The 48,309-nt window shown below is 64.8% G+C and carries 40 protein-coding genes and 2 pseudogenes; 1 reads left to right on the top strand and 41 read right to left on the bottom strand.

Annotated elements, in window-relative coordinates; translation table 11 throughout:
- Positions 1-284: 284 nt before the first annotated feature.
- The 13 genes and pseudogenes from IAE24_RS25625 to IAE24_RS25570 all read right to left on the bottom strand — a co-directional run bounded on the left by IAE24_RS25625 (position 285) and on the right by IAE24_RS25570 (position 14,232).
- On the bottom strand, positions 285-812 hold the full coding sequence (locus IAE24_RS25625; RefSeq protein ID WP_199960683.1) for a hypothetical protein: 528 nt from the start codon (positions 810-812) through the stop codon (positions 285-287).
- Positions 813-1,224: 412 nt separating this feature from the next.
- Positions 1,225-2,146: pseudogene (locus IAE24_RS30400) on the bottom strand (RHS repeat-associated core domain-containing protein); the annotation flags it as partial.
- A gap of 53 nt (positions 2,147-2,199) precedes the next feature.
- The gene (locus IAE24_RS25615; protein WP_199960682.1) at positions 2,200-2,598 is read right to left on the bottom strand and encodes a hypothetical protein; all 399 of its coding nucleotides are present in this window, start codon (positions 2,596-2,598) and stop codon (positions 2,200-2,202) included.
- 50 nt (positions 2,599-2,648) lie between these two features.
- Positions 2,649-2,916: pseudogene (locus tag IAE24_RS30755) on the bottom strand (RHS domain-containing protein); the annotation flags it as partial.
- Between the two features lie 215 nt (positions 2,917-3,131).
- Positions 3,132-3,554 carry a DUF4259 domain-containing protein gene (locus IAE24_RS30750; protein WP_199960681.1) on the bottom strand — a complete coding sequence of 141 codons (423 nt, stop codon included), beginning with the start codon at positions 3,552-3,554 and terminating at the stop codon, positions 3,132-3,134.
- Positions 3,535-3,780: a hypothetical protein gene (locus tag IAE24_RS30390; RefSeq protein WP_233626202.1), complete on the bottom strand. Its 246-nt coding sequence runs from the start codon at positions 3,778-3,780 to the stop codon at positions 3,535-3,537. Before IAE24_RS30390 ends, IAE24_RS30750 begins: the two co-directional genes overlap by 20 nt.
- Positions 3,781-4,142: 362 nt before the next feature.
- A complete protein-coding gene (locus IAE24_RS25600) occupies positions 4,143-4,340 on the bottom strand; it encodes a hypothetical protein (protein ID WP_199960680.1) in 198 nt (65 codons plus the stop codon).
- Positions 4,341-4,597: 257 nt separating this feature from the next.
- Entirely contained in the window at positions 4,598-5,947 is a 1,350-nt protein-coding gene (locus IAE24_RS25595; protein WP_325100567.1) for an RHS repeat-associated core domain-containing protein, read from the bottom strand.
- The gene (locus IAE24_RS30745; protein WP_442778736.1) at positions 5,944-6,108 is read right to left on the bottom strand and encodes an RHS domain-containing protein; all 165 of its coding nucleotides are present in this window, start codon (positions 6,106-6,108) and stop codon (positions 5,944-5,946) included. The genes IAE24_RS25595 and IAE24_RS30745 overlap by 4 nt, the downstream gene beginning before the upstream one ends.
- Before the next feature lie 378 nt (positions 6,109-6,486).
- Positions 6,487-7,026, bottom strand: a complete 540-nt coding sequence (locus IAE24_RS25585) for a hypothetical protein (RefSeq protein WP_199960679.1) — start codon at positions 7,024-7,026, stop codon at positions 6,487-6,489.
- Entirely contained in the window at positions 7,026-11,816 is a 4,791-nt protein-coding gene (locus tag IAE24_RS25580; RefSeq protein WP_199960678.1) for an RHS repeat-associated core domain-containing protein, read from the bottom strand. Before IAE24_RS25580 ends, IAE24_RS25585 begins: the two co-directional genes overlap by 1 nt.
- An 8-nt stretch (positions 11,817-11,824) precedes the next feature.
- Positions 11,825-12,952, bottom strand: a complete 1,128-nt coding sequence (locus IAE24_RS25575) for a 3-oxoacyl-ACP synthase (RefSeq protein WP_199960677.1) — start codon at positions 12,950-12,952, stop codon at positions 11,825-11,827.
- The gene (locus tag IAE24_RS25570) at positions 12,949-14,232 is read right to left on the bottom strand and encodes a hypothetical protein (protein WP_199960676.1); all 1,284 of its coding nucleotides are present in this window, start codon (positions 14,230-14,232) and stop codon (positions 12,949-12,951) included. The genes IAE24_RS25575 and IAE24_RS25570 overlap by 4 nt, the downstream gene beginning before the upstream one ends.
- A 74-nt stretch (positions 14,233-14,306) precedes the next feature.
- Between IAE24_RS25570 and IAE24_RS25565 the strand changes: the two genes are divergently transcribed.
- A complete protein-coding gene (locus tag IAE24_RS25565; RefSeq protein ID WP_199960675.1) occupies positions 14,307-15,293 on the top strand; it encodes a DUF2169 family type VI secretion system accessory protein in 987 nt (328 codons plus the stop codon).
- A gap of 8 nt (positions 15,294-15,301) precedes the next feature.
- On the opposite strand, the gene IAE24_RS25560 is transcribed toward IAE24_RS25565, so the two are convergent.
- The 28 genes from IAE24_RS25560 to tagH all read right to left on the bottom strand — a co-directional run.
- Positions 15,302-15,751: a hypothetical protein gene (locus IAE24_RS25560; RefSeq protein ID WP_034393912.1), complete on the bottom strand. Its 450-nt coding sequence runs from the start codon at positions 15,749-15,751 to the stop codon at positions 15,302-15,304.
- A gap of 10 nt (positions 15,752-15,761) precedes the next feature.
- Positions 15,762-18,056, bottom strand: a complete 2,295-nt coding sequence (locus tag IAE24_RS25555; RefSeq protein ID WP_199960674.1) for a type VI secretion system Vgr family protein — start codon at positions 18,054-18,056, stop codon at positions 15,762-15,764.
- Between the two features lie 111 nt (positions 18,057-18,167).
- On the bottom strand, positions 18,168-19,325 hold the full coding sequence (locus IAE24_RS25550; protein ID WP_071955988.1) for a hypothetical protein: 1,158 nt from the start codon (positions 19,323-19,325) through the stop codon (positions 18,168-18,170).
- A gap of 2 nt (positions 19,326-19,327) precedes the next feature.
- Entirely contained in the window at positions 19,328-20,224 is an 897-nt protein-coding gene (locus tag IAE24_RS25545) for a hypothetical protein (RefSeq protein WP_232240363.1), read from the bottom strand.
- Positions 20,225-20,323: 99 nt separating this feature from the next.
- Positions 20,324-22,594, bottom strand: coding sequence for a S41 family peptidase (locus IAE24_RS25540; protein ID WP_199960673.1), 2,271 nt, complete (start codon positions 22,592-22,594; stop codon positions 20,324-20,326).
- Positions 22,591-25,332, bottom strand: coding sequence for a type VI secretion system ATPase TssH (gene tssH, locus IAE24_RS25535; protein WP_199960672.1), 2,742 nt, complete (start codon positions 25,330-25,332; stop codon positions 22,591-22,593). The genes IAE24_RS25540 and tssH overlap by 4 nt, the downstream gene beginning before the upstream one ends.
- Before the next feature lie 49 nt (positions 25,333-25,381).
- On the bottom strand, positions 25,382-25,945 hold the full coding sequence (locus tag IAE24_RS25530; protein ID WP_199960671.1) for a hypothetical protein: 564 nt from the start codon (positions 25,943-25,945) through the stop codon (positions 25,382-25,384).
- A gap of 4 nt (positions 25,946-25,949) precedes the next feature.
- Positions 25,950-26,330, bottom strand: a complete 381-nt coding sequence (locus tag IAE24_RS30385) for a hypothetical protein (protein ID WP_233626201.1) — start codon at positions 26,328-26,330, stop codon at positions 25,950-25,952.
- Positions 26,331-26,574: 244 nt separating this feature from the next.
- The gene (locus IAE24_RS25520) at positions 26,575-27,414 is read right to left on the bottom strand and encodes a hypothetical protein (protein WP_199960669.1); all 840 of its coding nucleotides are present in this window, start codon (positions 27,412-27,414) and stop codon (positions 26,575-26,577) included.
- A 24-nt stretch (positions 27,415-27,438) separates the two neighbouring features.
- Positions 27,439-28,629 (bottom strand): type VI secretion system baseplate subunit TssG, encoded by a 1,191-nt coding sequence (gene tssG, locus IAE24_RS25515; RefSeq protein WP_199960668.1) that lies wholly within the window; start codon positions 28,627-28,629, stop codon positions 27,439-27,441.
- Positions 28,626-30,500 carry a type VI secretion system baseplate subunit TssF gene (gene tssF / locus IAE24_RS25510; protein ID WP_012205684.1) on the bottom strand — a complete coding sequence of 625 codons (1,875 nt, stop codon included), beginning with the start codon at positions 30,498-30,500 and terminating at the stop codon, positions 28,626-28,628. Before tssF ends, tssG begins: the two co-directional genes overlap by 4 nt.
- Positions 30,501-30,523: 23 nt before the next feature.
- Positions 30,524-31,078, bottom strand: a complete 555-nt coding sequence (tssE, locus tag IAE24_RS25505) for a type VI secretion system baseplate subunit TssE (RefSeq protein WP_199960667.1) — start codon at positions 31,076-31,078, stop codon at positions 30,524-30,526.
- 9 nt (positions 31,079-31,087) lie between these two features.
- The gene (locus IAE24_RS25500; protein ID WP_233630792.1) at positions 31,088-31,561 is read right to left on the bottom strand and encodes a hypothetical protein; all 474 of its coding nucleotides are present in this window, start codon (positions 31,559-31,561) and stop codon (positions 31,088-31,090) included.
- A 74-nt stretch (positions 31,562-31,635) separates the two neighbouring features.
- Positions 31,636-32,568, bottom strand: coding sequence for a hypothetical protein (locus tag IAE24_RS25495; protein ID WP_199960665.1), 933 nt, complete (start codon positions 32,566-32,568; stop codon positions 31,636-31,638).
- Between the two features lie 47 nt (positions 32,569-32,615).
- Positions 32,616-33,422, bottom strand: a complete 807-nt coding sequence (locus tag IAE24_RS25490; RefSeq protein WP_043823011.1) for a type VI secretion system accessory protein TagJ — start codon at positions 33,420-33,422, stop codon at positions 32,616-32,618.
- A gap of 48 nt (positions 33,423-33,470) precedes the next feature.
- The gene (locus tag IAE24_RS25485) at positions 33,471-34,010 is read right to left on the bottom strand and encodes a hypothetical protein (protein WP_224986303.1); all 540 of its coding nucleotides are present in this window, start codon (positions 34,008-34,010) and stop codon (positions 33,471-33,473) included.
- Positions 34,011-34,030: 20 nt separating this feature from the next.
- Positions 34,031-34,402 (bottom strand): hypothetical protein, encoded by a 372-nt coding sequence (locus IAE24_RS25480; protein ID WP_013802359.1) that lies wholly within the window; start codon positions 34,400-34,402, stop codon positions 34,031-34,033.
- Between the two features lie 117 nt (positions 34,403-34,519).
- Positions 34,520-36,013 carry a type VI secretion system contractile sheath large subunit gene (gene tssC, locus IAE24_RS25475; protein WP_012205676.1) on the bottom strand — a complete coding sequence of 498 codons (1,494 nt, stop codon included), beginning with the start codon at positions 36,011-36,013 and terminating at the stop codon, positions 34,520-34,522.
- Between the two features lie 28 nt (positions 36,014-36,041).
- The gene (gene tssB / locus IAE24_RS25470) at positions 36,042-36,584 is read right to left on the bottom strand and encodes a type VI secretion system contractile sheath small subunit (protein WP_012205675.1); all 543 of its coding nucleotides are present in this window, start codon (positions 36,582-36,584) and stop codon (positions 36,042-36,044) included.
- A 123-nt stretch (positions 36,585-36,707) separates the two neighbouring features.
- Positions 36,708-37,130, bottom strand: a complete 423-nt coding sequence (locus tag IAE24_RS25465; protein WP_199960664.1) for a hypothetical protein — start codon at positions 37,128-37,130, stop codon at positions 36,708-36,710.
- On the bottom strand, positions 37,127-38,152 hold the full coding sequence (gene tssA / locus IAE24_RS25460) for a type VI secretion system protein TssA (RefSeq protein ID WP_199960663.1): 1,026 nt from the start codon (positions 38,150-38,152) through the stop codon (positions 37,127-37,129). Before tssA ends, IAE24_RS25465 begins: the two co-directional genes overlap by 4 nt.
- Before the next feature lie 57 nt (positions 38,153-38,209).
- Positions 38,210-38,914: a type VI secretion system-associated protein TagF gene (gene tagF, locus IAE24_RS25455; protein WP_013802362.1), complete on the bottom strand. Its 705-nt coding sequence runs from the start codon at positions 38,912-38,914 to the stop codon at positions 38,210-38,212.
- Complete coding sequence (tssM, locus tag IAE24_RS25450; protein WP_043823006.1) at positions 38,896-42,552, bottom strand: type VI secretion system membrane subunit TssM; 3,657 nt, start codon at positions 42,550-42,552, stop codon at positions 38,896-38,898. Before tssM ends, tagF begins: the two co-directional genes overlap by 19 nt.
- 4 nt (positions 42,553-42,556) lie before the next feature.
- Positions 42,557-43,888, bottom strand: coding sequence for a DotU family type VI secretion system protein (locus IAE24_RS25445; protein WP_012205670.1), 1,332 nt, complete (start codon positions 43,886-43,888; stop codon positions 42,557-42,559).
- Positions 43,889-43,909: 21 nt separating this feature from the next.
- Complete coding sequence (gene tssK / locus IAE24_RS25440) at positions 43,910-45,244, bottom strand: type VI secretion system baseplate subunit TssK (protein ID WP_012205669.1); 1,335 nt, start codon at positions 45,242-45,244, stop codon at positions 43,910-43,912.
- Between the two features lie 17 nt (positions 45,245-45,261).
- Positions 45,262-45,852 (bottom strand): type VI secretion system lipoprotein TssJ, encoded by a 591-nt coding sequence (gene tssJ, locus IAE24_RS25435; protein ID WP_065346972.1) that lies wholly within the window; start codon positions 45,850-45,852, stop codon positions 45,262-45,264.
- A gap of 19 nt (positions 45,853-45,871) precedes the next feature.
- Complete coding sequence (locus IAE24_RS25430) at positions 45,872-46,660, bottom strand: PP2C family protein-serine/threonine phosphatase (protein ID WP_013802366.1); 789 nt, start codon at positions 46,658-46,660, stop codon at positions 45,872-45,874.
- On the bottom strand, positions 46,657-48,309 hold a 1,653-nt coding region (gene tagH / locus IAE24_RS25425; protein ID WP_200016399.1), incomplete at its 5' end, for a type VI secretion system-associated FHA domain protein TagH. The genes IAE24_RS25430 and tagH, both read right to left, overlap by 4 nt.

Below are 48,309 nucleotides of genomic sequence, written 5' to 3'. Positions count from 1 at the left end.
AGCTGTCGGGCTCGTAGAGGTATTCGCTCAGGCGTGAGCCACGGATTTCCCCGGCGAGCAGGTCGCCGTCGTAGAGGAAGGTGGTGCGCCCGAAGGCATCGTGCTTGTCGATTTGCAGGCCCAGTGCGTCGTGGCTGTCGGTAGCCTATGTACGCACAGGCTTCTTGAGAGGAGTTTTGCAAAATCTAGTTTTCCGCTATTTCAACTCAATGAAATTAAATTTCATGGGTGATGATCGTCTGGAAACATTTTTTTTGCGAATCAATTTTCAATTGGCCAAGAGTCTAATTCTTGGAATAAACCACAAAACTACCTTTGTTCGGATTGCTACTGCCCTTCCAACCACAAGGAAATCCCGATGACTTATATATTTTAAATACTCTTTCAAAGAAATCTATTTTTTCCTCGGAGAATAATCTGGATTTTGCGCAAAACACTAAATCTTCATAAAATATATTCATTAGAAATTCATAGTCATCGTCATCTATACCTAATTCCATAATAAGATGTTTGTTGTTATTTATCATTTTTTCGTAATAATTTTCCGAGTCTCGATGTATTGCAAATTTTCCCAAATAATTGGGTGGAGGCGGGATTTCAATTTTCTTTTGTGCGGAGGAAAATATATCTTGTAAAAAATAATAGGGTTTTTTGATATCCTGATCTGTATATATTTCTAAGGCTCTATGTATATTTGTGACAATCTCTGTATTTTTATCACTGCCTTTATATATAGTGCTGAGAAATGTATTATCCCTCATGAAAATTAAAATCTCCTGCACATCTGCCGGAAAGTCAGTTACGGTCGTCATTAGAATCCTCCTTTTTTCAAGAGATCGTCCCAAAGTTTGAATGTAGATCCTTCACTTTTCATTATTGGCGTTCCTTTTTTTAACTCTTTGTGTAAGAAATCCTGCATTTCATTTACTCTTTTTGAGAGTTGCTTGGGACATCCGCCCGATGATGCTATTTCTCTATCTATTGCAGACAGTATGGCGTCGGAATAGTCATTGTGATTAGTATTGTGGGTGGATTTTCCAAACCATTTTCCCTTCTTTCCTGCAAATTGCCCTTTTTCTTGGGTAAATTAATAAGATTCTCTAAAGCGTGTCTGTCTATGCAGTTGAGAATAGGTCTTTTGTTAAAAATATCTTGTGGTACTTTGTGATGTGTTTGATGATCTGGAGATTTACCTGCTACCCGATCCATTCTATTTCGATGGGTTGATAGACCAGCAGTATCAATCCATTCAATTGGATTGACCCCATATAAATAGAAATTTTCAACACCAAACAACCCAATCGGATCCTGACTAACAAACCGCCCAACCACCGGATCGTAGTACCGAAACCGGTTGTAATGCAGCCCCTGTCTCCTCATCAAACTGCTGCCCCTGTAACCGGAAGGGCTGCTCAATGGGCGGCGGTGGCGGTGGTGCAACAGGCTTGGAGCCCCAAGCCCGTGCGCTGACGGGCTGATCATCGGTGCCGGTCCGCAACACGCTGCGCATGACCGCCTCGCCCCAGACCTTGTAGTCCGCAGCCCAGGCCACCTGGCCTTGTTCGTCGGTCAGCTCCAGCGGGGCGCCAATCTGGTCGCACTGGTACCAATAGGTGCTGTGTTCCTCGCCTGCGCCCTGCACGGTGGCCAGTGGCACAAAGCTTCCCGGCTCGTAGATGTACAGCGCCTGCCTTGCACCGCGTTGGCTGTGCACCATGAGGTCGCCATCCCATAGGTAGTGGGTGCTGCCGAAGGCATCGCTTTTGGCGACACGCCGGCCCAGGGGATCGTAGGCATAGCGCGTGGCCTGGGTGACGCCATGGCGCGTGGTGTTCGATTCGATGAGCGGGTGGTCTGCGTTCCAGGTCAGGTCCAGCACTTCCTGGGTGCCGGCTTTCTGGTTGCCCCTGGTGCGGCGGGTGACGTTGCCGTGGACGTCGTATTCAAAGTGCAGGTCCTGGCAGAAGCGCAGGCGGTTGTCGTCCACCTCGCCAATAGTGGTGTCCACGGGCTGGCCGTCTTTGCCGGGTAGGGAGTCCAGCAGGTTGCCGGCGGGGTCGAAGGCAAACAGTTCGCGGGCCAGCGGGCTGTCTTGTGCCGGGAGGCTGGCGAGGATGCGGCCGGTGGGGTCGTAGCGGAAGTCCTGCGGCCAAATTTCTAAGCGTGGCTGTATATAGTTGCAACCCTGCCCGGCTTTAACTACATAACTTCGAATAAATGGAATTTTATTCCAAAATCACTTGTATTGAAGTCTGCTGATAGTTCTCCTCGCATTGTTATATCCGATGGTTGATTTTTCAAAAGAACATCCATTTCGTATCCCCATCCCCCACTATTTAATGAGTAAATTCTCAATGGAGCCTCTTCATTTTCTTCATCTTCATCATCTTCTTTAATTGAGATCTCGCAGTCTACGGAAGGGGATGAAAGATCATTAATATTGCCATTTTTTGTGTATCTTTTCAGTGAATCAAAACCTTCATCTATTTGATCTGCACTTAATTGAAATTTTTGTGCCAATGAGATTTTGTCATCTTGAAAAAAAGCTTCTCCTAAAGATAAAATAGAGTTTTTTGCTTTTTGCGTGTTAATTTTCATAATTACCTGTTTCCTGGTGTGGGTGTGATAGTGGAACTATTAAATCCTAGATCGTAGTACCTAAACCGGTTGTAATTCAGCCCCGTCTCCTCATCAAACTGCTGCCCCTGAAACCGGAAGGGCTGTTCGATGGGGGTGGCGGAGGTGATGCTGCGCGCTTTGAACCCCACGCCCGCGCGCTGACCGGCCGATCATCGGTGCCGTTTCGCAACACGCTGCGCAGACAGCCTCACCCCAGACCTTGTAGTCCGCAGCCCAGGCTACCTGGCCTTGCTCGTCGGTCAGCTCCAGCGGGGCGCCGGTCTGGTCGCACTGGTACCAGTAGGTGCTGTATTCCTCGTCCGCTCCCTGGATGGTGGCCAGCGGTACAAAGCTGCCTGGCTCGTAGATATAGAGCGCCTGTCTTCCTCCACGCTGGCTGTGCACCATGAGGTCGCCATCCCACAGGTAGTGGGTGCTGCCGAAGGCATCGCTTTTGGCGACACGTCGGCCCAGGGGGTCGTAGGCGTAGCGAGTTGTGTGAATGAATTGTTTTATCCGCTAACCATATTCAGTCGTGCTTGTAGCGCTCTTACATGCTGACACCACTCTTCCAAATCCTCCGCTGACTGCCATCCCTCCAAGGCTTCGCATGGTGGTCGCAATACGCGCTCTACAGCAAGGCGCGCCTTAAGCAGTAGATCAGGTGGCGTTGGCTCGCTGCAATCGAATTCCAGCCATTCCGCAATTCGCTCCGCTATAGCTTTTGATGGTCCAGGGTACCCATAAGATTGGGCAATAACCTCCGCTGCGGCTAACGCCCCAGAGGCTAGGTCAATCTCAACGTAGTTGTCTTGGGCTGCTATAAGTTCCTCAAGAGACTCTCGGGCTAGAGAGTAATTATCAGTTTTCTCTAGCTGGCTTAGCCAATTAAATGATTCATTATTTCCAAATATCTCAGTGCTCCAGGTTCCCATATGATTTAATCCTGTTTTTTATATATACCCTGTTGTCCTCAAGCCACTTCCACATCTCAACTCTGTTAGCACTGTTGTTATAGTCGAATTTTGGCTTAAATCCCATTCTGTTTCTTATTTCTACGATCAAATTTTCTGGATTCGCCAAAAGATCCAGGCTTGCATGAATTTTACTTAATTCTTGATGCCTTTTCTCATCCCAAACATCCTCTGTTTGTATCAACATCTCATCGCTTTCTGGAATCCAATCAAGATTAATCTTATGGCTTGAGAGGCGTTCATTAATCTGGTGCTTCTAATTTCCTCAGAAGGTATTACAAAAGATTCGTCCCTTTGGACTACTTCTGCACGCCAAAGCTTGGAGTTCAAGTATGAACGCCAGTTTGCACTAACGAGCGGCATCAATCTTGGTGATTTAATTATCTCGTTGCTAAACTCCAAACTGTTGTTATTCTGCGAAAATATCTCGCATAAGTAGGTGTTTCCAGGGATTAGATAAAGCAAGCGCATGAATGCATGGCAATCATTCCCTATGTATATTCCCAATATGTCACCTGGTTTTACTTGAGTGAAGCGTATTTTCATTGATTAGCAAGGATTGATTTGAGATGACGGGGCATTTTTTAGCCATTCTTCAGCTTTTTGATAACCTTTTTCAAAAGACTCATGCCGATCAGCTGGCCTTGTGGTGCTATCTCCGTTGTATCCAAATTTTTTGTTTCCTATATTTCCTTTGCCACAAGGGCATCCCCATTTTCCATTTAAAGTATCGTGGTGTTCAATCATTTTTGTTCAAATCCTCTGGCATCACCGTATGAAGGAACATTTGTAATTGGTTTTAGAGTATCGTTTTTTGGCAATCGCCCAGATTCTTGATGTTGACCCTGCCTAGTAGATAAATCACCTGTTTGCCCGACGTAACCGACTACTCCGCCATCTTTGCATATGGCATAAATATCATATCCTTTTCCTCCATTTGTGTCAGTATGGGGGATAGATTTTAGTCCCCATGGATCTTTTAATGTTAGTGGATTTGTGGCGAATTAGAATAAATTGCTGCCTCCTAAAACACCAATGGGATCCTGCGATATAAATCTTCCAATTTGCGGATCGTAGTATCTGAACAGGTTGTAGTGCAGCCCCGTCTCCTCATCAAACTGCTGCCCCTGGAACCGGAAGGGTTGCTCAATGGGCGGCGGTGGAGGTGGGGCAACAGGCTTTGAACCCCACGCACGCGTGCTGATCGGCCGATCATCGGTCCCGGTCCGCAACACGGTGCGCATGACCGCCTCACCCCAGACCTTGTAGTCCGCCGCCCAGGCCACCTGGCCTTGTTCGTCGGTCAGCTCCAGCGGCGCGCCAATCTGGTCGCATTGGTACCAGTAGGTGCTGTGTTCCTCGCCCGCTCCCTGGATGGTGGCCAGCGGTACAAAGCTGCCTGGCTCGTAGATATAGAGCGCCTGCCTTGCACCGCGTTGGCTGTGCACCATGAGGTCGCCATCCCACAGGTAGTGGGTGCTGCCGAAGGCATCGCTTTTGGCGACACGCCGGCCCAGCGGGTCGTAGGCGTAGCGCGTGGCCTGAGTGACTCCGTGGCGTGTGGTGTTCGATTCGATGAGCTGGTGGTCTGCGTTCCAGGTCAGGTCCAGCACTTCCTGGGTGCCGGCCTTCTGGTTGCCCCGGGTGCGCTTTGTGACGTTGCCGTGCACGTCGTATTCAAAGTGCAGGTCCTGGTAGAAGCGCAGGCGGTTGTCGCCCACCACGCCAAGAGTGGTGTCCACGGGTTGGCCTTCTTTGCCTGGCATGGAGTCCAGCAGGTTGCCGGCGGGGTCGAAGGCAAACAGTTCGCGGGCCAGCGGGCTGCCTTGTGCAGGCAGGCTGGCGAGGATGCGGCCTGTGGGGTCGTAGCGGAAGTCCTGGCGGCCGCGCAGGGAGTCGGCACGGGCGATGAGCTGGCCTGCGGCGTCGTAGGCGTAGCCGCGTTCAAGCGCAGGGATTGCGGTGGCGTTGGAGCTGCCGGGCCTGGCCACGTGGCCGCTGCCTTGCAGCGCGGCGCGGTGGCGCAGCAGGCGCCCGGCAGGGTCCCAGTCGTAGCGGCTGGACAGGGCGCCCTGGCTGCGGCGCACTTCGCGGTGCAGGGCGTCGCGTTCGATGTCGGCGATGACCTGGTGCGCGGCCGGGAGCTGGCCCGGCACCTTGACGGGTTCGATGTTGATCTGGTGCAGGTGGCCCGAGCCATAGAACAACCAGTGCAGGGTGCGGCCATCAGGCATGCGGGTGTGGGTGCGGTTGCCAAGTTCGTCGTAGCCGTGCGAGAGGCTGCGTTGCAGCTTGAGGCGGGCCGGGCCTGTGGCATTGCCCAAAGTCCACCAGCGCAAGGCTTTGTACCTCACCCTGCGCGGCCAGGGCCAGCGGGCGCTGGTCGTGGGTGAACACCGCTGCAGTCCGTGCCGGTGCGCAGGTACTGCAACTGCTGGGTCTGGCCCCAGACCTTGTAGCTGGCGGCCCAGACGATGCGGCCGGCTTCGTCGGTGAGCTCCTGGGGGGCGCCGATTTGGTCGTATCGGCACAGGCGGGCGATGCGTTGGCCAGATGGCCGGGGGGAGTTGTCCCTGTCCCCGGAGGGCTTGTCGTGGCGCCTTACTGGTTGACGCTACAGGAGGCGGAATAGAGCCCAAGCTGCCCCAGCCATAGTAACTGGTCAGAGCATCCTGGGTGTGTTCGACCTCTTGGTAGAGGTGTTTTCATTGTCACTGAGTACATGTCCATCTGCGTGGATCTGGTGAATCTGTAGTGGATCCATTGAGCCACTATGTATGACTCAATTGATAGTCACGTAGTATATTTCGCGGTTTTATTGAATTTTAATTCCAAAATATTTAAATATAATCCAAGGGGTAAATCTGTCGATGAAAAGTGTTTCATATAAAATTCATGAGCGCGTGAAAATTAAGAAATCACCACTTTTCCAATTTTCTCCTCCAATCCAACCGCAGGGAAATCCTTGATTCTTATAGACGTCAAAATAACGTTCAAAATACGGATGAGGATTTTTAAGAAAAAGCCTAGATTTTGCACACATGTATAAGTCTCCACTAATTGCATCTGCTAGCAATCTTAATTGTGCTTTGTTGATGTCTAAGTTTTTGGAGATGGCTTCTATTTTTTTTAGAGTTATATTGAAAAAATCCTCTTGTTCGTCATATTCTATGAGTTGATATTTTAAGTCTAAGAGATCCTCCGCCTCAGGCGATACGGGTATTCCTCCTGATGCTGTTGAAGTTATATCCAAAAGAAAGTAGTATGGATCTTTTACATCCTGGTTTGTATAGTTTTTGAGCGCCTTTTTCATACTGTTGTATTGGCGCTCTTTGGGAATTGCTGCTGTATACGGGGTTTCAAGAAGTGGTCCGGATTCTATGAAGTCTATTACTTCAATAACATTCTTTGGAAATATGCTCTTTGAAATCATTAAAAACCTCCTGTCCTTAATATCTTGTCCCATTGAGAAAATGATGCGCCTTCGCTTTTCATTATTGGTGTCCCTTTTTGAAGTTCACTACGAATATGTCCTTGCATCGCGGAAAGTATTTTAGACAATTTCTGCGGACAGTTTCCTGACTTTATAGCAGCTCTCTCAACAGCAGCAGAAATGGCCTCAGAATATTTGTGATGGTTTGTATTATGAGTTGATTTGCCAAAATAATGACCACTCTTGCCGTCAAATTTACCTGCAACTTTCGGTAAATTTATTAGATTGTCAAGATGATCTTTGTCGATGCAATTAAGTGCTGGAAATTTGTCAAACAATTCTTGAGGGATCATGTGATGTGTTTGATGCTTTGGTGCCTTACCCACCTTTCTGTTCATTCTGCCACGGTGTTTGCTAAGACCATCAGGATCAATCCAATCCAGCGGATTAGAACCATATTGATATAGATTCTCTCCCCCCTCCAACCCAATCGGATCCTGATGCACAAACCTCCCAACCACAGGATCGTAATACCTGAACCGGTTGTAGTGCAGCCCCGTCTCGCCGTCAAAGTACTGTCCCTGGAACCGTAGCGGTTGCTCCACCAGCGCAAGGCTTTGTACCTCACCCTGCGCGGCCAGGGCCAGCGGGCGCTGGTCGTGGGTGAACACCGCCGCATCGTCCGTGCCGGTGCGCAGGTACTGCAGCTGCTGTGTCTGGCCCCAGACCTTGTAGCTGGCGGCCCAGACGATGCGGCCGGTTTCGTCGGTGAGCTCCTGGGGGGCGCCGATCTGGTCGCAGTGGTAGTAGTAGGTGGCAAAGCTGGCTTTGTCCGCTTCTGCCTGTGCGTTGCGGTTTTCTTCACCCCGCCATTCCGATTCCAGCTTGGCCAGGGGCACGAAGCTGTCGGGCTCGTAGAGGTATTCGCTCAGGCGTGAGCCACGGATTTCCCCGGCGAGCAGGTCGCCGTCGTAGAGGAAGGTGGTGCGCCCGAAGGCATCGTGCTTGTCGATGCGCCGGCCCAGCGCGTCGTAGCGGTAGCGCGTGGTCAGGACGGTGGCGGCAGGCTCTGGCTGCGCATTCGATCCGGCGATCTTCGGTTCGGGCCTGTCGTGGTAGCGCGTGACCGTGGATTCGAGCATCTGGTGCTCGGCGCTGTAGCGAAAGCGCTGCACGGTGTGCCAGCCGATGCGGCGCTCCACGATGTTGCCGTGCAGGTCGTACTGGAAACGCAGGTCCTGGTAGACGGCGAGCCGGTTGGTGGGCACCTGTTCGCGTTCGTTGCTGGTGCCGCCGCTGCTGAGGTCTCCACCACGGTTGGGGTTGAGCAGGTTGCCTGCGGGGTCGAATGCGAAGGCTTCCAGGTTCCGGCCCGAGGTGGGCGATCCGCCGGCAGCATTTTTCTGGGCGGCGAGGATGCGGCCCAGGGCGTCGTAACGGTACTGGCTGTCGCCGCGCAGGCCGTCGCGCGTGGCGACGAGGTTGCCTGTGGGGTCGTACTGGTACAGGCGGGCGATGCGCTGGCCGGAGGGCAGGGGAGTGTCCCGGTCCCAGAGGGCCTGGGGTGAAGGCCTGCCGGGCTGACCCTGGAGTGCTCCTTGCTGGCTGACCTTGTGGGAGGTGAGGCGGCCCATGGGGTCCCAGCCATAGCGGCTGGTCAGCGTGCCTTGGGTGCGTTCGATTTCCTGGTGCAGGGCGTCGCGTTCGATGTCGCTGACCACCTGGCCGTCGGCGAGGATCTGGTGAAGGTGGCCCGAGCCGTAGTAGAGCCATTGGACGTGGCGGCCCCCGGGCAGCCAGCAATCCGTGCGGTTGCTCAGCGCGTCGTAGGCGTGCCGATAGCTGTAGGTCGCCAGCGCTTGCTCGTCTGCACTGGGCGCCATGTGCACCTGGGTCTCTTCCACCAGCCGCGATAGAGCGTCGTAGGCGAAGCGCACGTGCGCATCGGGGTTGCTGGCATGCAGCATGCGGCCCAGCAGGTCGTAGCCATAGGTGGTGGTTCCTCCGTCTCCATTACCTGCCGCGTCGCTGCCCACGTGGATCTTGGCGACAAGGCGGCCCAGCACATCCCTGCGAAACAGCGTGCGCTTGGGCAGGGCTGCGTCGGGCTGTGGATCGTAGGGCGTGTCCGGGGGCAGGTGGGCATCGCGCTCGTGCAGTTCGGTCAGTTCGCTGGCGGCGTTGTAGCGGTAGCGCTGTATGCGGCCGTCAAAACCGGTTTCCTCGATCAGGTTGTCTGCGGCGTCGTAGATGAAGCTGGTGATGGCGCCGTTTTCGTTCTGCAGGGCGATGAGCCTGCCCACGGCGTCATAGCGGTAGCGCAGCGTGCCGCCCAGCGCATCGCGGCGCTCCACGGGCTGGTCCAGGCCGTTGTAGGTGTAGCGGGTGATGGCGCCTTGCGGGTCGGTGTAGGAAAGCAGGTTGCTCTGGGGGTCGTAGGCATAGTGATGTTCGGAACCATCAGCGCCCCACATCCGGCGCAGGCGTCCAAGCGCGTCGTGAAGGTAGCGCGTGGTCTGGCCCAGGGCGTCGGTGGAGGCCACGAGGTTGCCCAGTATGTCCCACGCATATCGCGTGACCTGGCCCGAGCAGTCGGTGTAGGCCACGAGCTGTCCGGCTTCGTCCCACTGCAGATGGCGGGTTTTGCCCAGCGCGTCTTCTATGGCGACGGGCAGGCCGCGCGTGTCGTATTTCCAGCGCGTGGCGTGGCCGAGCGGGTCCAGGCGCTCGACCAGGTTGCCCTGGGCGTCGTAGGCCTGCCGCCAGACATGGCCCAGCGCGTCGGTGACTTCTTCGGGCAGGTTGAGCTGGTTGTATTTGAGGCGGGTGGTAGCACCTGATGCGTCCGTGACGGCCAGCAGGTTGCCCTGGCCGTCGAATTGCCAGCGGGTGGTGCGGCCCATGGCGTCCCGCGCCTGTTGCGGGTTGCCGGCGGCGTCCATGCGCGTCTCGGATCGGACGGGCTGGCCATCCGGCCCGGGTTCGACGATGGCGATGACCTCATGCCGGGCGTTGTATTCGTAGCTGCTGCGCCGGCCCAGGGCGTCGGTGACATGGGTGGTGCGGCGGCCCAGGTCGTAGTCGAAGCGGGTGTCCAGCGTGCCGGGCTCGTCGGTCCAGGTCCGCACTACGCGGCCGCCCGCGTCAAGCCGGCTCCATTCCTGGTGGTAGGTGAAACCGGTGCGGCTGCTGTAGGCCACCATCAGGTGCTGGCGATAGCGATAGTGCGCCACGCCGCCCATGGCATCCGTGGCGGACTGGAGGTTGGCGTGGGCGTCATCCGGGACGTTGCCATCCGTCCCATAGGCATAGCGTGCCAGCAGGCCGCCGACCTGTTCCACACCGTTGATCACACGGGATTCCAGGTGGATCTCCTGCAGGAGCGGGCCGGAGGGGCTCAGGTCTTCACTCCAGGTGAAGCGCAGCTTGCGGCCAGCGCTGTCGGTCAGTCCCAGCGGGCGGGGCGCGCGGCCATCGATGCCTGTGGCAGTGTAGGCCGGGTAGTGAAGGCTGATGGTGTTGCCATTGCGGTCCACCAGGTGCACCAGTGGCAGACGCCATTGGCCGGTGGCCGGGGGGGCGAACAGGTGCCGGGTGCCATCGGCGCTTTCAACGCTCCAGCCGCCTTGCTGGTGGTGGGTGACGGTGATTTTTTCGCGCGGGTCGAAGTGGCTGGTACCGGCGGCAATCACGGGCAGCTGTATGCGGCGCCCGCGGGCGTCGTAGTAGTGCACCGCATCGTGGACCAGCACCAGTTCGGTGGACAGGGGCGTGCTCCATCCCCATCCAAGCCAGCCAGGACGGCGGTCGCTGGAGCGGTAGTACCGCTGCCAGGTCAGGGCCATGGGGCCGGGCAATTCGAAATCCGTGTCGCGCAGGATCTTGGTGCCTGTGGCAAAGATCACGGGATGGCATGTGCCCAGCTCGCAGGTCGGTGGCGTGTCAATGCTTCCCTTGGAGGCGTTATCGATGATGTTGCCCTGCGTGTTGGGATTGACGCTGTTGTCCGTGCGCTGTGCCACGGGGTTGCGGCGCGATTTGGCGCGCTGGGCGATCTTGCCCAGGACAAAGCCAATGGTGATGGCGGCCACGCCATCGGCGATCACTTCGGCGACCTGGTCGATTTTTTCGTCGGTCAGAGGCGGTGTCAGCAGCTCCTGGATTTCCTGGGCGAGTTCGGCGACTTGCTCGGCCGCCTGGGCCATGGCGGCCCCTCCGACGACGAGGTTGACGCCGGGAATGAGCTTGCCCACGAGCTTGAGGGCGGGTCCGATCAGCGCGCTGGGATCGGTCAGGCTTTCTCCAAGGGCCGACAGCTGGCTGGAGAAGGCGCCCGGCAGCTTTTCGATCACCTTCTGCGCCAATTGGTCATAGGGACCGGGCAGCGCCTTCATGGCAAGGCGCATGGCCCAGCCAGGATTGATGACCATGGCGTTGCTTTTGGTCGTGTCGAAGGACCGCACGCTGCCCCGGCTCTCGAACTTGGTATCGCTGCTGTAGCTGGTGGGCTCGGCCGCGCCGCCGACAACGCCGGAACGCACGCCCGCGATGCCGCCCAGCTTGTCTGGCGTTGCGGGAACGGACTCGAAGCGGCTGCCGGCCACGGCCACGGGGTGGCCATCAATCTTGAGCGTGGCCGTGCCGTTTTTCAGGCCCGGTCCATGGGCCATGTTGAGGATGGGAACCGGTGGTCCCTGGGGCTTGGGAAAGACGGGGTTGATCGGGCCAGGAATCATGGCCGGATTGCGGCCTTCGTGGATGGCGCGGCGGTCGTTGACGTAGGTGGCCATGGATGGACTCAGGACTCTTGGGAAATGGAGGATTGGCGCCGCCCGGCTGCGGAAGATCCTGCCGTGCGGGCATGGCGATTCCAGGTGGCGCTCCAGGCGGCCACGCGGGTGTTCAGCCCGGTGACCGTGAGCAGGCCTGCGTGGCCTGCCAGGGGCGACGGCATGACGGGGTGCGTCAGCCACTGGCGCATCTCATGGAACAGGCTGAGCATGAGAGGCGCCCAGGCCGCGCCCATTTGACCAAGCAGTGCTGCCGGGTCCTGGGCTTGCGGCAGGCCGCCCTGTGACGCCAGCGCCGCGGAGAGGCTGGCCAGCTCTGCGCCCCGCCATGCCGAGCCATCCATGTCGGACCAATAGGAGTGCAGGGCGTTGACCGGCATGTGCGCTGCCTTCAGCGCACCGTGGCTGGCCTCGATCAGTGCGCGGCCATCGGGCAGGGTGTCGCTGTCCAGGCGTGAGCGTGGCTCGTCTGCAAAGAATGGTGGATAGACCGTGACGAAATCTGCAGTGGCCGGCTTGCGGGACAGCCGTACAAAGGCTGCGCCTTCCGAGGCAATGAAGCCTTCGCACACGCCGTTGACCTTGGCCCAGCGACGCTGGTAGAGCACGTCCGCGATCTCCGTGTCCACGAAGCTGTCCACTCCGCCGATGATCACTTCGGGCACCGAGGGGTTGTCGTGCATGAAACGATAGGCCTGCGACAGCGCATCGGCGCCTGCCACTGCGCCGCCCGGGTAGACCTTGATGGGCAGGAACTCTGCGGCGAGGTCCAGTGCGCGGGGAAGCTCCAGTGCGAATCGGCCGGTGTCTATCCAGCCCGGCAGTTCAGGCAAGGAGTCGGGCAGTGCCACGAAGAGGGGGATGGGCCGCTGCAGCGGCCAGCCTGCGGCAGGCGCCGGCTGGCCGCGCAAGGCTTCGTGCAGGGCAGGGGCTGCGAGCCGGATCAGGCGTTCCGTTCCTTTGCAGGCTGCATCAATGGCTTGCACCCGGGATACGGTGGCACGGTGCTCGGCCTGGCCGGTGATGACCTGCCGGGTAAAGCTCGACTGGCGTGCAGTGAAACCACAGCCGGTCTGCCAGGCCCGGGTGCCGATGGGGGTGCATGCGCCAGTGGCCGCGATGACGAGAGGGTTCATGGTTGTGGCCTGCCGATGTTGAATGCCGCACGTTCGATCACGGAGGCCGTGCTGCAGGCCAGGGCCTGAACGACGGCCAGATCGTCGGCCTCGATCCACAGCGCTGCGCCCACGCGTGAGAGGTGTTCCAGATAGAGCAGTCGTCGCAAGGGCGCTCCCACCATGGCCGAGGACTCTTGCAGAACCACCTGTGTGCGAGGGCGGCCCAGACGCAGTGCAGGGCCTGAAACAGGAAGCGCGGCCAGGGCAGCATCCACGCAGGCGGCACGGCCGGATGCCTCATTGCCCATGTCGAAGGCGATATCGGCAGGCTCTCCTGTAAGCAGGGCCGTGGCGTCAGCCAAGGTGCGGCAGGCCTCTTCATCCTCCCAGGCCGTATGGGCAGCAAGCTGGCGAAGCAGAGGAATGTCTCCCACAAGCGAGGCCGCATATACCTGCAGGCCCCAGGGCATTTGGGGATGCCGGCCTTCCCGCAAGGCGCTTGCCAGCGCATGTCCATCCCTGGCGGCCAGCAGGGCCAAGGCCACGGTGGAATGCGGCATCCGGGCCAAAAGAGTGCGTGCCACAGGCGTTTCCTGCCGGCTCCCCATGAGCGCCAGCGCCAGCAAGGCGGCCTGCGCATCGCTGTCTTGTTGCGTGGCTGCGATGGCCTTGGCTTCATCGCCACGCCCGGTGCATCGCCAATCACACAGGGCCGCCACGCCGCCCGGCAGACTGGATGTCCATGCAGAGATGGCTTGTGCGAATTCGTCGCTGACAGCTGGCCGGGAAATTGCGAGGCGCTGGAGCAACTGTGCCAATGGCGCGCTCTGCCTGTGCTGTTCCTGGGAGAGCAGCCAGGTGAAGTATTCGGCGACGGTGTTGTCAAAGCAAAACCGCATGGCGTTGAAGACCGCGTTCGGCTGGGCATGGAGATGGGCGCCCAGCGTTCGCTCCAGCCCATCGTGAACGTGCTTGCGTTGCAGGTGCAGGGCTTGCAGGCAGGCCAGCGCGAAGATGCGGGAGGGCTCATCCAGGATTTCAGCGCCAGCTGTTTCGATGGCCTGCTGGCAGGCATGGTCCAGCTCAGGTGCGTGCATCAGGTGCTGCTTCAGGCCGCTCAGCGCCAGCACGATGCTGTCGTCGAACACGGCAAATGCGTCGGGGCGCGACGCTGGGCGCTGCAGCAACTGGGAGCGGCGCCAGTACTGCGTTACCAGCGTGCGTGCCAAGCGGGGCGCCTGCCCGTCCATGACGGGGATGTCGATGGCCCGGGGAATGGGGAGTTCAATAACGGTCATGATGAAAAGAGGCTGGTCGCTACGTCGCAGCGGCATTGCATCAGGGACAATGCCGCCCAGGAGGAACCCAAGCGATGCTGGACAATCTGACGCCGTTTGCTGCGGAAATACTGCCGGGACATGGCGCCGACGGCACCCTGTGCTCCACCGTGGTGATCAAGGCCACGCTGGATTTCGCGGGCCGCGCAGTGGCACAGGGCAAGGCGGTGCCGGTGTTTCGCGGTGATGAGTCCTTTGATGGGAGCGGGCACGTGGTGCGCCACGAGGCCGATATCGCCCCGCTGAAATCCCGCGTGGATGTTCTGTTCAATGGCCATGCCCATGCACCTTGCGGCAAGGCTGTGGCACGTTTCGACGCGGGTCTGGCCATTGGCGGCGAAAACCGCGTCATCCGCGTCTTTGGCAAGCGCGTTTGGCGCCGCAAGATGGGGCTGGTGCCTGTGGTGCAGGAGCTGGAGCCTGCGCTCAAGGTTCCCCTGACCTACAACCTCGCCTTTGGCGGTGCGGATGCCGAAAACCCCGAAATATTTCACGGCCCCAATCCGGTGGGGGCGGGCTTCAGTGCAGGCCTTCCCCAGGACGGAGCGCCGATGCATCAGCTCGAATGGGCCGATGACCCGCTCCGATCGCCAGCCGACCGGATTTCGCCAGCCGGCTTTGGCTGCATAGGACGCAGCTGGTTGCCGCGCCGTGCCTTGTGGGGCAGCTATGCGGCTCGGGAGCTTGAACAGTCGCCGGGCCTTCTCTCGCGCATGCCGGCCTCGTTTGATCCGGCTGCATGGAACTGCGCCCATCCGCGCATGCAATTCAGGCGGGACCAGGTACGGGCGGGAACGAGGGTTGCCTGGGTCCACCTGAGCGCCGAGGGCGAGGGGGAGACCATCATTCCTGCTATCCGTCCGCAGCTCAGTTGGATGATGCGTGGTGAGCGCGGCGCTGCAAGTCCCGAATTCGATACGCTGATCATTGAACCCGAGCATGGGCATCTGGTGCTCATATGGCGGCACACGCTTGCAGGGCATGTCCTGCGTGGTCTGGAAAGCGTTCAGGTCCATCTCTGATCCAGCCTTCAGTTGATGCGGACTTCGGCCGCATCCAGATCCAGCAGGTCCCGCGCGTCCTGCTCAATCGTCAGTGCGACCAGACGGACAAGGCCCTGGGCTGTCAGCTTCAGCGTGGCTTGCCCGCAACTGAGCGTGATGCAGTCCTGCGACTGCAGGCGGATGGCACGCTGCCCCCACGGCGCTGCAGGAGAAGGCGAGAGAACGGCTGTAATGGTGGCCCGCCCGGTGGGCAGGACTGCGAGCAGGACCTCGTCTCCGGGAACCAGTTCCGGAAGCAGAACGCCAGCGGGAGCCTGAAGCGAAACCACGGGGTCTTGCGCAAGGGCCACCAGATACAGGTCTTGTTCCTGAGCTTCGATGACTCGTCCAGCCAGGAGCTGTACGTTCGACACGGCGTGCTGCAGGCTGCCGTCGTCGGACGGTTCGACAGGAATGCGTGCTTGTGGGATTGCCATGGGATTTCCTTCAAGCGGGGTTGATATGGCTGTCCGGAGACGAAACGGTCACCTTGGAGCTGCCGCTGATGGAGATCGTCTGTCCGTTGACCTGCACGGTGCCGTCGCTGGTCATGCGCAACACGGCCTTGCCGCACTTGATCTCGATGGCGTCGCCCACGGTGATGGCCATTTCCTTGCCCACCGTGATCGTCTGCACCTCGCCAACGGTGGTGGCGGAGTTCTTGCCGACCGTCGCCGTATGGTTGTCGGCCGTGTCGTCGGTGCGGTTCTTGCCCACGCTGGTGGACTGGTTCTGACCTACTGAAACACTGCGGTTCATGAGCACCGTCGTGCTCTGGCTCAGCCCCACATTCACCACCATGGCCGCGCCCACATTGACGTTGTAGGCGGCGCCGATGTTCACCATCTTGGCCAGGCCCACGTTCTGCATGTAGGCCAGTCCGATGGTCTCTGTCTTGAAGCTGCCCACCTTGATCGACCAGTTGTTCCCGATCTTGTCCTTCTCGTTGCGGCCTATGGTCTTGCTGCGGTTCTTGCCGATGGAGATGTTCTCGTCGATGCCGACATCCTCATTGCGGTTGTCGCCAATGCTGATCTTCTCGTTGTGGTCCACCCGCTCCGTGCGGTTGTTGTGCACGGTGATGGTCTCGTCGCGGTCCACGGTCTCCGTTCGGTCGCGGTGGATGACGTTGGTCTCGTCCCGGTCGATGGTCTTGCGCCGGTCGTTGCCCACCCATTTGTCTTCGTCGTTCTCGACTTCGGTGAGCTGGTCCTTCTGAGCATGCAGCCACAGCTGTTCGGCGCCCGCCTTGTCCTCGAAGCGGATGGCGTTGGCGTCGCCCTGGCCGTTCTTCATGCCCGCGCCCGGTGCGCCGCCCTTGCTGGATCTGGTCTTGATGCCCGATTGCGTGGCGTTGGCCGGCAGCGCCCAGGGCGGCATGTTGGAGGCGTTGTAGACGCAGCCCATGACGATGGGGTAGTCCGGGTCGCCGTTGAGGAAGTCCACGATGACTTCCATGCCGATGCGCGGGATGTGCACCGCGCCAAAGCCCGGCCCGGCCCAGCTGGTGGCCACGCGCATCCAGCAGCTGGAGTTCTCGTTCATGCCGCCGATGCGGTCCCAGTGGAACTGCACCTTGACGCGGCCGTACTGGTCGCACCAGATCTCTTCGCCTGCGGGGCCGACGACGACGGCGGTCTGCGGGCCTGTGGTGCGCGGTTTGGCGGTGATGCGTTCGGGCTTGAAGGGCAGGCTGGTGGGCTGGGCCTGGAGCACGAATTTCTGGGTCGAGCCCTCGCCGCTGCCGCCGTCGCTGACGCGCGGGTTTTCTTCGAAGGCGTAGTCCACGGCCGTGACCAGGTAGGCCTGGTTCTGGTCGCCGCGCGGGTAGTTGTCCAGCGTGAAGGTGTAGCCCGGCGCCATGGCGCGGTGGTTGGAGCTGCCCTGCACCGTGCTCTGGCGCGTGAGGCTTTGCTGCAGGCGCACGCGGATGTAGTCCTCGCCGTCGCCGGTTTCGGTGTAGCCGCCCGGCCATTCGTAGATTTCGTAGGCGTCGTGCGCATGGCCGGGCGGGTTGCGGCGCATGTTGGACAGCTCGGCGCGGGGCTTCTTGAAGTCGTAGTCGTCGTTGTAGTGCCGGCCGGGCTTGACGCGCTGGTGCAGTTCCCAGGCGTGTATGCATTCCTCGCGCGCCACGGCGGCCTTGCCCGGCGGGTGGAAGGGGATGACGGCGCCGCCCTGCAGCGGGTCGTGCGAGGCGACGATGTCGTCGCCCAATGTCAGCACATGCTGGCCCGCGCTGTGCTGGTGGTAGTAGCAGATGCCCTCGTGCTCCATGAGGCGCGAGACGAACTGGAAGTCGGTCTCGTTGTACTGCACGCAGTACTCCCAGGTGCGGTAGGAGCGCGTCAGGCGCTGCTGCATGGGGTGGCCGTAGATGCCCAGGACCTCGTTGATGATGTCCGGCACGGTCTTGTTCTGGAAGATGCGGAAGTCGCTGCGGCGCGTGGCCAGCCACAGCCAGGGCGACAGGCGCGCGCGGTACAGGAAGTTGCGGTGCTCGTCCTGGCCGCGCATGCCAAAGGCCGTGACCAGACCATCGATGTAGCGTTTGCCGCCGTCCTGGGTCTCCACCACCACGGTGGCGCCCTTGCCCAGCAGGGCCTTGGGATCGATGCTGTCGCTTTCGCTGAGCAGGTCGATCTCCAGGGCGAACAGATGGCTGATTTCCTCGCGACCCTGCAGCCGGCGCAGCTGCAGCTGGTCTGCCAGGGGGGTGTTGATGGTGACTCTGCGTGTCATGGTGTCGGATCTCGCGGTGCTTGGGGGGTAGACAAGGGGCGGGGCCTCAGGTCCGGGTGGGCGGACCTGCGTGCGCCGGCAATGGATGGGGTGGGAGGCGTGCCTTTGCTGCTATCGGGCTGCGTACACCAGCCCTGGACGGGCGCCGTCTGCGTCATCCAGGGCTGGATCGATGACGGGATCGGGGCGAAAGGTGTGCCCCAGCGCGATGAACTGGTAGTTGCCGCGCCGGTCGGTGAAAACAGCCAGGCCGCCAGGCGTCAAGGCCACGTTGAACCAGTCGTTATCGGTGCGGGGTTGGTCCAGATCCAGCTTGCCGGACTGGCTCAGTGCCAGCACGCTGCCTGCCAGGCTTTCCAGGTTCAGCACGCTGAGCTGGCGACCGTCCGCGCCATACAGCCGTAGCTCTCCGGTGGCCTCGACCTTGCTGAGGCCCTCGCCCAGGGGGACGGATCGCTTCATGGTGGCCAGCACGAACTGGCCGCCCGGCGCCAAACGCAGGCCCGGGGGGATGTCACCTAAGCCATGGCGGAATTCGGCCAGGCGCACGATGCGCGCACCCGTGCGCAGCGCCAGCGCTGCGCCCGTGCCGCGCTGATCGGGCAAGGCATAGGTCAACAGCACATTGCCTGCTGACCATTCGATGGCATTGGCCCAGGTCATCGCATCGGCTCCCGCCCAGGACTGAACCTGCGCGGCCATGGCTGCAGCCGGGTCCTCGTCCCGGGGCTGCACGGTCAGGCTTGCGTTGGCGGAGATGGCCAGACGGGGCGGTGCATCCAGGCTGCCTAGGTTGCGGGTCTGCTGCAGTGTCCATTGCGGCAGCTCGAATGTCAGCAACTGATACGGCTTGCGGCCATCGGCATCGGGATCCACATGGCTGCTGGCAACGATGTGGACCATTGCGGCAGTGCGATCCTGCGCATCGTCCGTGGCCACGGAGCGAGCCAGGCAACCGCCGGGGCGCACTCCCGGCTGTGCAAGCGCCGCAACGGCAGGGGGGCTGCCGCTGCGCTCGGACAGCTGGAAACTGCCCACTTTGGATCGCTGGACGAGGTCCAGGCGATCAACGGTGCCGTTGCAGTAAACGGTATAGAGATAGCGGTACGGGTCCTGGTCGTTCGACGTGGCGAAGCTGGCCGGCTTCGCCTCCCCGGACGAGGCCGCAGGACTGTCATTCGCATTGCGTGTGCATGCGGCGGACAGCAAAGCGCTGGCCAGCAGTACGCCAACGGTCGCGAAGCGGCGGGGAGTGGCATTCCAGGGCATGGCTAGAAGTCCTCGCGGGCAAGCACGTTGTCGACATAGTTGCGATCGCCCACGGCGCCGCGCTCGGCGGCGGGAATCCTTTCCCATTCGGCGCGGGCCGTATTGCCGTCGGCGCTGACCGTCACCCACAGTTGATCGCCCTGCATGCGTATGCGGTACTCATGCAGATTGTTGGCATAGCCGTTGAAGCCGCGCAGGGTGTCGAGTTCGAGCTGCTCGGTCGTGTAGTCCGGCAGTTCCACGGGAATGGCTGGCAATCCTTGTGCGGTTCGGGCCTGGTTCCAGGCTCTGACCAGACCTTTGAACCGCTCGCCCTTGCGCTGCTTGCCAGGATATGCCCTTGCGAAGGCCTCCTTTTCCAGGAAGAGCTTCCAGCCGCCGCGCACGTTGTCCTTCCAGTTCCAGGTCTGATTGGCAGTCGGTGCCGGTCGGGTGAGTTGGCACAGGCCCACGCCACCCAGGCCATCGCTGCTGTATTTCGGCCAATTGCCGGGAGTGCGGAATTGTTGCAGCGAGCTTTCCTGCCGCATTTTTTTTCGAAACACGATCCTGTCGGCGCCAATGCTGTTGGCAAAGGCACGGATGGCGGTGCTCGTGGGATTGGTGCCGACGATGGTCCAGGTGGCCCGCGCCCGGCGCTCCACACCGGCCGCCCGCATCGTGACCTGCACGGTCAGCAGGCCTCCACGGACTTCGGTGAACGGAATGCGCCAGCTCGGGCTGGCGCTGGTCTGCGGTGGCAGAGGGCTGTGTGCAGTGCTTCGGCCACTTCCATACGCGGTGTTGGTAGGCGGTGTGCCGCCTTCGAACGTCAGCGTGGCCGACCATTCGAAGATGGGCGTGCTCCCTGCAGGCAGCGCTTCGTTCTGCAGGACGGCAGTCACCGTGATGGTGGGCATTTGGGCATCGGCCGTGATGGCGAACTGCGGTCCTGCGGGCTGGCTGGTAATGGCAAGTGGCATGTTCAGGGGTCTCCGTAAGGCGATGGATGGCTGGGCCTAGCGCGATGCCTGCACAGCGCGGGCGCGCTCCAGGTGGAGCACGGCGGCATCCAGCAGCGGGTCGCCGCCGGCCTGGACGGAGGCGGTGAAGGCCGCGTCCACGGGCACGCGCAGGCGCGGGGTCAAGCCTTGGGCTTGTGCGGCGGGGTTGTTGCCGCCAGCGGGGCCGGTTTCTGCGAGCAGGGGGACTTGCACGATGAAGCCGGTTGGCAGGTGCACGCGCGTGGCGGGGCCTGTGGCGCCGGCCGTGGCGCTGGTGGCGACGATGTCGGCACGCTGGCTGTGCTGCAGCCAGGCAGCGAACAGTTCGCAGGGGCCGGCGCAGCCGGGGCCGGTGAGCACGGCGACGGGGGCTGTGAAGGGCGTGCCCGAGGCGGCCAGCGGCAGTTGGGCCGGCAGGCCCAGGCCGCCGCGGCTGCGCCAGACGCGGGCGGCGGGGTCGAACAGGCGCTGGGCGGCGTCCTGCATGCGCAGCGGCTTGTCGCGCGTGTAGAGCGAGGCCAGCATGTGGGGCACCAGCTGGTAGGCGTCGTCGCCCCGGTGGGCGCGCAGGTCGATGACCAGGCCCGTGACCCTGGCCTGGCTGGCTGCGGCCAGGGCGCCCTCCCAGCGGTTGAGCTGGCCGGTGGCGCCGTCGGCAAAGCTGTCGAGTGCGATGTAGGCCAGGTTGCCGCCCTGGGCGCTGCGCAGCAGGAAGGAGGCGAGGGCGGGCTCGGCCGCAGGCAGGGCCGTGGTTGCGGCGGGGGCGGCGTTCAGGCGCAGGGTCTGCTCCTGGCTGGCCGAGGGTGTGCCCGCTGCGGTGCGCAGGCTCAGCGTGGCGGGCGTGCCCAGGTCCAGCGCCAGCAGGTCGGCGCGGCGGGCTTCGGCACCGGCGCGCAGCGAGGCGGGGGCAATGCGGTCCAGGTAGCGTGCCGGGCTTTCGCCTTCGATGGCGAGGATGTCGCTGCCGGGCTGCAGGCCCGCCTTGGCGGCAGCTGAACCTGGCGCCACGCTGGTGATGGCGATGCGGCCGTCCTCGCGCAGCCAGGTGCGCGGCATGGGCAGGTTGACGCTGCCGCGTGCCAGCAACTGCGGTGACAGGCCCCGGTCTGTGCGGGCAGGCCAGGCCTGGCCGCCGGACAGCAGAACGCGGTATTGGCCATCGCCCAGGCGCTGGCCCATTTCTGCCAGGGCCTGGGCCTGTGCGGCGCTGTCGCCGCGCTCGGCGGCGGTCTGCAGGCGCTGGCCGTAGTCGGCACGCAGCTTGCCGGCATCAAAGCCGCTGGCAGCGGCCAGCGGGTGGCGCTCGGCAATGAGGCCGATGAGGGCCTGGGCCGCATCGCCTGCGCCCAGGCGGGACAGGTCGATGTCCTGCGCGGGCTGGACGGCATGGAAGGCCAGGGCGATTTCCCGGGCACGGTCGAAGCGCAGGCCCTGCGGTTCCAGCGTGACCACGGTGTAGCCGCGCGGCAGGGTGACCATGGGGTCGTCGGCGGTGAACAGGCGCCCGTCGGCGCCAAAGCCGGAAGGGAAGCGCTGCGTGGCATCGCTGGCCCAGACCAGCAGCTTGCCGCCCGTGGGCTCCAGAATGTCGCCGCTTTGGCGCGGCCATTCGGTGCGCACCGAGCTGGCGCGCAGCATGGCGTGCTGCTCTATGGCGTCCAGGCTGCGCCGCCCCGCGCGCTGGGGCACGTCGGCGTGGACGGACAGGGCGAAGATGCGCACGCCCCGGCCACCGGGGCGCGCGCGGCCGGTGGACAGGTCATAGGTCGTGCCTTCGGGGTCGCTGGGCAGTTCGATGGCCACGCCGGTGCTGTCGCCGCGCGGCAGGGCCAGCCATTGCGACTTGGCTGGCGCCACATGGGCGGCCTGGCGCTGCACGAGGTACGGCCCCTGGTCCATGAGCGCGACCACGGCCTGGCCGCGCCGGGCGCTGTCCGTCCAGGCATCGCCCAGCACGGCCATGACGCGGCGTGGGCCGCCCTGGTCGTCCTGCACGGGGGCGGCGCCGGAGGGCGGCGACTGTGCCGCCTCGGGCTGGGCCTGGTTGCGGTCCCACCAGGCACGGGCTTCGCTGGCGGCACCGGTGGCCGCGTTGGTGGCCGTGCTGGCTGCGCTGCGGCCGGCCTCCAGCGCCTGCTGGCCGGCCGTGGCGGCGCCCGAGGCCCGCTGCACGGTGTCGGCAGCCTGGCCGATGGCGCCCAGGTCCAGCGCCTGCGCGGCCGGGGCGGCCAGCAGCGCGGCGGCAATCACTGCCGTGGTGGCGCGTGGAAGACGGCGCCCGCTCATGCGGGCTCCGCAGCGCGGGTGCGCACGTCCAGCGTGAAGTCGTCGCCGTTGGCGCCGGCGTGCAGGCTTTGCAGTTCCTGGCCTTCCACGGTGGCCTGCAGGAAGTGGGTGGCCATGCGCGGCAGCAGGTTCTGGGTGAGGATGCCATCCACCATGCGCGCGCCGGACTCGACCTCGCTGCAGCGGCGGCGCACCAGGTCCACGGCGGCTTCGTCGAAGCTGAACTGCGCACCATGGCGTTCCTCGATGCGCCGCTGTATGCGCAGCATCTGCAGCCGGATGATCTGCTCCAGCATGGCGTCGGAGATGGGGTAGTAGGGCACGACGGTCAGGCGGCCCAGCAGCGCGGCCGGGAAGGTCTGCAGCAGCGGCTGGCGCACGGCCTGGGCCAGGCCTTCCGGCGTGGGCGCCAGGTCCGGGTCGCGGCACATGTTGGCAATCAGGTCCGAGCCCACGTTGGAGGTCAGGATGATGACGGTGTTCTTGAAGTCGATGTAGCGGCCCTCGCCGTCCTCCATCCAGCCCTTGTCGAAGACCTGGAAGAACATCTCGTGCACGTCGGAGTGGGCCTTTTCGATTTCGTCGAGCAGGACCACGCTGTAGGGGCGGCGGCGCACGGCCTCGGTGAGCACGCCGCCTTCGCCGTAGCCCACGTAGCCCGGTGGCGCGCCCTTGAGGGTGGAGACGGTGTGCGCCTCCTGGAACTCGCTCATGTTGATGGTGATGAGGTTCTGCTCGCCGCCATACAGGGCTTCGGCCAGGGACAGCGCCGTCTCGGTCTTGCCCACGCCCGAGGGACCGGCCAGCAGGAACACGCCGATGGGCTTGCCTGGATCGTCCAGCCGCGCGCGCGAGGTCTGGATGCGGCGCGTGATGGCCTCCAGCCCGTGGCGCTGGCCGATGACGCGCTTCTCCAGCGTGTCTGCCAGCGAGAGCACGGACTGCACCTCGTCGCGCACCATGCGGCCCACGGGAATGCCGGTCCACTCGGCCACCACGGCGGCGACCACGCCGGCATCGACCACGGGCTGCAGCAGCGGGGCATCGCCCTGCAGCTCGGCGAGCTGGCGGCGCAGCGCTTCCAGCGCGGCCACGCTGGGTGTCTCGACAGGTTCGGTTGCGGTGGCTTCGGCGGCCGTTTCCGGTGCCGCAGCGGACGGGGCTGCGGCGGCGCCGGTGGAGAAGACGGGCGGCTTCAGGCCCATGAGGGCGGCCTCGGTTTCCAGGATGCGGCGGGCCAGCGCGCTTTCCTGGCCAAAGCGCTCGGCCAGCGTGGCCTTGCGCTCGCGCAGGCTGGCCAGGTCGGTTTCCAGCGCCTGCAGGCGCTCGGCCGTGGGCAGGCCGAGGGCTGCCTCGCGCAGCAGCACTTCCTGCTCCACGCCCAGGGCCTCGATGCGGCGCTGCACGGCTTCCAGCTGGGCGGGCGTGGCATGCAGGGCCATGGCCACGCGCGAGCAGGCCGTGTCCAGCAGGCTGACGGCCTTGTCGGGCAGCTGGCGCGAGGGAATGTAGCGGTGCGACAGGCTGACGGCCGCGGCCACCGCGTCTGCGGCAATGCGCACCTGGTGGTGGTTTTCCAGCTTGGCGGCCACGCCGCGCAGCATGTCCACGGCGCGGGGCTCGTCGGGCTCGTGCACCTGAACGAGCTGGAAGCGGCGGGTCAGGGCCGGGTCTTTTTCGATGTATTTCTTGTACTCGGCCCAGGTGGTGGCGCCGATGGTGCGCAGCGTGCCGCGCGCCAGGGCGGGCTTGAGCAGGTTGGCGGCATCGCCCGTGCCGGCCTGGCCGCCCGCGCCCACCAGGGTGTGGACTTCGTCGATGAAGAGCACGATGGGCGTGGTGCTGGACTGCACGGCGTCCAGCAGGCCGCGCAGGCGGTTCTCGAACTCGCCCTTCATGCTGGCGCCGGCCTGCAGCAGGCCCACGTCCAGCACGCGCAGCTCCACGCCCTGCAGCGGCGGCGGCACGTCGCCCTGGGCGATGCGCAGGGCCAGGCCTTCGACCACGGCGGTCTTGCCCACGCCGGCCTCGCCCACCAGGATGGGGTTGTTCTGGCGGCGGCGCAGCAGGATGTCCACCATCTGGCGCACTTCGTCGTCGCGGCCCGTGACCGGGTCCAGTTCGCCCGCCTTGGCGCGGGCCGTCAGGTCCACCGTGTATTGCTGCAGCGCGCCGCCCTGGCCGGGCGCGGTGCCCGTGGCCTGGCTGGCTTCGCCCGGCGTGCCTTCCAGCCCGCTGCCATCGGCCGCGCGCATGCGTGCCTCGGGCGAGTCGGGCAGCAGGCGGGCGAAGGCATCGCTGAGCGCGGGCTCGGAGATCTTGTCGAATTCGCGCGAGATGGAGCGCAGCTCATTGGCCAGCGAGCGCGTGCGCACCATGCCCGACAGCAGATAGGCGCTGCGGATCTGGCTGTCGTTGAACATCAGCGTGGCATAGACCCAGCCGCGCTCGATGGCGGTCTCTATGTGCTCGGAGAAGTCGCTGATCGAGGTGGCGCCGCGCGGCAGCTGGTCCAGGCGGCGCAGCACATCGGCGGCCAGGCGGTCGGAGGCGATGTCGAAGTGGCGCAGGATGCGGATCAGGTCGCAATCGTTTTCCTGCAGCAGCTGGTGCAGCCAGTGCACCAGCTCCACATAGGGATTGCCGCGCAGCTTGCAGAACACGGTGGCGCCTTCCAGCGACTTGAACAGCAGCGGGTTGAGCTTGCCGAAGAGGGATTGGCGGCTGATTTCTGTCATGGGTCTTGGGTGCGGAAAAAAGTGGATGAATGGGGGCCGGGCATGCCGGCTAGCGGAGGGGGCGGAATTCGACCTTGCGGCCCTTGGCCTGGCACTGCGTCAGCAGCCGGTCGACCCAGGCGCGTTCGACGAGGAAGCTGCTGCCGGTGATTTCCTGCGCCGTTTCACGGACGTCGGCGGCGAGGTGGATGGTCTTGGCTTCAGACAAGGCATCGCCATCCCATTGCGCTTCATCCGGCGATGGTTTGGCGGTGAAGCGGCGCTGCCCCAGATTGGCGATCTGGCCACCTTCGAGCCAGACCATCCAGACCGACGATCGCGCAGGGACTGCGCTGCGGTTGTGCTGTTGCACGAAGCAAAAGCGCTGGAGGGCTGCAGGCTTTCCGGGGTCAGTCGATGCCTGGCGGCTCTTCAAATAGATACGCAGGGCGGCTGGAGAAGGAACCAGGGATTGCGCCGGACGCGAGAAATCGGAGGCCCGCCCGCTTTCAGGCGCTGCCAGCAAAGGCAGGGCCGATCCCGCCAGGGTGGCCAGCAGACACCTTGCGAGCAGGCGACGGCCTTGCCTGAAGCGGCATGGCCCGGGGAAGCGGTTGCGTCCGATATGCGGCATGCGGCTATCGGGCAGGAGCCACTTTGATGGTGCGGCCCTTGGCCTTGCACTGCGCCAGCAGTCTGTTCACCCAGGCGCGTTCGACGAGAAAGCTGCTGCCGTAGATTTCCTCTGCCGTTTCACGGACGTCTGTGGCGAGGTGGATGGACTTGCTTCGTGCCAAGCCTTGGCCGTCTTCTTCGGCCTCTTGCGCCGTCGCGTGGACCTGGGCCGGCAGCCGACCCAGATTGAGAATCTCGCCGCCGTCTTGCCAGATCATCCAGACGAAGGGTCCTGGATCTTCAGGTGGCGTGGAGCGCTGCTGGACAAAGCAAAAGTGCTGGGGCCTCCCCGCCATGGATGTGCCTGCACGCCTTTCCTTGAGCTGAAGGTAGGCGCGCAGCACGGTGGGCGAGGGGATGCTTGCCTTGCTGGGGCGCGAAAAGTCGGCGGGAACGGGATCTCGGGGTGCTGCTGGTGTTGGCGTAGCGGTGGCGTTGTCTGCCGCTTCAGATGTATGGGCAGGCGCGGAGACAGACAGAGCCAGCGTGGCCACTAGACATGCAGTCCATCGTATGCGGCAGGCGGGTAGCCAGGAACTCTTGGGTTGTGGCATGGGCATGGTGTCGGGAGTTGGTGGGACAGGGTCTTCAGTCCTGCTTGCGCAGTCGGGCATGGGTGTAGAAGGTGTTGCCCATGAGCGTGGCGTGCACCTTGAAATCCGGACCGGGCGAACCACTGCCTTCCGATCGCCAGGCATACAGGCCGGTGCTTGTGGGATCCGCAGCGAGCGGTTCGGAGGCAACAGTGATGGCCGCTTGTACAAACTGCTGGTACGCCGTCCGCTTGCCATGCAGGCCGTTGTTGGCGATCTGCAGGTAGTCCGTGAGGTTTTCCTGCATGTTTTGGTTCAGCGTGGGATAGGTCGGAAAGCCATGGAACTGCACCATGCCTCGGTCGTTGGCCTTGATGATGTCGGCGATGGTGGTTGCACCGCGGGCCATGAACTCCTCGGGCTTGCCGCTCTTGAGCCGGTTCTCGATGACGCGGCGCATCCAGCGCATGGACGTCAGGACGTCGGAAGCTTTCCATGCGACGTTTCGGGGGGCGCCGTCTGGCGAGAAGTTCTCGGCCAGCAGCAGGCGCACCAGCATCCCCTCCGTCGTGCTCTCCGCAGGCAGCGAAATGCTTTTCTCCACCTGCACGGTGATGGCTGCGGGCATGACGCTGAGCCCGGTTCCCTGCACCGCCACGATGCTGAGCTTGGTGAGCCCGGGCTGCTGGGCCACGAAGTCGAATTGCCAGCTGTCGGCGCGGGCGTTGTGTACGGGGGGCTGGGCCGCAAGAATGCTGGGCGCATCGATCCTGGCGCCCAGCTTGTAGGTCTTTGCGACGGCCTCGATCTTGACGCGCAGGCGGTTGCCTTCGATCAGCGTCAGCGTGGAAGGGACCGGGGCGTTGTGCAGGAACTTGATCTGTACGGTGGGCATGTGTGCGAGCAGGGAAGTGGTGATTCAGTGGTTCGGTGATTCAGTGGTTCGAGGGCTGGGGCCGGGGCGCCGGCCGCGCACGGGCTGGCGGCGCTGGCGCAGCCAGGCTTCGGGGTCCAGGCGGAAGTCGCGCGCGTCCTGGGCGGGCTCGGTGTGGTTGAGCCAGGTGGTCCAGCCCAGCTGGGTGCTGCTGCCCAGCCGGGCGGCAGGCACTTCCTGGCGGCGCAGCACCAGCACGTAGTCCCAGGCGAATTCGATGCCCAGGTAGTTGCGCACCCAGTCCGCCAGGGTCTGGAACAGTGCGGCCTGGGGCAGCAACTGCCGGTATTGCTCCAGGCCCAGCGGGCCGAGCACCAGGCGGAACTTGCTTTGCGCATCGGGCACGCGCGAGCCCACGACGGCGTCCACGCCCAGGCGCGAGTTGCAGGGGCGGCCCTGCAGCCGGGTCTGCTGCTCGGGCTCCAGCTCCAGGTGGTGCAGGCAGTTTTCTTCCAGCTTCACGGGAATCTGGAAGTAGTGCGACAGGGCCTGGCACAGGCCTTCGGGGTTGCGCGTCCAGCGGGTCAGATGGCCGGCCATGAAGCGCTTGGCGTGGTCGGGCACGTCGTCGCGCGCGCGCTGGCTGGGCAGGCCGGCGCCTATGAAACTGTCTATGTAGCGGCCAAAGGGGTCTTCGCCCGGGCGGTCCAGCGATGCGGTGGGCTGTGCGTCCGACCAAGCGCGGAACAGCAGCAGCAGCATGCGGTGGTGAAAGATGTCGGAAAAGCGTGCCAGCGTGGCGTCGTCATGCTGGCGCAGGCGCTCGCGCACGTATTCGGTGATGTGCGTGGGCAGCGGGCCGTTGGGGCCGTAGAGGCCGAAGTTCCAGACCGTCATGCGCTCGGGCTCGCCGGCGCGCGAGGGCAGGATTTCGGCAATGGTGGCGGGGGCGAAGGCCAGCGACGGGTCCTGGCCCAGGCGCAGCGGCTCGTCCTTGGGGCGCGTGGCCTGGCCCAGGCGCGGCAGCGCGGGATGGCGCGCCTGCAGGTAGCGCAGGCTGTGCATCAGGTCGAACTGGTAGGGCTTGGCGCTCAGGCGCTGCCAGAACAGGCGCGCCCGGGCGTCGTCTGGCCCGGCGGCCTGCACGGGCGCACGCGCGGGCGCCGGAGCTTGAGCCGGAACCGCAGACTGGGGGTGTTCCGGTTCGGGCAGGGGGGCGTGGGCGGCGTTGCTCATATGCCGGGCCTTTGTCCGGGGCGCGGAGTCCAGCGCGCGACGGGGCCACGCTGGCGCGAGTGCAGCTGCAGCTCGGTGAAGCTGTTGACGCCCACATGGCGGGCGAAGAATCGCTCCAGCACATTGGACAGGGGCCAGGGGCTGACGCCGGCCATGGCCGGCTCATCCACGCTCAGGTGTACGCCCACGCCGCGGCCGTAGACCAGCTGGCGGTGCTGGGGCAGGCGGCGCGTGATGGGTTCGATGCGCATGCCCTGGATGGCGGCGATCTGCCCGGCCAGCTGGTGGTTGCCCAGGTCCAGGTACAGGCGCAGCAGCTCCTGCAGCGTGGCCGCGCCTTCCTCGTCGGACAGATCGGTCATGGCCAGGTAGTTAAGGCTCAGGTGGGAGATCAATCGCCAGGTCAGGCCTCCGTCGGCCACGGCGGGGATGGGCGCGCTGGGGCCGGCGATGGCGCGGGCCCATTCCACGGGTGCCGATTCCTGCAGTGCAAAGTCGCCGCCCGGCTGGTTGACGCGCATGAGCAGGGGCAGGTCGCGGTTGGTGCACAGGGTGTGCATGGACAGCTGCTTGAGGTCGTCGGAGAACGGGGCCTCGCGCTGGTCCACCAGGGAGATGAAGACTTCCGAGCCCAGGTACTGCGTGCGCGGGCCGCTGCGCAGGCTGCGCTCGGAAAACAGCCGGGGCTCGCGCCGCGTGGTGAAGTAGGCCTGCTCGGTGGAGTGCAGGCCGTGCGTGGATGCGTACAGCGGCGCGAATTCGCGGTCCTGGGTCTTGCCTTCGTGGTGGCCGGTGACGGCCTGCACGCCGTAGACCTCGAAGTCCAGCGGCCGCGTGCGGTCGGGAATGACGTGGTACTCGTGCACGTTGGAGGCCACATGCAGGCGGTCCGCCGTGTACTCGAACAGGTTGATGGCCGGAATGCAGTGCATCAGCAGCTTGGCCGCGTCGATCTGCGGCTCCAGCGTGGGCGCGGCGCGGCGCAGCAGCACGGTGATGCCCACGCCGTCATGGGCGATGCGGCGCATGCTGCGCGACAGGCCGTTGATCGAGAAAAACCGCTGCCGCGCGGGAAACGCAAAGTACTCGTGCAGCAGACGGTGGCCCTGGAAGGCGCGGTGCGAATAGGGAATCAGCGCCTGCTCGCTGTCATGGCCTTCGGCGCGCAGTGCATCGGGCTGCAGCACGTCCCAGACCTGGCGTGGGTCCTGCGGGTGGTGGACCACGATGGCCAGCGTCTGCGTGTGGATGAGCTCCTGCAGATGGGAGGCGACGACATCGCCCGCATGGATGTAGACCCACAGCTGGTCCATCGCCAGCTGCATGCACTGCGAGGCGTCCAGCGTGGCCAGCTGCAGGCGCAGGTGGCCGCCGGCCTCGCCCAGCTGGGGCACCAGGGCATGGGGCAGGTCCAGCGCCGGGCCGCCCAGGCGCGCCTGGCGTATCTCCAGCGGCCACAGCGTCAGCGGCCCGCCGGTGCGGAATTCGCAGATGGTCTGCTCTTCCTGTGACTTGTGGGTGCGCAGCACGCTGCCAGAGGGCAGGGTGAAGCCGTCCACGAGGTTGCCTTCCTTGGCGCTGGGCTTGAGCTGGACCACCACCATGGATGGCGTGGGCGCCAGGTAGTGGGGGCAGACCATTTCCATCATGCGCTGGGACAGGCGCGGAAACTCCGCATCCATCTTCAGCTGGATGCGCGCGCTCAGAAAGCTGAAGCCTTCCAGCAGGCGCTCCACATAGGGGTCGGCCACATCGGTGTCGTGCAGGGAAAGGCGGCCCGCCACCTTGGGGAAGGCGGCGGCGAACTCGGCGCCCAGCTCGCGCAGATAGGCCAGTTCGCGGTTGTAGTACTCGACGAGGCGGGGATTCATGGTGTGGGTGGCGGCGTCCGGGCTCAGGCCCTGAGGTTTTGCAGCGAGACCTGGCCGGTCTCCAGGTCCAGGCTGGTCTTGAGCAGCAGCTCCAGCGGATAGGGCATGGACCAGAACTGGCAGCGGATCTCGAACTGCAGCGTGTTGTGGTGGTTGAGCTGCTCGGTGGAGGCCAGCAGCGTCACGGCCAGCGTCTTGGCCAGGATGCGCGGCTCGAAGGCCAGGATGCTTTCGCGGATGCTGCGCTCCACATGGCTCCAGTCCAGCTCGGACAGCAACTGGCCGGCCAGCGGCGGCATGCCGTAGTTGATGACCGAGCGCTGCACATGCTCCAGCCCCTCCATCTCCACGTGGTCCCAGGCATCGCGCGCATTGAGCAGCCAGCCCAGGTCGCGCAGCAGGGCCTCGCGCAGGCGGGATTCGTTCACGAAGACCGCATCGGGCCGCTCGGTGCGCAGATGGGGCTCATGGTCGGTCAGCCGGTCCAGCAGGGCGGGCTGCAGCCGGTCCTTGGCTGCGGTCGCCTGGTTCTGGCGTGTGCGCAGCGTGGGCATGGGGTTGAGGGGACTGGGGCGCATGCAGGGTCCTCAGGAGCTGAAGTGGCTGGAAAGGGAGGGCAGACTGGAGGACTCTTTTCCCCGCAGCGCCTGCTCATTCACCCATTCCCGGTTTTTGCCGCGCACGCACCATGCGGGGTTGCTGACCCAGTCGGTGAAGTACATGCTGGGATGGCCTTGAAGGATGTTGCAGCGCTCGTATCCCATCCGGGGCATGGCGTAGTGCTGCAGTGGCGCAACCACCAGAAAGGACACGGCAATGGAAAGCACATTGATGGCGAGGACGCCCATCAGTGCGTACTCCACCTTCTTGAGCACGGTCTTGCTGCAGGGAATGGCATTGGCGATGACCGCTGCAACCATCACCAGCGGGAAGGCGAGCGCTGTGATGGCCAGTGGCGACAGCGGCGTGATCCTGACGGCGGGCGCGCGATCGAGCAGGCCCCGGATGTCGGGCGCAATCTCCGCCAGCACCAGGTACGCATTGGCCGCGAGCAGGGCCATGCCAAGGGGGATGGCCCAGATGGCGTTCCTGCGGTTCTGGCGGACGCGGTCTTGCATGGAATATTCGGTCCCTGTCACTTCTGACGGTTGATGCTGCACAAGAGGCCGGTACTGCCGGGGCCGGGCGCGCAGGCGATGTCGCCGTCGGGCTGCTGACCGTTGTCCTGGTTCAGCTTCTTCCATTCGGGCGACTGGGTGTTGACGCGGTACAGGCCTTGGGGCGTGTCATCGGTCAGGGATTTCAGGGCGGAAATCACCTTTTGCTTGATCTGCCATTTCTGGTCGGCTGCATTCAGCGCCATGCCTGTGACCAGCACGGCCACGGCCATGGCGGCCAGCGGGAGCACGGCCACGGCGGTGGCGCCAGCCACGGCAGCGCCTATGCCAAGGCCCACCATGGTGGCCAGGCCGGCCTTGACGGCCTCCACGCCAATGCCGCCGACCAGGTCGTGCATGGTCTTTTCGTCGTTGAACATGAAGTCCAGCGACTCGATGAGGCTGGAGACCACCACGCCCAGGATGAAGCCGCCCCTGGCCACGTTCTGCAGCCCGCGCATGCCCAGGCCCATCTGCACCATGCGCGGGTTGGAGGCCAGGTAGCGCGTGCCGCGCAGCAGGTGGCCGCGCAAGCCCGCATGGCCCCTGATGATGATGTAGGTGCCGCTGGACGTGGTCTTGACGTAGGAGCCCACGCCGGCCATGCCCAGGGCCTGCAGGGTTCTGGCGATCATGTAGGCATCCATGGAGCCCAGGGCCGCAGGCGCGACCCAGGGCTGGCCCACGTTGGGGCTCATCACCTTGGTCCAGTACTCGCCCAGCGGCGTCTGCGCCAGGATGGCGTGCAGCCGGGAGGCGAGCCGCGGGTCGATGCGTGCCTTGTCCGCGAGGATGCCCAGGTACTCCAGGGGCGTGAGCACCAGGACATCCAGCTGGCGCCGTTCCATCTCATCAGCGATGGACTTGGCGTAGTTGACTTGGAAGAGGGTGAAGGCAATCGATGCGGACATTGTGGGCAGGTGTCTGGTCTTGCGGGTGATGAAAAAGGGGCGGGGTATCAGGCAGCGGTGCTCAGCGTGAGCTGGCGCACCTGCAGCATGGGAAAGTCCTCGGAGTCGGTGACCCAGGTGCGCTGGCCGTGGCCGGCCACGTGGCCCGAGGATTCGTCAGGATCGGAGGAGCCTGTGTCCAGCGGGCTCCACTGCGTGCGGCGCGACATGCGGACGGCGTCGTCATCGCCGGGCGCCAGCGGATAGCGCGCAGGCATGAAGCCCTGCAGCGCGCCGCCCTCGCGCAGCGTGACCTCGCAGGGCAGCCAGATCAGGTCGCGCAGGTCCTGCACGGGCTCGAAGCCGATCTGTGCAATGGCGTCGAAGGGCAGCCAGTAGTAGCTGCCGTGGGCCAGCAGCTCGCAGACGGGGCCCAGGCGGGTATCGCTGTCGGCCAGCCATTCAAAGCGGTGCTCGCCCATGTGGCCGGCCGTGGCGGGCGCTTCATCCAGGGCGCGGGCGCGCAGGTCCTGGGCGGCCGCGCCTTCGTGTGCCAGGGCGTCGATCAGGCAGGCCAGCCATTGCGCGGGCTCGCCCATGAGAAAGGGCTTTTTCTTGCCGGCGAAGACCTCGGCGCGCAGCACTTCGCAGCGGATGGCCTCGCGGTAGGCGCGCGCCATGGGCTCGCACGACGGGTCGAGCTGGGCACACAGCTGCAGCTGCTCCAGTGCCTTTTGCCATTCGCCCAGCACGCACAGCAGCTGGAAGTAGTAGACGCGCAGGGGCGCCGAGGCCGGTGCCTGGCGGATCTGGTCCTTCAGGGCCTTGAGTTGCTCGTCCAGGGAAAGCTGTGAGGTGAAGCTGGGCAGGGGCATGGTGAAAACGCAGGAAAAAGAGAGGGGCGGGGTGCGGCTGCGCCCCGGTCAGTCGTCGTAGGAGCGGCAGCCCCAGCGCACGGCGTCGGGCGCCTCGCCGGCCACATGGCCGATGACGATGCGCGGTGGCGTCTCGTCCAGGCCCTTTCTGAGCGGCATGGCGCGTGCGTACTGGGCGGGCAGCTCGCCGAAACCTTCCAGGTTCCAGCTGCTGCGCGCCTGTGGCCGGGCCTTGGTGCGCTGGACCAGGGCCTGCAGGCTGCCCGTGGCGCGCGCCGCGACAATGCTGCCGCTGCCGCCGCGCACGGTGATGGAGGACACCTGCGTGCCATCGATCTCCAGCGGCGTGGCAAACAGGTAGAGCAGGTCCAGGCTTTCGCCGGGCGCGCGGTCCACCACGGTCACGCCCTGCGCGCGCAGGCGCTGGGCCAGCGCTTCGTCGCGGCCGTCGGGAAACTCGATGCGGCAATGCAGGGCGTCGGTGAACAGGGTGGTGATGTCCGCTGCCGTGGCAGGGGCGGCCTGCACCGTGGCGCAGGCCGTGCCGGCCAGCAGCAGGGTGAAGAAAGCTTTGGAACAGGCGTTCATGGCGTGGCTCAATGGGCGCATCAGGGATGGCGGTAGATCTTGAAAGCGGGCTTGTGGGTGCGGTAGCCGGGCCCTGCCCAGAAACCGTTCTGCTTGAAGTCCGAGATCCAGACGCTTCCGTCGAACATCTGCATGTGGCCGGCGGGCGATGAGGTGAAGCCCTGCATCACCGCCACATCGCCCTTCTTGTAGCCACCTTCGGGCATGGCGTCGTAGCGTGTGAAGCCGGCGGCCACCAGGCTGGTGCCGTAGTCCTTGGCATCGCGCGTGCGCTGCAGTGCGATGCCGCCAGCGCCGATCGCATCGCGCACATAGCGCGCGCAGTAGCCGGCGGAGCTGGCGCGGGCATTGGTCTGCAGGGTGGCGACGGCGTTGTCTACATTCCAGGGCATGAAAAGCCTCTCTGAGTTGGGTCCTGGAGGAGAAAGCTTCTCCAGGCCTGTTTCTTGTTATGGGGCCTGGCCCTGGTGCGAGCGTGTCTGCACCAGGAGCCAGGTAGGCGGGCAGTCTTACTTCGCGCCCTGCTTCACGGAAGGCAGCTTGGACACCAGGCGCAGCGAAACCGTCAGGCCTTCCAGCTGGTAGTGGGGGCGCAGGAAGAACTTGGAGGTGTAGTAGCCGGGGTTGCCCTCGACTTCCTGCACCTGCACCTCGGCGGCGGCCAGGGGCTTGCGGGCCTTGGTCTCCTGCGAGGAGTTGGCCGGGTCGCCGTCCACGTAGTTCATGATCCAGTCGTTGAGCCAGCGCTCCATGTCGGTGCGCTCGCGGAAGGAGCCGATCTTGTCGCGCACGATGCACTTGAGGTAGTGCGCGAAACGGCAGCAGGCGAACATGTAGGGCAGGCGCGCCGACAGGTTGGCGTTGGCCGTGGCGTCGGAGTCGTAGTACTCGGCGGGCTTGGCCAGCGACTGGGCGCCGATGAAGGCGGCCACGTCCGAGTTCTTGCGGTGCACCAGGGGCATGAAGCCGTTCTTGGCGAGCTCTGCCTCGCGGCGGTCGCTGATGGCGATTTCCGTGGGGCACTTCATGTCCACGCCGCCGTCGTCGGTGGGGAAGGTGTGGGCCGGCAGGTTGTCCACCGCGCCGCCCGATTCCACGCCGCGGATGGAGGTGCACCAGCCGTAGTACTTGAACGAGCGGTTGATGTTGACCGCCATGGCGTAGGCCGAGTTGGCCCAGCAGTACTTGCCGTGGTCGCCGCTGTCGGTTTCTTCCTCGAAGTCGAATTCATCGACCGGGTTGGTGCGCGCGCCGTAGGGCAGGCGTGCCAGGAAGCGGGGCATGGCCAGGCCGATGTACTTGGCGTCGTCGGACTCGCGCAGGCTGCGCCAGGCGGCGTACTCGGTGTTGGTGAAGATCTTGGTCAGGTCGCGCGGATTGGCCAGCTCCTGCCAGGATTCCATCTGCATGATGGCGGGCGCCGCGCCGGAGATGAAGGGGCAGTGGGCCGCGGCGGCCACCTTGGCCATTTCACCGAGCAGCTCCACGTCCGGCGGGCTGTGGTCGAAGTGGTAGTCGCCCACCAGGCAGCCGAAGGGCTCGCCGCCGAACTGGCCGTACTCCTCTTCGTACACCTTCTTGAAGACGGGGCTCTGGTCCCAGCCCACGCCCTTGAAGCGGCGCATGTTGCGGTGCAGCTCCTTCTTGGAGATGTTCATGACGCGGATCTTGAGCATCTCGTCCACCTCGGTGTTGGTCACCAGGTGGTGCAGACCGCGCCAGGCGCCTTCGAGCTTCTGGTAGTCGTCGTGGTGGATGATGCGGTTGATCTGCTCGGACAGCTTGCGGTCGATCTCGGCAATGATGGCCTGCACCGTCTGGTAGGCATCGTTGGACAGCGTGATCGCCGAGCCCAGGGCCTGCTGGGCCAGTGTCTGCACGGCCGCTTCCACGGCTTCGCGGGCCTGGTCGGTCTTGGGCTTGAATTCCTTTTGCAGCAGGCTGCCGAATTCGCTGCCGGCCAGCGCCTGGGTCGATTGTTCGAGTTGGGTTGCGGTATTCATGACGTGCTTGCCTTCCTGATGTGCTGCCTCAAGCCTCGGATGCAGGGCCCGAGGCCTGCGGGGCAGTGATGTTGGGCGCGGCGGCCAGCGACTTGAGCAGCGCAGGGTCCTTGAGCACCTTGCCGATCAGCTCTTCGGCGCCCTGCTTGCCGTCCATGTAGGACAGCAGGTTGTGCAGCTGGGTGCGTGCCTCCAGCAGCGAGTTGAGCGCGCCCACGCGCCGCGCGATGGCGGCGGGGGAGAAGTCCTCCATGCTCTCGAAGCTCAGGTCGATGTTGAGCTTGCCCTCGCCCGTCAGCGTGTTGTCCACCTGGAAGGCGACGCGGGGCTTGATGGACTTCATGCGCGCATCGAAGTTGTCGATGTCGATTTCCAGGAACTTGCGGTCGGCGATTTCGGGCAGCGGATCGACGGGCTTGCCCGACAGATCGGCCAGCACGCCCATCACGAAGGGGATCTGCACCTTCTTTTCCGAACCGTAGATCTCGACGTCGTACTCGATCTGCACGCGCGGCGCACGGTTGCGCGCGATGAATTTCTGACCACTCTTGCCGGTTTTGGTGAGCGACATGCGGGTGTTCCTTTCAAGAAAAAAATAGGTCGCAGAAGTAAAAAGCCTGGAGTCCCGCCTTGCGGCGGACCGAAGGGCTGAGGGCGCAAGAGGCCGTGTGGAAACAGGTGGACGGGGTGGGTGTCATGGGGCAGCCATCTCCTTGAAAGCGAAGTCCGGGTCCAGCAGATCCGTGCATTCCTCGCAGTAGAGGTAGGCGATGGAGCGCTTGTTCTCCGTCGTCCCCCAGCCGGTGCCGCTGTCGATGGTCAGATTGACCTGGCGGCCGCCCTTGAAGCGCACGACGGCACGGGCACTGCAGCTACCGGTTTCATAGGCACGCGCGTAATTGAACTGGCTGCTGGGCCTGGCGTGGCGCAGGAAGTAGCGCGCACGCTTTTCGTCAATGCGCAGTGAATCGCAATGGATGCGGGGGTCTTCGCTTTTGGCGGTGCCGTCGCGGATCGTGATGCGCTCGATGGCGTTTGCAGGCCGTGCACCGGCATCTGCGAAGGCTGGCGTCGAGAGACCCACGCCCAGGGCCATGAAACAGCATTTGGCCTTCATGTCTGCTGCTCCTGCAGGTGAGCGCCCGTGATCACTTCCACCTGGGCCAGGCTGTCGGGCGACAGTTCGCGCAGGATGTCCATGAAGCCCATGCGCATGAAGCGCGCGGCACGGCGGATGAGCAGGGGGGCGGGGTTGGAGGGTTCGGTGCGCTCCACGAAGGCGGCGATCTCCAGCAACTGGGCAATCGCCTGTTCGCGGTTGCGCGCCGGGGCGGGTGCCGAGCCTGGCGCGGGGTGGGCCGCCGTGCCGCCCTCTGTGCCGGTTTGTGCGGCCGGATCGGTTTCAGCGTCCGTGTCGGCATCGCCTGTGGACTGGGGCTGCCATTGCTTGAGGGCCAGCAGCAGCTGGCGCAGGCCGTCAAGCTCGGGCTGCTGGTGGCTGGGCAGGTGCTGTTCGCAGCAGGCGCGGATCCGGTCGAGTTCCTGCAGCGCAGGGGTGACGGCCAGCAGGGTTTCGTGGCCCTCTGCATGCGCGCGTGCCGAGGCCATGCGCAATTCGTCGGCAGTCAGGTGCGGCAGGTCCTCGGGCACGTTGCCCTTGGCCATCAGTTCGGCGTCGCGCACGCTGATCTGGCCCAGCGCGCCGCGCAGGAAGTCGGCGTTGCGCAGGTCACGCACAAAGCCTGTCACGTCCGACAGGGTGCCCAGGGCATTCATGCGCATGAAGTAGTCATCGCCATCCTCGGGCAGGGGGTGGACATGCTCCCAGTGGCGCTCCAGCAGGGCGCCGCACAGCTGCAGGCCCTGCAGCGTGCCGGGCAGGCCGTGCAGGATGGTCCAGGCACGGCACAGCAGCACGGCCACGCGCAGGTCCTTGGTGCGCTGCATCAGGGCCGAGGCCTGGCGCTCCACGTCGCGCCAGTCCGGTGGCTCGGCGGGGATGACGGTGTCGCCGAACTGCTGTTCTACCTTGCCCTGCGCAGCGCTTTCCATGGCCTGGAAATCGTTGTCATAGGTAAGGTCCGGGCCGCAGGGCGGCTCGGCGGCGGTCTCGGTCAGCAGGTCCTGGATATTGGCCATGGGCGGGTCGGTGTTGCTTGGGTATGGTGTGGAGTGGACGGTGCGATCTGGACGAACTCAGGCGCCCTTGAACAGCCGGGTGAACAGGCGGCGGTGCAGCACTTCGTGCTGGACCACTTCGTCAGGGGCGTGGCGCGGCGTGGCCGAGATCCACCAGACGGAGGTGGTGGAGCCCGGGCGCATGCAGGCGCGCCAGTCCATGCGCGGCAGGCGCGCGGCGTTGCCTTGCGAGGCGCCCATGTCAAGGTCCGCCAGCAGGCTGTGGATGGAGGTGCTGTCCGGCGTGCGGCCGTCCTGCTGGAACGGCCATTGCAGGGTGGCCAGCCGCTCATCGAGCTGCTGGGCCGACAGGGGCAGGCGCCGAGCGTCGATGAGCGCATCACGGGCGCCGCTCAGAAAGCGTTCGATGTCCTGGTCCGACGCCGGCATGCCGGAGCTGCCGTCCACCGTGGCCATGATGGCCAGTGGAAAGAGCCGGCCGATGCGGTCGGAGCTGGGCCCGATCACGCCCACCATGGGCTGGCCCAGGATGGAGGCGGGGCACAGGAAGAACCACAGCGGCGAGTGCACGAAGCGCGTGGACCAGTTGTCGGCCGCATCGCTGCGCAGCTGGTCCATGCCGTTGCGCAGCCATTCGTCCCAGCGCATGGTCAGTGCGTGGGGCATGCGCCGGCCGACGAAATCGCCCTGGCTTGGCAGCTTGCCCCACCAGGCGGCGCAGGGTCGCTGGAGGGTCATGGCGTTCACAGCCGGTCCGGACATTCGAATTCCTCCATGGCCTTGAGCCGGAATGGGTTGAGGACGCTGCTGGTGGTGACTTCCATGCGCAGCTTGCGTCCGTCGATGGTGAAGATGGCCGTGAAACGCTCGGGCGAGTTGCCCGGCAGGATCTGGGCACGGTCGAACAGGCGGTGCAGCGCCCAGGGGCCTTCGGTCACGATGCCGGTGTTCTGGGCGCCGGCAGCCGTGATCTGCAGCCGGGCCTGGCCGGTGCCGCGCGTGCCCGGCCAGGAGACGGCCTTGGGGATTTGCGGACCGTGCTGGTAGCGCACGATTTCGCCGTCCACGTCCAGCACCATCTGGGAGATGGAGGCGTCCATGTCCAGCGGCTTGATCTCCAGCCGGATGCCGGGCGTGTTGCCGCCTGCGCGGAAGAACACGTCGCGGATGGAGGCCGCGCGCTGGAAGGCGGCCAGCGAGGCAGAGCCCCCCACCGGCGTGCCGTCCACACCCTGCTTGAAGGTCCAGGGCACGGTGGAGATGTCCACCATGGTCTGCAGCTGGGTGCGGAAGAACTCGTCCATGGTGCCGCCGGTGGCGAACAGGCGGGCGAAGTCGTCCGTGGTCACGTCGCGCGTGGCGCTGCGAGTGAAGGGGTAGCGGCCCAGGATGGCGCGGCGGCAGAAGTCGCCGATGGTGGCGTTGAGGTTGCCGCCCAGCGTGCTGCGCACGCTGCTTCCCACGAAGGACGAGGTGGACGTGGCCAGGGCCTCGTACATGCTGTTGAGCGGAGGCGGCACGCGCTTGGCCTCCGAGCGCACCTTCTCCAGCGTGCCGCTGAGCGAGGGAGGCACGCCGCCGCCCTGGATCACCTGCTGGCGCGCCGAGGCGATGACGGCCGCCGCCTCGTTGAGCACCTGCAGGCTGGCGGTGATGGGCGCCGGGCCCGAGCCGTTGCTGGTGGCAAGGCGCCGGTATTCGCGGAAGCGGAAGTCCACGATGTCGGCCTCCAGCGTGCCGGTGGCCAGCATGCCGCCCACGTTCAGCGGCTTGCCGGTCAGGCGGCTGAGCTGGTGCTGTTCCTCGCGGATGCGCTGCAGTTTCTCGCCCAGCCAGCTGCTGGTGCTGCCCGAGCTGCCGCCTTCCTGCTGGTCCGGGCGGCGGGCCAGCGTGGTCTCGCGGGCCACGGCGCGGATGAACTGCTCCAGGCTGGAGTTGGCGGACGAGTACAGGCGGGCCTGCTCGCCGGCCTGCTCCAGCGAGGCCGTGCGTATGGGGCGGATGTCGGCCAGGAAGGTTTCCCACAGACGCGCGTACTCCATCAGGTACAGGCGCTTGACCTCGTTGGCCAGCTGGCCCGTCAGCACTTCCTGGGCCACGCTGCGCCGGCCTTCGGCCTGGCCCAGCACCCAGGTTTCCTCCTTGGCCAACAAGGTGGTGACCTTGGGCAGCTCGTGCAGGAAGAGGCCGTGGTAGCCGTCATAGGTGAACAGGCCGCTGATGCCCTGGGTGAGCGGCTTGCCGCTGGCACGCGCAAAGACCTGGGGCGCCTCGGGACCGCTGGCACGCACCACGCTGAAGTCGGGCGGCAGCTTGTCGCCGGTGTTCAGCAGCTGCTTGAGGCGGCTGTAGGCGCGCTGGGCGGGCGACATCTGGGCCAGGCGCTGGCGCACCTCGGCGACCAGGTTGGCGTCAATGGGCTGGGCGGAAACCACCACGCGGCCATCGATGAGGCGGTCCAGGTGTTCGGACAGCTGATCCACCAGGCCGGCCTGCACCAGATGCTGGGGCAGGGTGTTTTCCCAATCGCTGCGCAGCCAGGCCTTGACGAAGGTGGCGTCGAAGTGGTCGGGCTCATAGAGCATGAGATAGGCCTTGAGCGTTTCGTAGCTGGCCTCGGGGCTGCCGGTGCTGACCTGGCGCAGCGAGCGCGCGACATGGCTGCTCAGGCGCGGCAGCCAGGCGTCTTCCAGCAGGCGCAGGTAGGTGGCGTGGGCGGCCGTCTGCACCTTGGGCACCTGCAGCAGGCCCCAGCGCCACCCCAGCGGGGCCGATTCCTCGAAGCGGCTGCTCTGCGCCACGCGCGCTGCGTGGTTGAGCATGGGCACCAGGGCGACCACGTTGTCGGGGTCGGTGGCCTTGGATTCCTCCACGGCCTGGCGCAGCGTGCCGGCGTTGTCGGCCACTTCGTTCAGGTAGCGCTGGTTGTTCTCGTAGCTCAGCGTCCAGGCCAGGGCCGCGCCGCCCAGGGCCAGCAGCAGGGCGCACAGGCCGGCGGCCTGCATCAGGCGCAGCTGGCGCTCTTTCTTGGCGTTGCGCCCGGTCAGGCCGGACTCGTTGAACATCACGTCCTTGAACAGCGACTCCAGGAAGTAGCTGCGGCCCTGCTGCGGCACGGCATCGGCCGGCAGGCGGCCACGCAGCGCAAAGCGGCGCGACAGGGCCGACATCACGCGGTCGAAGGGCATGCCCTCCTGCGTGCCGCTGGTGAAGTAGACGCCGCGCAGCAGCGGCTTTTCCTTGAAGCGCGAGGCGGAGAACGCCGCATCCAGCGTGTCGCGCACCACGTCCTTGAGGCCGGCAAACTGCTGGGGCAGTGCGTAGAGCAGGCTGCGGCGCGCAAGATCGGGCTCGGTCATCAGCCGCTGGGGCAGCAGGCGGTTGATCTGGGCGACCAGTGCGTCGAACTCCTCCATGTACAGGGCGCTGGCGGCCTGCGGGTCGCTGGCGGGCGAGCGCTGGGTCTTTTCGTCATAGGGATAGGTGAAGCCCCAGACCTGGGCGCGCTCCTCGCGGCTCATGGCGCCGAAGAACTCGTTGAAGCCCGCCAGCAGGTCGCTCTTGGTGACCAGCACGTAGACGGGGAAGCGGATGGTCAGCTCCTCGCACAGCTCGCTCAGGCGCAGGCCGATCAGCTGGGCCAGCTGGGCGCGCTCGGCGTCGCTGGCACTGAGCAGTTCCTGCACGCTGAGCGTGACGATCACGCCGTTGACCGGCTGGCGTCCGCGAAAGCGCTTGAGCAGCTGCATGAAGCCCTTCCAGGCTGCCTTGTCCTGCTCCGCATCGCTTTCCTGGGTGGTGTAGCGGCCGGCCGTGTCCAGCAGAACGGCCTGGTCGGTGAACCACCAGTCGCAGTTGCGCGTGCCGCCTATGCCGGGGATGGCACGCTTGCCGAATTGGGCCGCCAGCGGGAAGTCCAGCCCCGAGTTGATCAGGGCCGTGGTCTTGCCCGAACCCGGCGAGCCGATGATCAGGTACCAGGGCAGCTGGTAGATGTAGCGCTTGTTCCAGCGGCCGAACAGGCCGCCTTCGGTCTGGCCGAAGCGGGTCTTGCTCAGCGTGTCCAGGGCTTCCTTGAAGCGCGACTCCAGCTCGGCCACTTCCTCGGAGCCTGCTGCGGGCGTGCCGTCCGCCTCGCGCGGCGAGGTCAGGCGGGCCAGGCCGGTCATGAGGTGCTCGTTCATGCGCTGTGCGCGCCACCAGCGCAGCAGCAGGCGCAGGAACCAGAGGATGAACAGGCCGGCAATGATCCACCAGCGCACGGTGGGGCTGCCCAGCGGCTGGTAGGGCTGGATGAAGACGAGCGGGCCGACGAACCAGATGAGCAGGCTCAGGGCCACCAGGCCCAGAAGCTCCAGCATGTAGCGGTTGAACAGCCATGAGGCGATGCGACGGATCATGGGATCAGTTCCTGGTCTCGGGTGCGGCAGGCAGGGCCTGCAGTTGCTGGTCACGTTGCTGGGGCGCGACCAGCAGGACGATTTCCACCCGCCGGTTCAGCGCCCGGCCTTCTGCCGTGTTGTTGGGGGCGACGGGGTCGCTGTCGGCACGGCCCTCGGCATGCAGGCGCTGGCGGTCGCGCAGCGAGCCGCCCAGCATCTGGGACACGGCCTGGGCACGTTCCTGCGACAGGTTCCAGTTGGACGGGAAACGCGCCGTGCGTATGGGCAGGTTGTCGGTGTAGCCGTTGACGACGACCTTGCCCGGCACTTCGTCCAGGGCCGCTGCCACGCGGTGGATGACCTGCACGTAGCGGGGCTTGACGACGGTGGCGGCCGGGTCGAACAGGCCGTCGCCGCGCAGGATGACGGTGCTGCGGTCGGCCTCGTCGCGCACGCTGACCAGGCCTTCGCGGATCTCGGGCTCCAGGAACTGGCGCAGCCGCGGCTTGAGCGTGGCGACGGTGGCGGCCGCCGAGGTGCGCGGGAAGCGGATCTCGTTGATGGCGGCGAACAGGTCGTCCGAACTGTTGGACAGCCGGTAGCTGAACCACAGGTAGATGAAGAACGCCAGCAGCAAGGTGATGGCCGCGGCCACCCACAGCGGCACCATGGCCCAGGGCGGCGAGGCCAGGCGCTGCACGCCACGCCAGTGCACGGACAGCAGGCTGCTGCGGTCGCCGCGCGTGGATTCGATGAGCTGCAGCAGGCGCGCCTTCAGCGTTTCCAGTTGGGCGCGGCCGTTGTCGATCACGCGGTAGCGGCCTTCAAAGCCCAGCATCACGCAGTAGTACAGCAGCTCGATCAGGTCGATGTGCTGGTGCGGCGTCTGCACCAGCCGGGCCAGCAGCTGAAAGAACTTCTCGCCGCCCCAGGTTTCGTTGTGCAGGGCGACCAGCAGGCTGTGCTTGGGCCAGACGCCGGCACTGCCCCAGGGCGTCTGGGCGGCGGTCTCGTCCAGCACCGTGCAGATGCAGTAGCGTGCGCCGATGATGGTCTCCATGGGCACGCCGCTGGCGCCTGCGCGCTGCTCGAACTCGCGGATGTGCTCGAGCAGCAGTTGTTGCAGCGCGCGCGGGTCCTCGTTGGTGACCATGGCGCGGATCTGGGGGATGAGGTTCAGCAGCCGGTTGGCGGCGGCCACCAGCGGGTTGCCGCCGCTGACCACGTCGGGCAGGTTGGAGCGCAGCGGCTCCTGGCCGGCAGGCGCGGGCGCGGCGCTGGCCGCGCCTTCGGCACGGCCCGTGTCGGCGTCGCCGCCCCAGGGCATTTGGTGGCTGATGTTGGAACTGTTCATGTCGGAAGATGCGTCGCGCCGTCAGCGGCGGATGGCCCAGAACTCCAGTTGCAGGTCGGGGAATTCGCCGGAGACGTGCATGGCAAGGCCGCCGGAGCTTTGCAGCTGGTTCCACAGATCGTGCGTGGTGTCCACCTCGAAATAGTTGTAGCCCGCGTGGTAGGGAATCTCGCGCGGGGCAATGGGCAGGGGCCGCAGCGTGACGCCGGGCAGGTGCAGGTTCACCAGGTCGCGTATGCGCTCCACGGGGCCCAGCTTGGTCTGGGTGGGAAAGTGGGTGCGCAGGAATTCCGGCGTGGTCTGGGCATGGGCGGCCAGCACGAAGTCGCAGGTGGTGAGCAGTTCGGTGGACGGGATCAGCGCCACGCGCACGCCGTACTGGCGGTCGTGCAGCGGGATCTGGATGGCGTTTTGCTCCAGCACCGAGGACAGGCTGCGCCGCAGCTCCAGCATCAGCGGCGGGAAGCTGCGCCGCAGGTCGTCATGGTCGTAGGCGGGCAGCACCTCGGGGCGGCGGCGCTCGTGGTCGAAGGTGGTCAGCTCGGCGGCCAGGCGCAGCAGTTCCTCGAACAGGCGCTCGGGGTGGATGCTGGCGGTGCGCACCCAGTGCTGGGCCGCGCCCGTCCAGTGGTTGATGAGCTGCAGCAGCAGGAAGTCGCCGACCTCGCCGATGCCGCCGCGCTCGGGCTGGATCATGCGCTGGGCCAGCACTTCGCCGCGCTGGCGCAGCAGGCCGTGGATTTCCTTGCAGAAGGTGTTGAGCACCGAGCTGGGCCCGTTGTTGACCACGGTGGGGATGAAGCCGGGCTCCAGCAGCACGCCGCCGCTGGCCTGGCGCTCCACCACATGGGCCACGGGCAGGCTGACCCAGCCTTCGGTCAGCTCGTGGGCGGGGCGCAGGCTCAGGCGCAGCCGGCCCAGCTGCACCTCGGCGGGCTGGGCACCCACGTCGTTGCTGTCCGCCACTTCGGTCACGTCGCTGAGATAGCGCGCAGGGCTCTGGGAGCCTTCGCCAAAGGTCACTTCGCTGCCCGAGAAGCGGCGCAGCGGCAGCGCCAGGTGGACCACCACGTCCTTGAAGTCCTTGCCGATGTCCAGCGGCGTGGGCGCCTCGTCGTCGCCCGGCAGCTGGAACGGCGTGCCGTCGGGCAGCACGCCGTGGGCCGAACGGATGCCCAGCTTGCCCATGCGCAGCAGATCGGTGTCCAGCTCCAGTTCCGAGAAGCCCCAGAAAAAGGGCTGCCCCGGCAGGCTGCGTGACTGCAGTTGCCGGAACAGGAAGCGCTCCTGCTGCTGGAAGTGCTGGGGCCGAAGGAACATGCCCTCGGCCCAGATGACTTTGCGTTGCCAGACCATGGTGGATAGATGTGCGTTTATTGGGATGCGGGTTGAATGCGGACGGTGACCTCTTCGCGGGTCAGGTGCACCTGGTAGCGCACGGGCTGCAGCTTTTCGGTGGAGCCCATGCCCCACCAGCGCCTGCGCAGCTCCACGGAGTTGGGCGCGACGGCCGAGGCGCGCCAGGTGCTGCGCTCCAGATCGCGGTAGGCGGCGAACAGGCCGAAGGCGCGCACATCGGGGTTGCCCTTGCGCTCAATAACCTGGCGCTGGCCGGGCGCGACCAGGAATTCCTCGCGCCGCACGAAGTCGCTGCCCAGCTGGCCGTCGTCCTTGTCCTGCAGGTCGAAGAAGCCGGCGCGGTCGAAGGCGGCGGAGGCGCGCAGCTCGTAGATGCGCAGCAGCACGGGCTTGGGAATGCCTTCACGGTCCGGGTTGATGTCCATGTCCGCCACCACTTCGAATATGGCGGTGGGCACGGCTGTGGGCGCCACTTCGGGCGCGCGGCTCAGGGGGTTGAGGGAGCCGCAGCCGGCCAGGCCGGTCACCACGGCCGTGCCCAGGCCCAAGGCGCCCAGCGTTTGCAGCGCCTGCCGGCGCCCCTGCGGTTCCTGTGATCTCCACATGGCTTCTCCTGTCTCGATGTCAGTCATTGGTTTCACGCGGGCAGATCCACACCGTCAGCGCGCTGAGGTTGTCCTGGTGCGGATTGCCGCTGGATACGACGCGGCCGACCATGCGCTGTATCCATTCGTCGGGGCGCTGGCTGGCGGCCAGCAACTGCTCCATTTCCGACTCGTGCATGCCTTCCCACAGGCCGTCCGAGCACAGCAGGAAGACATCGCCGGCCTCCAGGGCCACGGCGTCGGCGCGGATGCTGGGCGGCACCTGGCCCTCGGCGCCAATGGCGCCGGCCAGCACGTTGCGGTTGGGCAGGCGGCGCGGGTCGTTCTCCTCGTACAGGCCGGCGTGCAGCAGCTGCTGCACCAGGCTGTGGTCTTCGGTGCGCAGGTGCATGCGGCCCGCGCGGAACCAGTACAGGCGCGAGTCGCCCCAGTGCGCCCACAGGGCCCGGCCCTGCTCGGGATCGATGCACAGCACCACCACGGTGGCGCTCATGTGCATGCGCGAGACCGAGGTGGACTGCTGGCCGCTGACGCGGTGCTCCGCCTGGGAAATCAGGGAGGCCAGGCTGGCGGGGGCGAACAGCGGGTTCTGCCGGAAGCCATCCACCACGGCCTGCACGGTGAGCTGGGCGGCGAGCTCGCCATGCCCGTGTCCGCCAGCGCCGTCGGCCAGCGTGCAGCACAGGCCGCCGGCGCCCAGGTCCATCAGGCCCATGGCGTCTTCGTTGCTGGAACGCCTGCCGCTGTGGGAGGCGCTGGCCACCTGGATGCTGTAGCGGTGGCCGTCTCCGTCGAGGTAGGCGATCACGGCTGGCCTTTCACGGACTGCTCGGCGTTTTCGTAGGCCTCGACGAAGGTGCGGCCAGAGAAGGCCATCAGGTCGTCCTCGGCATGGCGGCGCAGCACGTCGAAGTTGTGCTTGTAGTCGTCCCACAGCGCGGCCTTGCGGCCATTGGTCAGCAGCTTGTCCAGCAGGCCGGGGTTGGTTTCTGTGCGGCGCTCCAGCTCGGTCGGATCGAACCGGGTCAGGGCTTCGGCATAGGCGGCGCGGATGCCGGCCATCAGGGCCAGCTGGTGCACATGCAGGTCCTGGAAGGCGTCCTGCATGGCAGGCAGCGGCTTCATGAAGCCCGGGAAGGTCTGGTGGACCATCTGCATGAGCACGCCCTCGGAATTGGGCAGGAACTTGAGCGGGTTGTTGGCCCCCGTGGCAATGATGGTCACGCCGGCGCGGAACTCGCGCTTGATCTCGGAGCGCGCGGCCAGCAGGTCGATGGTTCCCTGCACGGCAATGCGCAGGGCTTCTCCGAAAGTGCGCATGAATTCCGGTGTGACCTCGAAATGGGTCTTGGCCGGGTTCAGGCCTGCGCCCTCCATGAAGGCTGCGGCCAGTGCCTGCAGATCGGCGCTCGCGGCCGGCTGGGGCTGCACGGGAATATCGACGGGCGCGGCGGTGGAGGGCAGGGCGCCGATGGGGATGGCGGCGTCGCCCTGGCCGAGGATGCTGGAGGCCGCGGGGATATAGACGTTGACGCCTGCGTCAAGGGGGGGAGCCGAGGCAGCGGCAACGGCAGCCCTGGCGATGGGCGCAACATGGGCAAGACCGGACTTGAAGAGGTCCAGATCCAGTCCATTGGTGGGCAGCAGACCGTCCAGCGCGGCCGGCTCGGCGGGGATCTGGGGCACGGGCGCCGGGGAAGGCGCGGCAACCGGAATGTCCTGTGCCTGTGCCCGCGCCTCCACCTGTACAGGCAGCTGCTCCTGCACTGCAGGAATCACGGTATCGATCACGGGCGGGAGTGCGTGCTGGGCCGGTGCTGCGGCCTCCTGCGGTGGCACCGGCTCCGCGGGCTGTGCATGCGACTGCATGCGCGGCAGATTGAAGGCCTGGCCCAGTTCGGAGCCCCGGCCCGAGGCCTGCTGCAGCGGCTGCGCATCGGGGGGCAGGCCACCCTGGTCGAACAACGCAAGCGGGTCGAGCTTTTGGGATTGCTCGAAGCACGAAGGCAGGCCGGTATGGGAGGCATCATGCAAGGCCTCGGTGCTCAGGCCCTTGAGCGGCAGCGTGTGGACCATGCCGTCATGGCGCTGCTGTATCAGCTCACCCGTGCCTTGCGATGGCAGGCCGGCCCAGCCTTCCTCCTGCTGCCGAGCCTGCTGGGGCGGCGGAGCAAAGGGGTCGAAATCATTGGGGATCAGCAGGGGTCGATGCTGCGGCTTGGCGGGCTGCGGCATGGCCAGTGCAGCCTGCTCGGGCGGGATGGCGCTCTCTATCGAAGGCACGGCAGGGGTCTGGATGGCATCCAGGCTCAGTGCCGTCAGGCCTTCCCAGGGATCGGCGATGCCGGGGGCGGCGGCGGGCAATACGTCTGCCAGCGGCGCTGCCTCTGCCAGCGGCGTTGCTTCCGGCAGCGGGGGCTGGGCGGCGACGGGAGGCGGGACGATCTGGGGTTGCGG

Origin of the sequence: Delftia sp. S65 (assembly GCF_016516495.1) — a bacterium.
Classification (GTDB): domain Bacteria; phylum Pseudomonadota; class Gammaproteobacteria; order Burkholderiales; family Burkholderiaceae_C; genus Comamonas; species Comamonas acidovorans.
Note: the sequence above shows the minus strand (reverse complement) of the source record. Positions and strands in the feature narration are given on the sequence as shown.

Coding starts and splice junctions, on each gene's coding strand:
- IAE24_RS25565 (WP_199960675.1), top strand. CDS start 14,307: ATGCTGGACAATCTGACGCCGTTTGCTGCGGAAATACTGCCGGGACAT.
- tssH (WP_199960672.1), bottom strand. CDS start 25,332: ATGACAGAAATCAGCCGCCAATCCCTCTTCGGCAAGCTCAACCCGCTG.
- IAE24_RS25545 (WP_232240363.1), bottom strand. CDS start 20,224: ATGCCCACCATCACGGTGACTGCCGTCCTGCAGAACGAAGCGCTGCCT.
- IAE24_RS25520 (WP_199960669.1), bottom strand. CDS start 27,414: ATGCCCACCGTACAGATCAAGTTCCTGCACAACGCCCCGGTCCCTTCC.
- IAE24_RS25530 (WP_199960671.1), bottom strand. CDS start 25,945: ATGCCGCATATCGGACGCAACCGCTTCCCCGGGCCATGCCGCTTCAGG.
- IAE24_RS25490 (WP_043823011.1), bottom strand. CDS start 33,422: ATGCCCCTGCCCAGCTTCACCTCACAGCTTTCCCTGGACGAGCAACTC.
- IAE24_RS25615 (WP_199960682.1), bottom strand. CDS start 2,598: ATGAAAATTAACACGCAAAAAGCAAAAAACTCTATTTTATCTTTAGGA.
- tssC (WP_012205676.1), bottom strand. CDS start 36,013: ATGAATACCGCAACCCAACTCGAACAATCGACCCAGGCGCTGGCCGGC.
- tssF (WP_012205684.1), bottom strand. CDS start 30,500: ATGAATCCCCGCCTCGTCGAGTACTACAACCGCGAACTGGCCTATCTG.
- tssE (WP_199960667.1), bottom strand. CDS start 31,078: ATGCGCCCCAGTCCCCTCAACCCCATGCCCACGCTGCGCACACGCCAG.
- IAE24_RS25625 (WP_199960683.1), bottom strand. CDS start 812: ATGACGACCGTAACTGACTTTCCGGCAGATGTGCAGGAGATTTTAATT.
- tssJ (WP_065346972.1), bottom strand. CDS start 45,852: ATGTGGAGATCACAGGAACCGCAGGGGCGCCGGCAGGCGCTGCAAACG.
- tssA (WP_199960663.1), bottom strand. CDS start 38,152: ATGGCCAATATCCAGGACCTGCTGACCGAGACCGCCGCCGAGCCGCCC.
- tagF (WP_013802362.1), bottom strand. CDS start 38,914: ATGTCCGGACCGGCTGTGAACGCCATGACCCTCCAGCGACCCTGCGCC.
- IAE24_RS25495 (WP_199960665.1), bottom strand. CDS start 32,568: ATGTCCGCATCGATTGCCTTCACCCTCTTCCAAGTCAACTACGCCAAG.
- IAE24_RS25555 (WP_199960674.1), bottom strand. CDS start 18,056: ATGACACGCAGAGTCACCATCAACACCCCCCTGGCAGACCAGCTGCAG.
- tssK (WP_012205669.1), bottom strand. CDS start 45,244: ATGGTCTGGCAACGCAAAGTCATCTGGGCCGAGGGCATGTTCCTTCGG.
- IAE24_RS25580 (WP_199960678.1), bottom strand. CDS start 11,816: ATGGCCACCTACGTCAACGACCGCCGCGCCATCCACGAAGGCCGCAAT.
- tssM (WP_043823006.1), bottom strand. CDS start 42,552: ATGATCCGTCGCATCGCCTCATGGCTGTTCAACCGCTACATGCTGGAG.
- IAE24_RS25540 (WP_199960673.1), bottom strand. CDS start 22,594: ATGAGCGGGCGCCGTCTTCCACGCGCCACCACGGCAGTGATTGCCGCC.
- IAE24_RS25560 (WP_034393912.1), bottom strand. CDS start 15,751: ATGGCAATCCCACAAGCACGCATTCCTGTCGAACCGTCCGACGACGGC.
- IAE24_RS25445 (WP_012205670.1), bottom strand. CDS start 43,888: ATGAACAGTTCCAACATCAGCCACCAAATGCCCTGGGGCGGCGACGCC.
- IAE24_RS25600 (WP_199960680.1), bottom strand. CDS start 4,340: ATGATTGAACACCACGATACTTTAAATGGAAAATGGGGATGCCCTTGT.
- tssG (WP_199960668.1), bottom strand. CDS start 28,629: ATGAGCAACGCCGCCCACGCCCCCCTGCCCGAACCGGAACACCCCCAG.
- IAE24_RS25585 (WP_199960679.1), bottom strand. CDS start 7,026: ATGATTTCAAAGAGCATATTTCCAAAGAATGTTATTGAAGTAATAGAC.
- IAE24_RS25480 (WP_013802359.1), bottom strand. CDS start 34,402: ATGCCCTGGAATGTAGACAACGCCGTCGCCACCCTGCAGACCAATGCC.
- IAE24_RS25500 (WP_233630792.1), bottom strand. CDS start 31,561: ATGGCCCTGCTCGCGGCCAATGCGTACCTGGTGCTGGCGGAGATTGCG.
- IAE24_RS30750 (WP_199960681.1), bottom strand. CDS start 3,554: ATGGGAACCTGGAGCACTGAGATATTTGGAAATAATGAATCATTTAAT.
- IAE24_RS25485 (WP_224986303.1), bottom strand. CDS start 34,010: ATGAACGCCTGTTCCAAAGCTTTCTTCACCCTGCTGCTGGCCGGCACG.
- IAE24_RS25465 (WP_199960664.1), bottom strand. CDS start 37,130: ATGAAGGCCAAATGCTGTTTCATGGCCCTGGGCGTGGGTCTCTCGACG.
- IAE24_RS25550 (WP_071955988.1), bottom strand. CDS start 19,325: ATGCCCTGGAATGCCACTCCCCGCCGCTTCGCGACCGTTGGCGTACTG.
- IAE24_RS30390 (WP_233626202.1), bottom strand. CDS start 3,780: ATGTTGATACAAACAGAGGATGTTTGGGATGAGAAAAGGCATCAAGAA.
- IAE24_RS25570 (WP_199960676.1), bottom strand. CDS start 14,232: ATGACCGTTATTGAACTCCCCATTCCCCGGGCCATCGACATCCCCGTC.
- IAE24_RS25575 (WP_199960677.1), bottom strand. CDS start 12,952: ATGAACCCTCTCGTCATCGCGGCCACTGGCGCATGCACCCCCATCGGC.
- tssB (WP_012205675.1), bottom strand. CDS start 36,584: ATGTCGCTCACCAAAACCGGCAAGAGTGGTCAGAAATTCATCGCGCGC.